This window comes from Enterobacter cloacae complex sp. GF14B (assembly GCF_004136805.1).
Classification (GTDB): Bacteria; Pseudomonadota; Gammaproteobacteria; order Enterobacterales; family Enterobacteriaceae; genus Enterobacter; species Enterobacter hormaechei_C.
In genome coordinates this window covers 1-57,269 of sequence record NZ_QFRV01000020.1, presented here as the reverse complement: position 1 = coordinate 57,269, position 57,269 = coordinate 1, and the positions used below count along the sequence as shown (strand labels likewise).

The following is a 57,269-nucleotide window of genomic DNA, read 5'->3' as shown; positions in this document are numbered from 1 at the left end:
CCCCGCGTTTATGCCTGTGGGCACGTACGGCACCGTAAAAGGAATGACGCCGGAAGAAGTTGAAGCCACTGGCGCACAGATTATCCTCGGCAACACCTTCCACCTGTGGCTGCGTCCAGGCCAGGAGATCATGAAGCTCCACGGCGATCTGCACGACTTCATGCAGTGGAAAGGCCCCATCCTCACCGACTCCGGCGGTTTCCAGGTCTTCAGCCTGGGCGATATCCGTAAGATCACTGAGCAGGGCGTACACTTCCGTAACCCGATCAACGGCGATCCAATCTTCCTCGATCCAGAAAAATCCATGGAGATTCAGTACGATCTCGGCTCCGATATCGTAATGATCTTCGACGAATGTACGCCATATCCAGCGGACTGGGACTACGCCAAGCGTTCTATGGAGATGTCCCTGCGTTGGGCGAAGCGTAGCCGCGACCGTTTTGACTCCCTGCAAAACAAAAATGCGCTGTTCGGCATTATCCAGGGCAGCGTTTACGAAGATTTACGCGATATCTCGGTTAAAGGTCTGGTAGAGATAGGCTTTGATGGCTACGCTGTCGGCGGTTTGGCTGTGGGTGAGCCGAAGGAAGATATGCACCGCATTCTGGAGCATGTCTGCCCGCAAATCCCGGCGGATAAACCACGATACCTGATGGGTGTGGGTAAACCAGAAGATCTGGTGGAAGGCGTACGTCGCGGCATTGATATGTTCGACTGCGTTATGCCAACCCGAAACGCGCGTAACGGTCATCTGTTCGTTACCGATGGCGTGGTGAAAATCCGTAACGCGAAGCATAAGAGTGACACCAGCCCGCTCGATTCCGAGTGCGATTGCTATACCTGTCGCAATTATTCTCGCGCGTACCTGCATCATCTCGATCGTTGCAACGAGATTTTGGGGGCGCGTCTCAATACCATTCATAATCTTCGTTATTATCAGCGCTTAATGGCTGGTTTACGTAAGGCTATCGAAGAGGGTAAATTAGAGAGCTTCGTGACCGATTTCTACCAACGTCAGGGGCGGGATGTTCCACCGTTGAACGTTGATTAATTTTAATAATGAGGGAATTTGAATGAGCTTTTTTATTTCTGATGCGGTAGCAGCAACGGGTGCACCAGCGCAGGGCAGCCCGATGTCTCTGATTCTGATGCTGGTTGTGTTCGGTCTGATCTTCTACTTCATGATCCTGCGTCCACAGCAGAAGCGTACTAAAGAGCACAAAAACCTGATGAACTCCATCGCGAAGGGCGATGAAGTCCTGACCAATGGTGGCCTGGTGGGTCGCGTAACCAAAGTAGCGGAAAACGGCTACATTGCTATCGCCCTCAACGACACCACTGAAGTGGTTATCAAACGTGACTTCGTAGCTGCCGTTCTGCCGAAAGGCACCATGAAGGCGCTGTAATCCCAACTTTTCCCAAAGGGAACTGCCGTGTTAAACCGTTATCCTTTGTGGAAGTACATCATGCTGGTCGTCGTGATTATCGTCGGCCTGCTGTACGCGCTTCCCAACCTGTATGGTGAGGATCCGGCCGTTCAAATCACTGGCGCGCGCGGTGTCGCCGCCAGTGAGCAAACGCTGATCCAGGTCCAGAAAACGTTACAAGAAGAAAAAATTACCGCTAAGTCTGTGGCACTGGAAGAGGGCGCAATTCTTGCTCGCTTCGACACCACCGACACGCAGCTCCGCGCACGTGAAGCGCTGATGGGCGTGCTGGGTGATAAATATGTCGTGGCGCTTAACCTTGCTCCTGCAACCCCACGCTGGCTGGCTGCGCTGAACGCAGAGCCAATGAAACTGGGTCTTGACCTGCGTGGCGGCGTTCACTTCCTGATGGAAGTGGATATGGATACCGCGCTCGGCAAGCTACAGGAACAGAATATCGACAGCCTGCGCAGCGATCTGCGCGATAAGGGCATTCCGTACACCACCGTACGTAAAGAAGATAACTACGGCATGAGCATCACGTTCCGCGACAGCGCGGCACGCGATCAGGCTGTGACCTATCTGTCTCAGCGTCACCGCGATCTGGTTATCACCTCTCAGGGCAGCAATCAGCTGCGTGCGGTAATGACCGACGCGCGTCTGAGTGAAGCACGTGAATACGCCGTTCAGCAGAACATTAACATTCTGCGTAACCGTGTAAACCAGCTGGGCGTGGCTGAGCCACTGGTACAGCGTCAGGGTGCAGACCGTATCGTGGTCGAACTGCCGGGTATCCAGGATACCGCCCGTGCGAAAGAGATTCTGGGCGCGACGGCGACCCTGGAGTTCCGTCTGGTTAACTCCAACGTTGACCAGGCTGCTGCGGCTTCAGGCCGTGTGCCGGGCGATTCCGAAGTGAAGCAGACCCGCGAAGGCCAGCCGGTTGTGCTGTACAAACGCGTGATCCTGACCGGTGACCATATCACCGACTCCACTTCAAGCCAGGATGAGTACAACCAGCCGCAGGTTAACATCTCGCTGGATAGCGCAGGTGGCAACATCATGTCTAACTTCACCAAGGACAACATCGGCAAGCCGATGGCGACCCTGTTCGTGGAGTACAAAGACAGCGGTAAGAAAGACGCCAATGGCCGTGCCGTGCTGGTGAAAGAGGAAGAGGTGATTAACATCGCCAACATCCAGTCTCGTCTGGGTAACAGCTTCCGTATTACCGGTATCAGCAACCCGAACGAAGCGCGTCAGCTCTCTCTGCTGCTGCGTGCCGGTGCGCTGATTGCGCCAATTCAGATTGTTGAAGAACGTACCATCGGTCCAACCCTGGGTATGCAGAACATCAAACAGGGTCTGGAAGCGTGTCTGGCCGGTCTGGCGGTGTCCATCATCTTCATGATCTTCTTCTATAAGAAGTTCGGCCTGATTGCGACCTCCGCGCTGATTGCCAACCTGGTGCTGATCATCGGTATCATGTCCCTGCTGCCAGGGGCGACGCTAACCATGCCAGGTATCGCGGGTATCGTTCTAACCCTTGCGGTGGCGGTCGACGCCAACGTACTGATAAACGAACGTATCAAAGAAGAGCTGAGCAACGGTCGTTCTGTACAGCAGGCGATTGAAGAAGGCTACAAAGGGGCGTTCAGCTCCATCTTCGATGCGAACGTAACAACACTGATTAAGGTTCTTATCCTGTATGCAGTGGGTACTGGCGCGATCAAAGGCTTTGCGATTACTACCGGTATCGGTGTCGCAACGTCGATGTTTACCGCTATTGTCGGCACCCGTGCCATCGTGAACCTGCTGTACGGCGGCAAGCGCGTCAAAAAGCTGTCTATCTGAGGAGTGCGTTGTGGCACAGGAATATACTGTTGAACAATTGAACCACGGCCGTAAAGTCTGGGACTTTATGCGCTGGGACTACTGGGCCTTCGGCATTTCAGGTTTTCTGCTGATCTTGTCCATCGTCATTATGGGCGTGAAAGGCTTTAACTGGGGCCTGGATTTCACCGGTGGTACGGTGATCGAAATTACCCTGGAAAAACCGGTCGATATGGACCAGATGCGTGAGTCTCTGCAAAAAGCGGGCTTTGAAGAGCCGCTGCTACAGAACTTCGGCAGCAGCCGCGACATCATGGTGCGTATGCCGCCGGTACACGATGCCAACGGCAGCCAGGAGTTGGGCAGCAAGGTCGTTCAGGTTATTAACGAAACGACCAGCCAGGACGCAACGGTTAAGCGTATTGAGTTTGTCGGCCCGAGCGTTGGTGCTGACCTGGCGCAGACCGGTGCGATGGCGCTGCTTGTGGCGCTGATCTCGATCCTGATTTACGTCGGTTTCCGCTTTGAGTGGCGACTGGCGGCAGGCGTGGTTATCGCCCTGGCGCACGACGTGGTGATCACCATGGGCATACTGTCCCTCTTCCACATTGAGATTGACCTGACGATTGTGGCATCCCTGATGTCCGTTATCGGTTACTCACTGAACGACAGTATCGTGGTATCTGACCGTATTCGTGAAAACTTCCGTAAGATCCGTCGCGGCACGCCGTACGAAATCTTTAACGTGTCGTTGACCCAGACGCTGCACCGTACGTTGATCACCTCCGGCACCACCCTGATGGTGATCCTGATGCTGTTCCTGTTCGGTGGCCCGGTGCTGGAAGGCTTCTCGCTGACCATGCTGATCGGTGTGTCTATCGGTACGGCCTCGTCTATCTACGTCGCGTCCGCGCTGGCGCTGAAGCTGGGCATGAAGCGCGAGCATCTGATCCAGCAGAAAGTCGAGAAAGAAGGGGCGGATCAGCCGTCCATTCTGCCGTAAGCGTCTTATGTAGTATCGAAATCCCGGCCTGCTGGCCGGGATTTTTTTTGTCTGCATCTCACAAACACTCCTGACAGTATGCTGTCAGGAGCCCTGTCGTAGACTCCTTCTGAACTCTAACAACAGGCAGGAGGACGTATGAAAAGTGTCATTAACTGGTTTGAAATTCCGGTCGCCGATATGGATCGCGCCACCAAATTTTATGAGTCGGTGATGCAGGTCGCGCTGCGGCGCGAGAAGATGGACGTGGCTGAGCTGGCGGTTTTCCCGCACGAGGATCCGGCCACCGGCGGCGCGCTGGCGAAATTTGACAGTGTTACACCCTCTTCGCAGGGCGCTATTATTTACCTGCATACTGACAATCTGGCGGCCACGCTCGATCGCATTGCTTCTGCGGGCGGTGAGTGCGTGTTTGGCCCGCTGGAACTGCCGCAAGGCATTGGCACTATAGCCCTGTTTACCGACAGCGAAGGTAATCGCGTCGGCCTCCATCAACCGGTATGAGAGTAAACCGATGACCCGACGCGCTGACCGTTTGTTCCAGATTGTGCAGATCCTGCGGGGCAGGCGTCTGACAACGGCAGCGCATCTGGCGGAAAGGCTTGGCGTGTCCGAGCGCACGGTGTACCGCGATATCCGCGACCTGTCGCTTTCCGGCGTGCCGGTGGAAGGCGAGGCGGGAAGCGGATATCGGCTAATGTCGGGTTTTGATTTACCCCCGTTGATGCTGACCAACAAGGAGTCCGAGGCGCTGATGGTGGCGATCCGTCTGCTCAAAACCTGGGGCGGGGAATCGCTGTCGCGCGAGCTGGAATCGGCCCAGGAAAAAGTGCTGGCGATCCTGCCAGAAGAGAGCCGCCGCAAAGCTGAACAGACGCGAATTTACGCGCCGGATATTGCCCTTCAGCCACACTCCCGTAGTGGTTTCGACGTGATCCACCAGGCAATTTCTGCCCTGCGTGTGCTGGCGCTGCACTATCGCGATGAAGCCGGGCAGTTAACCTGGCGTGAGGTTCAGCCGCTGGGGCTGTTCTTCTGGGGTGAGCACTGGCTGCTGGCCGCGTGGTGTGAACGGCGCGATGACTATCGCTGCTTCCGTCTCGACCGGTGTTTGCATATTACGCTGACGGAAAGACGCTTTAGCGAAAGCGCGGACAGGTCGCTGGCGGATTTTTTGCGCAAGGTGAAGCAGTAAAAAGCCGGGTGGCGAGGTAAAAGCAAAACGGCAACGATGTTGCCGTTTTTTGTGTTTGCGCCCTCTCCCGTGGGAGAGGGTAGGGGTGAGGGCACCAGCCCGCACAATCCCGCACTGATTAGAAGTTGTAACCCACGACCAGGTAACCGCCCCAACCGGTAGAACGAACGCTGAAGTCGCCGTTGCCGAAGTTCAGGCTGGCGTCGTCGTTCCACTGACCACCGTTGTGCCAGTAACGCGCAACAACAGAGTAGTGCCAGTGATCGTAGTTCAGCGCCAGGATGTGGCTGGATGCGATGGAGTCGTTAGTGCGCGCTTTTCTGCCGTTCAGGTCGCGGAAATCGTTATCGCCCAGGTCTGAACCCCAGTCAAAGTTGGTGAAGCCGATATAGCTCAGGTTGCCGCCCCACAGTTGGGTAATTGGCACAAAGTATTTCACTTTGAAACGGTAGCCATCCCACTCGTTCTCGTTCGCAGCGCCGTAGTTCTGCCACTGGTATTTTGCGTAGACGTTCATGGACAGGCTCATCGGCAGGCCAGTCTCAATGTCTGTACCCAGACCCATATACCAGGTGCTCTGGCGACCGGACTTGTTGCGGCCCATGTCGTAGATGTAGTTGTTTGCGAAATACCACTCTTTGAACGGACCAAACGCCAGACTGGTACCAGTCAGTTTATCAATGGAGAAGCGTGGTTCGATCTCCATGAACAGTGGGGAACCGTGGTTCCAGATACCTTTCGCGTCGGTGTTACCGCCGAAGAATACCGGTGCGTCCATGTAGCCATAGAAATCAAACCAGTCTTTTTTTGCGAATGCTTCGTACTCGAGGTAAGTATCGTTACGGATCTGCGGTCCGAAACGGGTATGGTAGCTGCCTACCACGTTAACGCTCTGGTGCCACCAGTCGGAGAGGTATTGTGGTTTGTCGTTTTCCGCTGCGTTAACAGTGAAAGAGGAGGACAGTGCCAGAACTGCACCGGCTGCGAGTAATGTTTTTTTCATAATCATGCCACTGATTGAAATTCCCTTCCGGGAGTGAAAAATGCGCGAATTGCGTTTCTAAATATTTCGTGTTTCTGCGGAGCCTATTATAGGAATCCTTGCTCACAAAAATATGTGTTGTTTCACATATCTCTCACATACGTAATCGATTGCGTTCACGTTTGCGTACTTTAGACGGGCGCGATTGTAGCGGCAATCATTTATGTTGCCAATCCATACGAAATGTAAATGTTAGCGGAGTGACATTTCACTCCGCTAAAAGGGCGGGTTATTGCGCGGCGGGTTGAATGTCGTGAATACGGATAAAGCCCAGCTGTTCTGGCGTCAGTCCGCTCAGCTGGAGCGGGATGTCAACATCGCTCGGCGCCAGCGTGCGGGCGGGGGCGGTGAAGAGCTGATTCTTCACGTTCACTTCCTGATAGCTCTCCGTGGTGCCCTGAATCTGGCCCCACTCTACGGTGCCGCTGAACGCGGGCAGCGGATCGTTGGACTCACCCTGAATGCGTAATGTTGCGCGAGTACCATCGGCATTCGCTGCAACATTCACCAGAGACATCTTTAGCGTGCCAATCTGGCTGTTCAGACGCGCGGGCGTGTTTGCACCTGGCAATAAATAAACGCCATTGCTGGATTTGGCATTCAGCGCGTTCTGCTGGGTGATCTTCACGGTTTCTTTATTAAGTTTGTCCATCGCCACGTTAAGCGTATTCACGCTTTGTTTCATCTCGCGGACTTCGCTTTGCTGTGCGCAGGCGCTAAGCGTGAACAGGCTCCCCACCAGCACTATTTTCAGGTAACGTCTTGTCATTGCGTTTAATTCCTTGAAATCACAGATTGCTGCAATGGTAGACAGGATAGTGCCGTCAGGCATAGATCCTTTGTCTCAAAAAGCTCTTCCTTTGTTGTCGGGCCAGTTCAGGGTAAAATAGAAATCAGATAACCAGATAACAGGGACATCGTATGCATTGCCCATTTTGCTCCGCTGTGGATACCAAAGTCATCGACTCACGTCTTGTAGGCGAAGGGTCTTCCGTGCGTCGTCGTCGGCAGTGTCTGGTGTGCAACGAGCGTTTTACCACCTTCGAGGTGGCAGAGCTGGTAATGCCGCGCGTGGTAAAAAGTAACGATGTGCGCGAACCGTTCAATGAAGAAAAACTGCGTAGCGGGATGCTCAAGGCGCTGGAAAAACGGCCCGTCAGCTCCGATGACGTCGAAATGGCGTTAAACCACATTAAATCTTATCTGCGGGGGTTAGGTGAGCGCGAAGTGCCGAGCAAAATGATCGGCAATCTGGTGATGGAACAGCTGAAAAAGCTCGATAAAGTCGCCTATATCCGCTTTGCCTCCGTTTACCGCAGCTTCGAAGACATCAAAGAGTTTGGCGAAGAGATCGCCCGCTTACAGGATTAAGACCATGCACGACGAGATGTACATGGCGCGAGCCATGAAGCTGGCGCAGCGCGGTCGGTTTACCACTCACCCTAACCCTAATGTCGGGTGCGTCATTGTTAAAGATGGTGAGATCGTGGGGGAAGGTTTTCACTATCGCGCAGGCGAGCCGCATGCTGAAGTGCATGCCTTGCGCATGGCGGGGGAGAAAGCGCGTGGCGCGACGGCCTATGTGACGCTGGAGCCATGCAGCCACCATGGGCGTACGCCGCCGTGCTGTGAAGCGCTGATTGCGGCGGGCGTCTCGCGCGTTGTCGCCGCCATGCAGGATCCTAACCCGCAGGTAGCGGGCCGCGGACTGTATCGTCTGCAACAGGAAGGCATCGACGTCAGCCACGGCCTGATGATGCAGGATGCGGAAGCCCTGAATAAAGGCTTCCTGAAGCGTATGCGCACCGGCTTCCCGTTTATCCAGCTTAAGCTTGGCGCGTCACTGGATGGCCGCACGGCGATGGCGAACGGCGAGAGCCAGTGGATCACCTCGCCACAGGCAAGGCGCGATGTGCAACGTCTGCGCGCGCAAAGCCATGCTATTCTCACCAGCAGTGAAACGGTACTGGCTGACGATCCGGCCATGACCGTACGCTGGGAAGAGCTGAATGCAGATACGCAGGCGCTCTATCCGCAGGAGAACCTGCGTCAGCCGCTGCGCATTATTATTGATAGCCAGAACCGCGTGACGCCGGAGCACCGCATCGTGCAGCAGCCGGGGGAAACCTGGATTGCACGCACCAAAGAAGATACGCGCGAATGGCCGCAAGGCGTGCGCAGCATTACGGTGCCGGAACATAACGGGCATCTGGATCTCGTGGTGCTGATGATGTTGCTCGGCAAACAGCAGGTCAACAGCATCTGGGTTGAAGCCGGTCCGACGCTCGCCGGCGCACTGCTTCAGGCGGGGCTGGTGGATGAGCTTCTCGTCTACGTTGCGCCTAAACTGTTAGGTAACGACGCGCGCGGCCTGTTTGTGCTGCCCGGCCTTGAAAAACTGGCCGATGCGCCGCAACTCTCATTCAGTGAGATTCGTCCGGTAGGCCCGGATGTCTGCCTCCATTTAACGACAGCGTAATTGCTCCTGAAATAGGGAAGCAGTACGCAAAGTATTATGATAAAATCCGCCCCCCTGCGGGGCCAAATGAACCCGTAAAGGAAGAGTATGAACATTATTGAAGCTGCTGTAGCTACCCCGGACGCTCGCGTCGCCATCACCATTGCGCGTTTCAACAACTTCATCAATGATAGCCTGCTGGAAGGTGCGGTTGACGCCCTGAAACGTATCGGCCAGGTTAAAGATGACAACATTACCGTCGTTTGGGTACCAGGTGCTTACGAACTGCCACTGGCAGCGGGCGCGCTGGCGAAAACCGGTAAATACGACGCGGTGATTGCGCTGGGTACTGTTATTCGTGGCGGCACTGCGCACTTCGAATACGTTGCGGGCGGTGCAAGCAATGGTCTGGCGCACGTTGCGCAGGATGCTGAAATTCCTGTCGCGTTCGGCGTGCTGACCACCGAAAGTATTGAACAAGCCATCGAACGTGCTGGCACCAAAGCCGGTAACAAAGGTGCAGAAGCTGCACTGACCGCGCTTGAAATGATCAATGTATTGAAAGCCATCAAGGCCTGATTTTTTTGTAAGGGGAATTCCGTGAAACCTGCTGCTCGTCGCCGCGCCCGTGAATGTGCCGTCCAGGCACTTTACTCCTGGCAGTTGTCCCAGAACGACATCGCTGATGTTGAATACCAGTTCCTGTCAGAACAGGACGTGAAAGACGTTGACGTTCTGTACTTCCGTGAACTGCTGTCGGGAGTGGCGACTAATAGCGCGTATCTCGATGGTCTGATGAAGCCATACCTGTCCCGTCTGCTCGAAGAGCTGGGCCAGGTCGAAAAAGCAGTGTTGCGTATCGCGCTGTTTGAGCTGTCTAAACGTGATGATGTGCCGTACAAAGTGGCCATCAACGAAGCGATCGAACTGGCGAAAACCTTCGGCGCTGAAGACAGCCACAAGTTTGTTAACGGCGTGCTGGATAAAGCCGCACCTGCGATCCGTCCCCACAAAAAGTGATCCGCAAACCGGAGTTCTGCATTGCCTGACGGGCAGTGCGGCTCCGGTTTTTTCTTTTATTTGCTGAGGCATAACGTATGGCATGCGGCGAATTCTCCCTGATTGCCCGTTATTTCGACCGTGTCAGAACCTCTCGTCTTGATGTTGAAACCGGCATTGGCGATGACTGCGCACTTCTCAATATTCCCGAAAAACAGACGCTGGCAATCAGCACCGACACCTTAGTGTGTGGGCGACATTTCCTGCCCGACATCGATCCTGCCGATCTGGCGTATAAAGCGCTGGCGGTGAACGTCAGCGATCTGGCGGCAATGGGCGCCGACCCGGCCTGGCTGACGCTGGCTCTGACCTTGCCAGAGGTGGATGAAGCCTGGCTTGAAGCCTTCAGCGATTCCCTGTTTGAGCAGCTGAATTATTACGATATGCAGCTGATTGGCGGTGATACCACTGCCGGTCCGCTGTCGATGACCCTGGCAATCCACGGCTATGTGCCTGCCGGGCGTGCGCTGAAACGTTCGGGCGCAAAACCGGGCGACTGGATCTACGTGACCGGTACGCCGGGGGATAGCGCGGCAGGGCTGGCAATCCTTCAGAACCGTTTAACGGTTGAAGATGCTGACGATGCGGCGTACCTGGTGAAGCGCCATCTGCGGCCAACGCCGCGTATTTTGCACGGCCAGGCGCTGCGCGAGCGGGCCAGTTCGGCTATCGATTTGTCTGACGGGCTGATCTCCGATCTCGGCCATATCCTGAAAGCCAGCGGCGTGGGCGCGCGGATCGATCTGGATCTGTTCCCTCTGTCAGAGCCGTTGCGTCGCCATGCCGAGCCTGAGCAGGCGCTGCGCTGGGCGTTATCCGGTGGAGAAGATTATGAGCTGTGCTTCACAGTGCCTGAGCTCAATCGCGGAACACTGGATGTGGCGTTAGCGCATCTGGGGGCGAAATTTACCTGCATCGGGCAGGTGATGCCGGAAAGTGAAGGGCTGCTGTTTGTCCGCGACGGCGCCCCGGTTACGCTTGACTGGAAAGGGTACGATCACTTCGCGTAATTTTGTGCGCTCTGTATTGCCGGGTGGCGCTGCGCTTACCCGGCCTACGGATTTTGTTCCCTGAATTGTTTATTTAAACCCTACCACCGGATGTTGCTGATACGGCGTCTCCAGCTCGGCAATCTGCTCCGGCGTCAACGATAAGTCCACCGCACTCAACAACTCATCCAGCTGTTCTTCCCGCGATGTGCCCACAATCGGCGCGGCGACACCGCGCTTGCTCAGCAGCCACGCCAGTGCCACCTGCGCGCGCGTTGCACCGATATCGTCGGCGATCCCGGCTAAGCGTTCGGCAATTAACGCATCGCTGGCTTCTGTATCGTCATACAGGTTTTTACCCACTTCGTCTGATACCAGCCGGGCGGTGGTTTCGCCCCACGGACGGGTTAACCTTCCGCGCGCCAGCGGGCTCCACGGGATCACCGCCACGCCTTCCTGGTAGCAGAGCGGCAGCATCTCGCGCTCTTCTTCCCGGTAAATCAGGTTGTAGTGATCCTGCATGGTGACAAAGCGCGCCCAGCCGTGCTGTGCCTGGAGATCGAGCGCCTGGGCAAACTGTGAGGCATGCATGGACGATGCGCCGATGTAGCGCGCTTTACCGGCTTTCACGACGTCGTTCAACGCTTCAAGCGTCTCTTCGATCGGGGTGTTGTAATCCCAGCGGTGGATTTGCAGCAGGTCGACGTAATCCATGTTCAGGCGTCTGAGGCTGTCATCAATAGAACGCAGGATCTGCGCGCGAGAAAGGCCTTCCGCCAGGTCGCCTGACGGGTAGTACACCTTAGTGGCAACCACAACGTCATCACGACGGGCAAAATCTCGCAGGGCGCGGCCAACAATCTCTTCGCTGCTGCCGTCGGAGTAGCTGTTGGCGGTATCGAAGAAGTTGATGCCGCCGTCAATGGCGCGCTTGATGATGGGGCGGCTGCTCTCTTCCGGCAGCGTCCAGGCATGATTTCCCCGGTCAGGCTCGCCAAACGTCATGCATCCCAGGCAAAGCCGGGACACCTTAAGGTCCGTTTTTCCTAATGTCGTGTATTGCATGGTTCCGCTCCTGCTGTTTAAACAATACGTTTAAGCATAGCAGGAGCAGAAAAGGGGAGGGATCAGGCCAGCCAGGTGCGGATTTTGGCTTCGATACCGGCGGCGTCCAGACCAATGTCGGCGCGCGCCTCATCCTGGGTGCCTTGCGGGATGAAGTGGTCCGGCAGGCCGAGATTAAGCACCGGAACGGCTTTACGGTTCGCCATCAGCACTTCGTTCACGCCGCTACCCGCGCCACCCATGATGGCGTTCTCTTCCAGCGTGACCAGCACGTCATGGCTTTCCGCCATGCTCAGAATCAGAGATTCATCGAGCGGCTTCACGAAGCGCATATCGACCAGCGTCGCATTCAGGTTTTCAGCGACTTTTGCCGCTTCCGGCATCAGCGTACCAAAGTTCAGGATCGCCACTTTTTCACCGCGACGTTTCACCAGACCTTTACCGATGTCCAGTTTTTCCAGCGGCTGTAATTCAACGCCAAGGGCATTACCGCGTGGATAGCGTACCGCGCAGGGACCGTCCTGATAGTGGTAACCGGTATACAGCATCTGACGACACTCATTTTCGTCGCTTGGCGTCATGATCACCATGTCCGGGATGCAGCGCAGGAAGGAGAGATCAAACGCGCCCTGGTGCGTCTGGCCGTCAGCCCCCACAATGCCCGCGCGATCGATAGCAAACAGCACCGGCAGCTTCTGAATGGCAACGTCATGGATAACCTGATCGTAGGCGCGTTGCAGGAAGGTAGAGTAGATCGCTACCACCGGCTTGTAGCCGCCAATCGCCAGGCCCGCAGCAAAGGTTACCGCGTGTTGCTCGGCAATGGCGACGTCGAAATACTGGTCCGGGTATTTTTTGGAAAATTCCACCATGCCGGAGCCTTCACGCATGGCAGGCGTCACCGCCATCAGCATGTTGTCTTTTGCCGCCGTTTCGCACAGCCAGTCGCCGAAGATTTTTGAGTAGCTCGGCATCCCGCCGCTGCTTTTCGGCAGGCAGCCGCTGGTATGGTCGAACTTAGGCACCGCGTGGAAGGTGATCGGATCTTTCTCCGCCGGTTCGTAACCACGCCCTTTTTTGGTCATGATATGCAGGAACTGAGGGCCTTTCAGGTCGCGCATGTTTTTAAGCGTCGTCACCAGACCCAGCACATCGTGGCCGTCCACCGGGCCGATATAGTTAAAGCCCAGCTCTTCGAACAGCGTACCCGGTACGACCATGCCTTTGATGTGTTCTTCGGTACGCTTAAGCAGCTCTTTGATCGGCGGTACGCCGGAGAAGACTTTTTTACCGCCTTCACGCAGTGAGGAGTAAAGCTTGCCGGACAGCAGCTGCGCCAGATGGTTATTCAGCGCGCCGACGTTCTCGGAGATCGACATTTCGTTATCGTTGAGGATCACCAGCATGTCCGGTTTGATATCGCCCGCGTGGTTCATGGCCTCAAAGGCCATCCCGGCGGTGATCGCCCCGTCGCCAATCACGCAGACAGTGCGACGTTGTTTATTCTCTTTTTCGGCGGCAACGGCAATACCAATGCCCGCAGAAATGGAGGTGGAAGAGTGGCCGACGCTTAACACGTCATATTCACTCTCGCCGCGCCACGGGAACGGGTGCAGGCCCCCTTTCTGGCGAATGGTGCCAATTTTATCGCGACGTCCGGTCAGAATTTTGTGCGGATAGGCCTGGTGGCCGACATCCCAGATCAGCTGATCGAACGGCGTGTTATAGACGTAATGCAACGCCACGGTCAGCTCAACCGTGCCAAGTCCGGAGGCGAAGTGGCCGCTGGAGCGGCTAACGCTGTCGAGCAGGTAGCGACGCAGCTCGTCACACAGCTTCGGCAGACTCTCTTTCGGCAACAGACGTAACTCCTGAGTGGAGTCAACTAACGCCAGTGTCGGGTATTTGGCAATATCAAAACTCATCAAAGGCTCATCGAGATTTATAGTTTATTTATCACGCTGGATTATGTAGTCCGCTAGCGCTTCCAGTGCCGAGGTATCCAGCGATTGCGCGGCCAGCTCATTCAGCGACTGGCGGGCATCGTCTATTAGATCCCGGGCTTTACGTTGGGCATGCTCAAGGCCCAACAGGGCGGGATAGGTACTTTTGCCAAGCTGCTGATCCGCACCCTGACGTTTTCCCAATGTTGCAGTATCGCCCACCACATCCAGAATGTCATCCTGAACCTGGAATGCCAGACCGATACTTTCTGCGTATCTGTCCAGAATCGGCAGGGCTTTACGCCCGCGTTCACCCGCGCTCAGCGCGCCCAGGCGAACGGCTGCACGAATCAGTGCGCCCGTTTTGTGACGGTGGATGCGCTCCAGCTGTTCCAGAGTAACCTGACGACCTTCAGCCTCTAAATCCAGCGCCTGGCCGCCGCACATCCCGGCGACGCCGCTGGCCATTGCCAGTTCGGACACCATTGCCAGACGATCGCGATCGCTCACTTCAACCATCGGCGCATCGCTCAAAATGGAGAAGGCCAGAGTTTGCAGCGCATCACCCGCCAGAATGGCATTCGCTTCGCCAAATTTGATATGGCAGGTTGGCTGACCGCGACGCAGATCGTCATCGTCCATGGCTGGCAAATCATCGTGGATCAGCGAATAGGCGTGGATACACTCCACGGCGGCTGCCGGGGCGTCCAGCGTGTTATCGCTGATACCGAACATGTTGCCCGTGGCATATACCAGGAACGGACGCAGGCGTTTACCCCCCAAGAGTGCGCCATAGTGCATGGCTTCAACCAGTGGAGTGTTCTGAAAAGGCTGCGGCTCAATGAATCGGCGCAGCGCATCGTTGGCGCGGATGACGCGCGCCTGAAGCGCGTTGGAGAAATCCATTTACTCGGCGTCCGGTGTGAATGGCGTGGTTTTAGCGTCTTCGCTGTCGGAAAGCAGGATCTGCACACGCTGCTCGGCCTGCTGAAGCTTTACCTGCCCCTGGCGCGCAAGCTGCACACCGCGTTCAAATTCGTTGAGGGCATCTTCCAGCGGTAAATCGCCGCTCTCGAGGCGGGTAACAATCTGCTCAAGCTCACTCAGCGCAGTTTCAAAACTGGCCGGTGCGTCGTTCTTCTTCGGCATAGTGAATTAACTCTTATATTCTTCGCCCCAACATGGTAACGGACTCGGGGCAATTATCAAATAACGCGAGTGGCGCGATGGTGGTATACTTGCGCACCTGGATGCAGCCACGGGTGTGGGCTGCTGTATCATTTTCCACTACAAGCCTTTATAAGCTTGCCTAAGAAACATTGCCGCCATGAAGTTTATCATTAAATTGTTCCCCGAAATCACCATCAAAAGCCAATCTGTGCGTTTGCGCTTTATTAAAATTCTCACCGGGAACATTCGTAACGTATTAAAACACTACGACGAAACGCTCGCTGTGGTGCGTCACTGGGACCACGTTGAAGTCCGCGCGAAAGACGAAAGCAAACGTCTTGATATTCGCGACGCGCTGACCCGTATTCCTGGTATTCATCATATTCTGGAAGTGGAAGACGTTCCGTTCAGCGATATGCACGATATCTTCGAAAAGGCGCTGGTACAGTACCGCGACCAGATCGAAGGCAAAACCTTCTGCGTGCGCGTGAAGCGTCGTGGTAAACACGAGTTCAGCTCGATTGAAGTCGAGCGCTACGTTGGCGGCGGTCTGAACCAGCACGTTGAGACGGCGCGCGTGCGCCTGACTAACCCGGACGTTACCGTTAATCTTGAGATCGAGAACGATCGTCTGCTGCTGGTTAAGGGTCGTTATGAAGGTATTGGTGGTTTCCCGATCGGCACGCAAGAAGATGTGCTGTCGCTGATCTCGGGCGGCTTCGACTCCGGCGTCTCCAGCTACATGCTGATGCGTCGCGGCTGCCGCGTGCACTACTGCTTCTTCAACCTGGGCGGGGCGGCGCATGAAATCGGCGTACGTCAGGTGGCGCATTACCTGTGGAACCGCTTCGGCAGCTCTCACCGCGTGCGTTTTGTGGCGATCAACTTTGAGCCGGTGGTCGGCGAAATCCTCGAAAAAGTGGACGACGGCCAGATGGGCGTGGTCCTGAAACGTATGATGGTGCGCGCGGCGTCCAAAGTGGCTGAGCGCTACGGCGTGCAGGCGCTGGTCACCGGTGAAGCGCTGGGGCAGGTCTCCAGCCAGACGCTGACCAACCTGCGTCTTATCGACAACGTGTCTGATACGCTGATCCTGCGCCCGCTGATCTCTCACGATAAAGAGCACATCATCGATCTGGCGCGTAAAATCGGTACTGAAGATTTTGCCCGTACCATGCCGGAATATTGCGGTGTGATCTCAAAAAGTCCAACCATTAAAGCGGTGAAGGCGAAGATCGAAGCGGAAGAAGAGAACTTCGATTTCAGCATCCTGGAAAAAGTGGTGGCGGAAGCGTCCAACATCGATATCCGTGAGATCGCCCAGCAGACCGAGCAGGAAGTGGTTGAGGTGGAGACGGTCAGCGGCTTTGGTGCTAACGATACGATTCTGGATATCCGTTCTGTTGATGAGCAGGATGACAAGCCGTTGCAGGTGGAAGGCGTGGAGGTGGTTTCGCTGCCGTTCTACAAGCTGAGCACCCAGTTTGGCGATCTCGACCAGAGCAAAACGTATCTGCTGTGGTGTGAGCGTGGGGTCATGAGCCGTTTGCAGGCGCTGTATCTGCGCGAGCAGGGCTTCGCGAATGTGAAGGTGTATCGCCCGTAGTTTATTGTCGGGGAGTGCGGCCTGATGCCCTCACCCCGACCCTCTCCCACAGGGAGAGGGCGCAAACATTAAAAACGGCAACCTCGGGTTGCCGTTTTGCTTTTACCTTGCGCCACCCGACTTTTTTATTCGTAGTAGTTATAAATCCCCGCCGCCATCACCAGCGACGAAGCCACTTCGTACGCTTTTTCGCGCCCAACCAGCAGGTCAATAATCTTCAGGCCAAAATCAATGGCGGTGCCCGGCCCCTGGCTGGTGAGCAGGTTAACGCGCGGATCCCAGACCACGCGTTTATCCACCCACTGGTCTTCCGGAATTGTATCCTTCAGACCAGGGAAGCCGGTCATATTGCCGATGGGGAAAATGTCGTGCGGAACCAGCACCGTACCTGCGGCTGCACAGATTGCCGCGACGATACGCCCGGAAAGATGAAACTGACGAACGGTTTCAACCAGCAGCGGGCTGTCGCGGAAACACTCAGCCCCCTTCAGACCACCCGGCAGAACGATAATGTCGTAATCACCGTCCGCCACCTGTACAAGCGGTGCATCCGCCAGAATCTTCACCCCACGCGAGCAGGTAATCGCCAGGCTTCCGTCGCTGGCGACGCTGGCGGTAGTAACCTTAATACCACCACGTACCAGCAAATCAATGGTGGTGACCGCTTCTGTCTCTTCGCTACCAGGGGCGAGGCATACCAGTGCCGATGCGCTCATACTCACTCTCCTTTCGTTTTACTAACTCAAACAGACGGCTATTTTCCGCAACGGTAATGCCGTGTGCCCGGGCGCGTTTTAACAGATAACCGGTAATGTAATCAATTTCGGTATGCCGCATAGCCCGGATATCCTGCAACATTGAGGAGATATTTTCTGCCGTACTCTCAATGACCTGGTCGACATAATAACGTAAATCGGACTCTGAGGTGTGGTAGCCTTCGCGTTCAATGACGGCGGCAACTTCCCGGCAAATCAGCGCTACCCGATCAGGATGCTGGCGCAGTTCACCGTTAGGGCAATCCAGCAGGGCGGTCAGCGGATTAATCGCGCAGTTCACCGCCAGTTTGCGCCACAGTTCCGCGCGAATGTTATTGTGCCAGGCGACGTCAGGCAGCGTGCTTTGCAGGGTATCCGCAAGATAGCTGTAATCGCCGGGCTGTTCACGCGCGGGACCGATATGAGTGATACCACTGGCAACATGGATAATGACGTTACCGTCGCGACGCGCCGCGTGGGTGGTTGTCCCCATCAGCAGCGGTTGCCGGACAGATTTTAGCTCTTCAATGGTACCCATACCGTTGTGAATCAGCAGGATTGGCGTGCTTTCAGGTAACTGGGCGGCCAGGCTTTTCACCGCATCGGAGACCTGCCAGGCCTTCAGCGTGACCAGCAGCAAATCGCTGGTGGCAAGAAATTCCGGATCGTTTGCCGTCAAAGACTCATTAAAAATTGAACCGTCTGTACCCATCACGTTCACACTGCAATAGGGCTGGGGAATTCGCAGCCAGCCCTGAACGTCGTGTCCCTGTTTGCATAGCGCTGTAAGCCAGAGTTGGCCAAGGGCTCCGCATCCAAGCACTGTTACTTTCATCGTTCCTCCTCACCTGCAACGGCGCCAGGTGCTATGACGCTAAGTATAGCGCCATCAGCTAAGCTTCTCGTTATGCCTCGTTGCGGGTATTATGCAACGCAACAAAAATGAAGGGAGAAGAAAAGATGCCATCTTTCGATATTGTTTCTGAAGTTGATTTGCAGGAAGCGCGTAACGGCGTAGAAAATGCTGTCCGTGAGGTTGAGTCACGTTTCGATTTTCGTGGCGTTGAGGCGACCATTGAACTGAACGACGCGAACAAGACGATCAAAGTCCTGAGCGAGTCTGATTTCCAGGTCAACCAGTTGCTGGATATCCTGCGCGCCAAGCTGCTCAAGCGCGGCATTGAAGGGACCTCACTCGATGTGCCGGAAGATTTTGTTCACAGCGGCAAAACCTGGTTTGTGGAAGCGAAGCTGAAGCAGGGTATTGAAAGCGCCGTGCAGAAGAAAATCGTGAAGCTTATCAAAGACAGTAAGCTCAAAGTGCAGGCGCAGATCCAGGGGGAAGAGATCCGCGTAACCGGAAAATCCCGTGATGACCTGCAATCCGTGATGGCGCTGGTGCGTGGCGGCGATCTCGGTCAGCCATTCCAGTTTAAAAACTTCCGCGATTAAGACAATCATGCCCGGCTAAACCGGGCATTTTTTCAGGCCTTCAGCGCCTGCTCTACCTCAAAGCGGTTAGTCACTTTGCTGTCAATTTTGACATACGCACTGCGCTCTTCCGGGACAATCAGCACTTCGCTCACGCCCTCTGTCGCTTCCAGACGCTGTTGTAACGCGTCACCGATTGCCACGTCATCGGGAATTTCTACCCGCAGGCTACTCACGTAACGCGGCTCTTTCATGGTGCTGGCCACAAACAGCCAGAGCATCGCCAGCAGCGCACCGGCGAGGAAAACGGTCTGGGAGTCAAACAGACCATCCACCCAGCCGCCGAGTGACCCGCCGATCGCCACGCCGAGAAACTGGCTGGTGGAGTAAATGCCCATCGCGGTGCCTTTGTATCCTGCCGGAGACTCTTTGCTGATAAGCGACGGCAGCAGGGCTTCCATCAGATTAAAGGCCAGGAAGAACAGTTGTACGCCAGCGATCAGCTCCCAGAAATGCGGGCCGGCGCCCCACAGCACAATCTCGGCAATCAGCAGTAACGCCACGCAGCCCACGAAGACGCGTTTCATTTTGCGCTTCACTTCGGCGTAAATAATGAAGGGCACAACGGAGACAAACGAGATCAGCATTGTGACCAGATAAATTTTCCAGTGCTCTGCCGCCGGAAAACCTGCTGCGGCCAGTTGACCGGGCAGGGCGACAAAGGTGGACATCAGCAGAATGTGCAGGCACATAATGCCGAAGTTCAGCTTAAGCAGGCGCGGCTCGGCGATGACTTTGCTGAAGCAGCCTTTGACCATCCCGGATTCACGGTTGAGGACGTGGTTTTTACTGTCAGGTACAACCCACAGCGTGAGTGCGATCCCGATGGTCGCCAGCACCGCAATCATCCAGAACAGGGCGTGCAGGCCGAGTGAATGGGTGATAACGGGCCCCAGCACCATGGCAATGGCAAACGTGACGCCAAAGCTGACGCCGATAAACGCCATGGCTTTGGTGCGGTTTTGCTCGCGGGTTAAGTCTGACAGCAGCGCCATCACGGCGGCGGCAATCGCCCCGGAACCTTGCAGGGCGCGCCCAAGAATAATTCCCCAGATGGAGTGGGAGAGGGCGGCGATGATGCTGCCGAGCACAAACACCAGCAGCCCGCCGACAATCAGCGGTTTGCGACCCACTCGGTCGGAGAGCAAGCCAAAGGGGATCTGGAATATTGCCTGCGCCAGGCCGTAGATACCGATCGCCAGACCGATCAGCGCTTCGCTGGCACCCTGTAACGCCATGCCATATGTGGTCAGAACGGGCAGGACCATAAACATGCCAAGCATCCGCAGCGAGAAAACAGTCCCTAAACCCCAGGTCGCACGCAGTTCGCCTGGCGTCATTTTATAATCGTTCATTACCACCTCTACCAAAAAGCAGGCCATAGTTTAGGCGGGGTGATAAGTGCGGTAAATAGGTGTTTGTTTAAGAGATATTACGAGGGTGTGATAAAAGCACCCCCGGATAAAAAAATTACGCCTCGACGCGCAATCCGTAGCTTTTGAATTTCTCAAGAACAATGGCAATTTCATCGTCACTGAGTACCGGAACGGGATCCACTATCGCCAGCGTGGTCAGGTAGAGTTTTGCCAGCACCTCTACCTCCTGCGCCAGCCACAGTGCCTTTTCAAGATTTTCTTCGCAGGTTATCAGGCCGTGGTGCTGTAAGAGCGTCGCTTTGCGATCGCGTAACGCGATCGCGACATGCTCTGACAGCGCGCGCGTCCCGAAGGTCGCGTAAGGGGCGCAGGGAATGGAGTTTCCCCCGGCGGCGGCAATCATATAGTGAATAGCAGGAATGGGGCGGTTGAGTATCGAGACGGCGGTACAGTTAACCGCATGGTTATGGACGACGGCGTTAGCATCCGGGCGGGTCTGATACACAACCTGATGAAAACGCCATTCGCTGGAGGGCAGTTTATCTTCTTCGTGTCGCCCCTGTGCATCTACATAGACGATACTCTCTTCGGTCAGATGCTCGTAGGGAATTCCGGTCGGCGTAATCAGCATGCCGTCGCGATAGCGAACGCTGATATTGCCGGCGGTGCCCTGATTTAACCCCATGCGGGTCATCTCAAGGCAGGTGTCGATAATGTCTCTGGCTAATCGGGCTCGTTCCATTTTTTATTCTCCGGGTACAGTTTTATTTTTACTGGCGGGAACGTTTGACCAGCTTCATATCGACTTTCGCCGTCTCGTTGACCGCTTCGCCGTCGATGGCTCGCTGCATCAGTTCAAACGCTTTTTCCGCCCAGGTATCTTCGTCCTGCTGCATGGACCAGACGCTGTTAGGCAGGAACCCCAGCATGGGGTGCTCATCGAAGGTGCCGATATTGATGTGTTGGGGCACGGTGCCGGTACGCGTCCGCAGGGCTTCGATTGCCCCTTCCAGAACGGGTAACGATGAGGCGATAAACGCCTGCGGAACACCCTGGCTGTCGATAAGCGAATCCATCAGGGCATATCCGCCCTCCGGCGTATTGTCCGGCCCTTCGATGACCCACTCGCGATGGTGAATACCGGCTGTTTTCAGGGCCTGTAAGTAGCCGTTCAGACGGTCCGTAATACTGGGCAGTGCGGTATCGCCCACAAGGAACCAGAGCGGCATTTTTCTCTCTGCCAGCATGTTGCGGGCCAGTTCATCCCCCCCGGCCTCGTTATGACTCTCAACCAGCGCGTTGTCAGTAAAGCCAAAATCCCGGTCGAGGAGCACCAGTGGTTTTTGGATCTGCCGCAAATGATGCTGCTGGTTTTCCAGCGTCGAGGGAACGATAAACAAGCCGTCCACGTTGCGCGCCATCAGCGCTTTGACCAGCTTGTTTTCGTAATCCACATCGTTGTAAGTACAGCTGATCATCAGTTGGTAGCCCGAACGGCGGCAGCGCAGTTCGAGTTTCTCGGCGAGCGTTGCAAAGAACACGTTCGAGATGTTGGGCACGATGAGCCCCAGCGTCTCGGTTTTGTTTAGCTTAAGACTGCGCGCCGAATGGTTGAGGGTATAGCCGAAGCGCTCGACGTGCTCATTAATTCGGGACTGTGTTTTCACGCTGATCCGATACTGTTCGGCTTTCCCGCTCAGTACCAGCCGCACGGTGGTGACGGATAAATTCAGATCCTTCGCTATCTGTTCAACTGTTTTGGCCATCGCTACGCCTCAATCCTTAACGTACGTAAAAACTGCTGATAAAGCATACGCATCCTGCCATTACATTTCCTGCTGCATCAGGAGATTAAGCGCCTGCTGCTGGGTCCACAGCATCAGGTACGCCTCATATTTTTGCCGGTGGAAGGCCGCGGTTTCCGGCCGACGGGTGATGATGTCGCCGGCTTTGACCATTTCCCGGGTAGCGTCGGTGAGCGTTGTCCATGCACCGCTCGCCACTGCGCCGCAAATGGCCGCGCCGAGAGTGACGGCATCTTCTTCGGCTAAAAGATGAATATCGCAGCCCGTGGCATCGGCATACTCCCGCAGCCAGAGCCGGTTATGGGTGGCTCCTCCACAAATGACAATGCGCGACAAGGTGTGCCCGTGTTGTTTCAGGGTATCCATAATATGTCGTGTGCCATAGGCTATGGCCTGTAGCGTGGCCAGATAGAGCCTCGCCAGCGCACGTTCACCGGTTTCTAATGTCAGACCGACCACGCTGCCCCGCGCATCCGGACGCGAACGCGGCGAGCGGTTGCCGTGATGATCGGCCAGAATGTGCAGGTTGCGGGTGGGATATTTTTCTTCCTGTTCAAGCGCGGCTACCCAGTCGTTGAGCAGCGCCACCGGATGGCGTTGCGCCGCTTCTGCTTTTGCAAACAGATCTGCGCTGGCTCCGTGCTCGCGCAATGTCCAGTCGACCAGCGCCCCGGCAGCACTTTGCCCGCCTTCCGTCAGCCAGTAGCCCGGCAGCATGGCGCTCCAGTAAGGCCCCCAGACGCCGGGCGTATGGATCTCCGTCTGACTGGCAAGCATATGGCAGTTCGAGGTTCCGCTGATGAGCGCCAGCGTGCCCTCCGGGTGTGAGCCCGTCAGCGCCACGCCACCCGCGTGGGCATCGATCATGCCGCTTGCCACAACCACCTCTTCGGGCAACCCCAGAGCTTGCGCTGCCTGTGGGCTGAGTTTTCCGACGCATTCAGCGACGTCCAGAATAGTATCGGGAATTTTTGTCAGTAAGGTCTCCAGCCCCACCTCCCTGAGCAGCGATTCGCTGAACTGCGCCTCATGCGCAAGGTAGTTCCATTTGCAGGTGAGGGTGCACAGGCTGGCGGCGTCCTGGCCCGTTGCTTTCCAGACCAGAAAATCGGCAAGGTCGAAAAAGCGCCAGGCCTGATTCCATGTTTCAGGATGATGTCGCTGCAACCACAGCAGTTTTGGCAGTTCCATTTCAATACTCACCTCGCCGCCCACGTAGCACAAGGCCGGATCGCGTGTGGCATTGATGCGAACGGTTTCTTCGTGAGCACGATGATCCATCCACATAATGATGTCCTGCGATGCCGGACTGTCGGGGGACACGCTCAGGCCGTTACCCTCAGCATCCAGCGCGACCAGCGAGCAGGTGGCGTCGAAGCCAATCGAACGAATGGCGTCGGGTGAGATCCCTGAGGAGTCGACGGCTTCCCGCACCACCGCGCAAACCTGCTGCCAGATCTCCGCGGAGGACTGTTCCACGCGCGCGTTGCTGGCGTGAAACTGCGAAATCGGACGGGTCGCGAAGCTCAAACGCTCGCCTTGCGCAGAGTAAAGCCCAGCACGAACGCTGGCTGAACCCACATCGACCCCGAGGAAATAGCCGTCACTCATCATGAACTTCCTTATTTTTTACCAAACGGATGTAACAGTTTATCAATTTCAGGGGTGTTGATATTCTGCGCATTGACATATTTCACTGGAATATCAATTTCTTTAGCCACCGTCTGTCCGGAAATCACCGCGTTCAGCGCCTTTATGCCCTGATAACCAATCTGGTACGCGTCCTGCACCACAAAGCCCTGAATCACGCCGTTTTTGAGGAAGTTAATGATGGCTTCGGTGCTGTCAAAACCGATGACTTTCACTTTGCCCTTCAAATTCTGGCTGTCGATCGCGTTCGCAACGCCCAGGGTTGAGCCTTCGTTGGTGGCATAAATACCGGCGATATCCGGGTTGGCCTGAACCATATCAATGGTTTTATCCATCGCCTTTTGCGGGTCGCCATCGCTATATTGCACCGGCAGTACCTGAATATTCGGGTACTTCTCTTTCATTCGCTCGCTGAATCCTTCAGAGCGCTCAATGGCGGACGTCGTTCCGGCTACGTGGGCGATAATACCCACTTTCCCCTTCTGACCTACCTGCTCCGCCAGCGCATCCGCAGCCTGTGCGCCCGCCTTACGGTTATTGGTGGCGACAAAGCTGGCTGGGATATCGGAGTTCACGCCCGAGTCGAAGGTCACCACTTTGATCCCCCGGCTGTTGGCGGTTTCGACCAGCGGGGCAAGGGCGTTTGCATCAAGCGCGGCCAGCAACAGGCCGTTTGGCTTTTGTGCCATGGTGTTTTCGACTAACTGGATCTGCTCGGCGATTTGCGTTTCATCGGCAGGGCCAACGTAGCTGGTTTTGTCACCCAACTCTTTTGCGGCAGCTTCCGTCCCCATTTTGACCGTCTGCCAGAATTCGTGCTGGTAACCTTTACTGACTACCGGCAGGTTCAAATCTTTTGCCAGCGCGCTGCTGGACAGGATGGCAACGAGCGACAGGGCGCTCAGGATATGGCTGGTTTTCATTATTTTGCTCCGTTGTAGGGTTGGCAGGGCTTGTTGTATCGAGAACCTAACGCATTCTTTTACGTAACGTGTCCAGGTAGACGGCGGCAACGACGACCACGCCCATCGCCACCATCTGCCAGAACTGGGACACGCCCATGAGATTGAGGCCGTTTTTCAGCACGCTCATAATGAACGCGCCTATGATGGTGCCGCCAATCGTGCCCACGCCGCCCATCAGACTGGTACCGCCGATCACTACCGCCGCAATGGCTTCCAGTTCATAACCTACGCCTACGGTTGGCTGGCCTGAATTGAGACGAGAGGCGAGGATCACCCCGGCCACGCCGGTTAACAGGCCGCATAAGGCGTAAACGAAAATTTTCACTCGCTGGACTTTGATCCCGGAAAGATGTGCCGCCGTTTCATTGCTGCCGACAGCGTAGATATAGCGGCCCATCACCGTTTTCTTCAGGATCCACATGGCGATCAGTGCCACGATGACCAGGTAGAACACCGGATAAGGCAGGACGTCGAACAGGCGACCCTGCGCTAGCAGCTTGAACTGCGGGTAGTCAGAAAAATAAATTGCGCGGCCATCGGTCATCACCATATTGATGCCGCGTACCGACATCATCAGGCCGAGGGTGGCAATAAACGGTGGTATGGTCATTTTGGTGACCAGAAACGCGTTCACATAGCCGCAAAGCCCGCCGGCGAGCACGCCTGCCAGAATACAGACCGGCAGCGGCATACCAAACCCGGCGGCGATGCCCACCGCAACCCCTGAGAACGCCGCCACCGATCCGAGCGACAGGTCGATCCCGGCGGTAATAATCACAAAGGTTACGCCAATGGCCATGATGCCAATCACCGCCGTTTGCAGGGCGATAGTCATGATATTTTCAGTATTAAAGAAGAACGGTGAGCTGAAGCTGAAAAACAGAACCAGCAATACCAGGCTAAAAAGAGGCGCCAGACGCATCAGGAGCGCTTTATTTATTTTCATCGTATGACTTCCGCTTTGCGGCGATGGAACGGTAACGGACATGATTAATCCTCCAGCGTGGCGTATTGCATGATTTTTTCCTGGGTGGCGTGCTCAGCCTCTATTTCGCCGGCAATGTGGCCGCTGCGCATCACAAGTATGCGGTCGCACATTCCTAATACTTCCGGCAGTTCGGATGAAATCATGATGATCGATTTACCTTTAGCGACAAGGCGGTTCATTAGTTCATAAATTTCCAGCTTGGCGCCAACATCAATTCCCCGGGTTGGCTCATCAAAAATTAAAATATCGGTATCTTTACAGACCCAGCGGGCAATAATGATCTTCTGTTGATTACCGCCGCTTAAATTCAGTGCCGCCTGTTCCAGATGCGGCGTTTTTATTCGCAGCGCATCCACCAGTTTCTGGCTGGACTCCCGGCAGCGTTTTTCATCGACATTACCCGCGACGCCAGCGTAGTCCGGGTAATTGCCGAGCATAATGTTCATCTCAACGGAAAGGCCGAGGGCGAGTCCCTCTTTCTTGCGGTCTTCTGTTAAATAGCTGATGCCTTTCTCAATGGCGTCAGCCACGTCTTTAATCCGTGTGGGGGTGCCGTTCAGCGTCAGGGTACCGGCGTCGATCGCATCGGCGCCAAACAGGGCCCGGCCCAGTTCCGTTCGGCCTGCGCCCATTAAGCCAGCGAGGCCGAGGATCTCACCGCGCCAGAGGGTAAAGTTGATGTCGTGCAGTACACCATTTCGCGTCAGGCCGTTCACCTCCAGCACTTTTTCTCTGCGCTGAGGCGGCGGCCGTTTTGGGTAGATGTTATCGAGATTGCGGCCAACCATCATGGCGATAAGCTCGCCGATCTGAACCGTTTCATAATCCACGGTGGCGATGTATTGTCCGTCGCGCATGACGGTCGCGCGATCGGCGATCAGCGCCAATTCTTCCAGACGGTGCGAGATGTAGACTATCCCCGTGCCCTGAGCCTTGAGCATCCGCGTGACGTCAAACAAACTCTCGATTTCACTTTCGGTCAGCGCGGCGGTGGGTTCATCCATGATTAGCACTTTGGCATTGACCGAAATCGCTTTGGCAATTTCCACCATCTGCTGCTGGGCTACGGTTAATTCACTGACGCGCGCGTCCGGGGCGATTTTTAAATTCAGCGTGTGCAGTATTTTCTCAACCGCCTGTCGCTGGGCGCGTTTATCTAACTGCCAGCGGCTATTTTTGCAGAATTCGCGGCCAATAAAGATATTCTCTTCCACGGTTAAATCGGGGAAGAGATTAAATTCCTGATGGATAATCGTAATACCTGCGTGCTGAGCACTTAGCGGATCGCTGAATGATACGGATTGCCCTTCAAAGCGAATTTCACCGGAATCGGGTTGGTAAACACCGGATAATATTTTCATCAGCGTCGATTTACCGGCACCGTTTTCACCTAACAGGGCATGTACTTCGCCGCGGCGTAAATCGAAATCAACCTGATTCAGCGCCAGCACGCCGGGAAAGCGTTTGGTGATGCACGTCATCTGAATAAGAGTCTCTGACATTGCAAAATTCCTGTGTTGGAAAGGCAATGAATCACAAGCCACAGTGATTTGGTTAATAAGCTAACTCGACTTAGCTTTCGTCCTTAAAAGCTATTTTAGGGTCATAATTTAGCCAAATCATTTGTATTCAAATTGTGACGCCGTGCAAAGGTATTTTGTTATTTAATTGAATTTAAACGATATATTTAGTTTTTGCTGAATCGTAATACCTGACGCTGATCGAATTTTGACCTCTCATCGTGAAACTGCTCACAGATCCTGCACATTTATCTTGTCTCATTTTTAGGGAGAACTCTAAGCTAATTCGAGTTAGCAAATTTCACCACTTTCCGTTCACGGTGCTGCCCGGGCGCTTTTTCACGGCTATGCCCCTGAGACGGATAGGTTAACCAACGTGAGGAAGGGCTATGAAAACGATAAAAGCGTTACCCCGGATTGGCATTCGACCTGTTATTGATGGCCGCCGAATGGGCGTACGCGAATCTCTGGAAGAGCAGACCATGAACATGGCGAAAGCCACGGCGGCGCTACTCACTGAAAAATTACGCCACCCCTGCGGTACGCCCGTAGAGTGCGTAATTGCCGACAGCTGCATTGCCGGAATGGCGGAATCCGCCGCTTGCGAAGAGAAGTTCAGCACGTGTCACGTTGGTCTGACGATCACCGTCACCCCATGCTGGTGCTACGGGAGTGAAACCATTGATATGGATCCGCTGCGCCCGAAAGCGATCTGGGGCTTTAATGGCACCGAGCGTCCGGGGGCGGTATACCTCGCAGCGGCGCTGGCAGCGCATAACCAGAAAGGGATCCCGGCGTTTTCCATTTACGGCCACGATGTACAGGATGCGGGCGACGAGACCATCCCGGCAGACGTTGAGGAAAAATTGTTGCGTTTCGCCCGGGCGGGCCTGGCGGTCGCCAGCATGAAGGGGAAAAGTTATCTGTCGGTGGGCGGTGTCTCAATGGGGATCGCGGGCTCGATTGTCGATCACAACTTCTTTGAATCCTGGCTGGGGATGAAGGTGCAGGCGGTGGATATGACCGAACTGCGTCGCCGCATCGATCATAAGATTTACGACGAGCAAGAACTTGAGCTGGCCCTGAGCTGGGCGAAGGCACATTTCCGTTTCGGCGAGGATAAAAACGCAGAGCAGTATCGTCGCAATGAACAGGAAAATGCCGCGATCCTGCGGGAGAGCCTGCTAATGGCGATGTGCATCCGCGACATGATGCAGGGCAACCCTAAACTCGCTGCAATGGGCCGCGTGGAGGAATCGCTGGGCTATAACGCCATTGCGTCCGGTTTCCAGGGGCAGCGCCACTGGACGGATCAGTATCCAAATGGTGATACCGCAGAGGCGCTGCTGAACAGCTCTTTCGACTGGAACGGTATTCGCCAGCCGTTGGTGGTGGCGACGGAAAATGACAGCCTTAACGGGGTAGCGATGCTTTTTGGGCATCTGATGACCGGCACCGCGCAGATTTTTGCTGATGTACGCACCTACTGGTCGCCGGAGTCGGTTGAGCGTGTTACCGGCCAGAAGCTCACTGGCCGGGCTGAGCACGGCATTATCCATCTGATCAACTCCGGCTCGGCGGCGCTGGACGGTACAGCGGAGCAGAAAGACGCCGAGGGGAAACCGACCCTGAAGCCACACTGGGACATTACTGAGCAGGAAGCCAGCGCGTGCCTGGCCGCAACCCACTGGTGTCCGGCGGTGCATGAATACTTCCGCGGGGGCGGTTTCTCATCAAACTTCCTCACCCGGGGTGGCGTGCCATTTACCATGACCCGCGTAAACCTCATCAAGGGTGTGGGTCCGGTATTACAGATAGCGGAAGGCTGGAGTGTTGAGCTGCCGGAACACGTACATGACATTCTTAATAAGCGCACCGATTCAACCTGGCCTACCACCTGGTTTGCCCCACGCCTGACCGGTAAAGGCCCGTTCAGCGACGTCTATTCAGTGATGGCGAACTGGGGCGCTAACCACGGGGTATTAACCGTCGGGCATGTCGGCGCTGATTTCATCACCCTGGCGTCCATGCTGCGCATCCCTGTATGCATGCATAACGTACCGGAGGCGCTAATTTATCGGCCGACGGCCTGGGGCGCTCACGGTATGGATCCGGAAGGGCAGGATTACCGCGCCTGTGAAAATTACGGACCGTTATACAAACATTAAGCTGGCCTGCCAGCCTGCTCCGGCGGGCTGGCAGCCAGTGGGGACCGCGATGAAAAAATGTTTTCTGGTTCTCGATTGTGGCGCGACGAACGTGCGCGCCATTGCGCTGGATCCCGAAGGGAATATTGTGGCGCGCGCCGCGGTGGCGAACGAAAGCGAAAGCGCCGCTGGAAATCCGGCCTGGCACCAGTGGTCGCTCGACGCCATCATGCACCGTTTTGCCGTCTGTTGTCAGAAAATCAGCGCAGCGCTGAGCGAGCATCAACTGTGCGGAATGAGTGTGACGACCTTTGGCGTGGATGGCGCACTGGTAGATGAGCAGGGAGAACTGCTTTATCCGATCATCAGCTGGAAGTGCCCGCGAACCGTGCCGGTGATGGAAGCGGTTGCCCGTTCATGCTCCCCGGCAGAACTACAGCAGATCACCGGCGTTGGGCAGTTTAGTTTCAACACGTTGTATAAGCTAGGCTGGCTTCAGGACAACCATCCCGATCTGTTACAGCGTGCTCACGCCTGGCTTTTTATCTCCTCGCTAATCAACCATCGCCTGACCGGAAAGATGACGACCGATCTCACGATGGCCGGTACCAGTCAGATGTTCGATCTGCATCAGCAGCGCTTCAGCGAAACGATCTTAAGCAAGATCGGCGTGCCTCATTCCCTTTTCCCGCCGCTGGTTTCCCCCGGAGAAAGGATTGGTGAATTGCGGCCCGACGCTGCATCCAGGCTCGGATTGCCTTGCGGTGTGCCGGTGATCTCCGCCGGGCACGACACGCAGTTTGCCCTTTTTGGCGCCGGGGCGGGAATTAATGAGCCAGTTCTCTCTTCGGGTACCTGGGAGATTTTAATGGCGCGCACCACGCAGGTTGATACCGCTTTGCTGGGGCAATACCCGGGCGCGACCTGCGAACTGGATAGCCGGACGGGGCTCTATAATCCGGGAATGCAATATCTGGCGTCTGGCGTACTGGAGTGGATCCGCGCGCTGTTCTGGTCGCCTGGTACCGACTGGGACACTATTCTGGCTCAGGCGGCGGCAATTCCGAACGGCGCGGATGGCGTCACGATGAATACCCAACTGCTCGACTCTCCACTCGCCGGCTGGCAGGGCGTTACGCTCACCACCACGCCAGCCCATTTTTACCGCGCAGCCCTGGAAGGACTCACGGTGCATCTGCAAGAAAAATGCCTGGCGCTGGAGACGATCGCGCAATTTAAGGCGCGTGAACTCCTGCTGGTGGGGGGAGGTAGCCGCAATATGCTGTGGAATCAGCTCAAGTCCAATGCGCTTGGGATCCCGGTGAAGGTTCTTGAAGAGGCTGATACGACCGTGCTAGGGGCATCTTTGTACGGATGGTGGGGCGTCGGAGAAACGGCCAGCGCTGAGGCTGCTCGCGATCGGGTCCACTATCGTTACCGTTATTTCTATCCTGAGGAGCAACCTTGTGCTTAAAACGATATCCCCTCTGATTTCCCCCGAGCTGCTGAAAACGCTGGCAGAGATGGGTCATGGTGACGAGATTATTTTTGCAGATGCTCACTTTCCCGCACACAGCCTGGGGCCAAAGACGATCCGCGCAGATGGCCTGCTCATCAGCGATTTGCTGGCCGCGGTGATACCGCTGTTTGAACTCGACAGCTATGCGCCACCGCTGGTGATGATGGCCCCTGTCGACGGGGATACGCTCGATATCCAGGTCGAAGCGCGCTATCGCAACGCACTCTTTGGTGAGGCGGAAGGGGAGGGGATTACGCGTATTGACCGTTATGCGTTTTATGCGCGGGCACAGAAAGCGTACGCCATTGTGGTGACGGGCGAGACCGCGAAATACGGCAATATACTGTTAAAGAAAGGGGTTACGCCGTACCCATAAAAAAACGCCGGGTTAAACCCGGCGTTTTTACTTCAGTCTTCTTACCAGACGTAAGTCAGCAGGTTTTGTGAATCAGGCACCATGAAGTCTACGGACATCATCACGGACAGGGAGGTGATGGCGACAATCGAGAACACAAACAGCTTGCGTGCCCAGACCTTGTCATCTTCCACTTTGTAACCGCGCAGGGCCATGCCGAGCCACCAGACGCTCACCGCAGCTGCTACCACCAGATATTTATATCCGGCGTAACCGCCCAGAGAGAGCATCAGCGTTGCCACGGCAAAAGCGATGATGTAGAGCGTGATGTGGTTCTTGGCAACCGAAATGCCTTTCACGACCGGCAGAACCGGAATGTTCGCCGCCTGATAATCCTTAAAGCGGAAAATCGCGATGGCGTAGGAGTGCGGCATCTGCCACAGGCTAAAGATAGCCAGCAGGATCAGCGCACCGCTGTCGAACTCGTTCGTGACGGCGCAATAGCCAATCACCGGCGGCGCAGCGCCGGAGAGAGAACCAATCAGCGTGCCGTAGACGGAGTGACGTTTCATATACAGGCTGTAGACGCCCACATACACCACGAACCCCATCACCCCCAGCCAGCAGGCCAGCGGGTTAGCACCAAACCACAGCAGCATAAAGCCAGCAATACCCAGCAAGGTGGCGTACACCAGCGAGACGGAAGGAGCAATCAGGCCTTTAACCAGCACCCGATTTTTGGTCCTTTCCATCTTCTTGTCGATATCCATGTCGATGTAGTTGTTAAATACACAACCGGACGCAACCACCAGTGACACACCGACCAGCGTGTAAATAAAGAGGGTGTAATCAATGCTGCCTTTAGAGGCCAGCAGGAACCCTCCGATTACGGAGATCAGGTTGCCAAAGATGATGCCTGGTTTCGTGACTTGCAGGTATTGCTTAAACATACTCGCCGCTCTTAGTGAACCATCATGTTGTAGTTAAGGTTCCACATAATCCAGATGGAACCGACTACCAGGATAGCGATGATAATCACGGTAAAGATAAAGGCCGTCATGTTCCAGCCTTCATCGGACTTGGTGTTCATGTGCAGGAAGCAAACCAGATGCACCAGAATCTGAATCACCGCGGTCACCAGGATTGCGCCCAGGATAACCGGCTTAGATGCAGAACCGTTCATCACCATCCAGAACGGGATCACCGTCAGAATGATCGACAGGATGAAACCTGTCATGTAGGTTTTTACGCTGCCGTGGGAAGCGCCATGATCGTTAGAATGACTCATTACATCGCCCCCATCAGATAGACAACAGAGAACACACAGATCCATACCACGTCCAGGAAGTGCCAGAACAGGCTCAGGCACATAATACGGGTACGGTTAGTACTGGTCAGGCCGCGACGGGAGATCTGGAACATCAGTACCGCCATCCAGATCAGACCCGAGGTCACGTGCAGACCGTGGGTGCCGACCAGCGCGAAGAACGCTGACAGGAAGCCGCTACGATCCGGGCCGAAACCTTCCATGATCAGGTGATGGAATTCATAGATTTCCATCCCGATAAAGCCAGCACCAAACAGCCAGGTCAACGCCAGCCAGGAGACAACCTGGCTCTTGTTGTTTTTGTACATGGCGATAGCCGCCATGCCGTAGGTGATGGAGCTGAATAACAGCAGTGCGGTTTCAACCAGTACGAACGGCAGTTCAAAGATGTCCTTACCGGTCGGGCCGCCCGCTGTGCCGTTCACCAGAACGGCATAGGTTGCGAACAGACAGCAGAACAGGATGCAGTCGCTCATCAGGTAGATCCAGAAACCGAAGACTTTCGTCGGTCCTGTATCATGGTGCGCATGTTCATGCGCGTGGGCAGTCGAGTGCGCCAGAGTATCAGTTGCCATTTTTCAGCCCCGCTTTAGAAATCTCGTCAAAATGCTGGTTTTCCAGCTTTTCAACTTCACGGACTGGTACGTAGTAGTCCACGTCCTCGTCAAAGCTCTTCACAATCCAGCTGATTACGATGCCAGCGAAGCCAACAATCGCCATCCACCAGATGTGCCAGATCATTGCGAAACCAAATACCGTTGCGAAGGCGGCAATGACGATGCCCGCACCGCTGTTTTTCGGCATATGGATCTCTTCGTAATGTTCAGGTTGCTTGTACGCTTCACCTTTTTCTTTCATTTCCCAGAATGCGTCACGCTCATGAATGTGCGGCACTACGGCAAAGTTATAGAACGGAGGTGGAGAAGAGGTAGACCACTCCAGCGTACGGCCACCCCACGGGTCACCGGTCAGGTCGCGGTTCAGGTTACGGTCACGGATAGACACGTAGTACTGAATCAGCTGGCACAGAATACCGCAGGCAATCAGCGCTGCGCCGCCCGCTGCAATCATCAGCATTGGGTGGAACTGCGGATCGATCTGCTGGCTCAGACGACGGGTCATACCCATGAAGCCCAGCACGTACAGCGGCATAAATGCTACGAAGAAGCCAATGATCCAGAACCAGAACGCGCGTTTACCCCATTTCTCGTTCAGCGTGAAGCCGAACGCTTTTGGCCACCAGTAGGTTACGCCAGCGAAGCAGCCGAAGACCACGCCACCGATGATAACGTTATGGAAGTGCGCAATCAGGAACAGACTGTTGTGCAGAACGAAGTCAGCACCAGGTACCGCCAGCAGTACCCCGGTCATCCCACCTACGGAGAAGGTCACGATGAAGCCGATGGTCCACAGCATGGCTGAGTGGAACACGATACGGCCCTGGTACATGGTGAACAGCCAGTTGAAGATCTTAACCCCGGTCGGGATCGCGATAATCATGGTGGTAATACCGAAGAAGGCGTTTACGTTGGCGCCCGCACCCATAGTGAAGAAGTGGTGCAGCCAGACGATGAACGACAGAACGGTAATACATACGGTTGCCCACACCAGAGAGGTGTAACCAAACAGACGTTTACGCGAGAAGGTTGCCGCGATTTCGGAGAACACACCGAACACCGGCAGAACCAGGATGTACACTTCCGGGTGACCCCAGGCCCAAATCAGGTTGATATACATCATCATGTTGCCACCCATATCATTCGTGAAGAAATGGGTACCCAGATAGCGATCCAGGGTCAGCAGCGCGATGGTGACAGTCAGAATTGGGAACGACGCGATAATCAGGACGTTGGCGCACAGAGATGCCCAGGTAAATACTGGCATCTTGAACATCGTCATACCTGGTGCACGCATCTTCAGGATGGTCACGAAGAAGTTAATACCGGTCAGAGTGGTACCGACACCGGAGAGCTGAAGCGCCCAAATCCAGTAGTCAACGCCCACGCCCGGACTGTACTCAATTCCCGACAGCGGCGGGTAAGCCAGCCAGCCGGTCTGAGCAAATTCGCCCACACCCAGTGACAGGTTAACCAGGATAACGCCGACAACCGTAAACCAGAAGCTCAGGTTGTTCAGGAACGGGAACGCAACGTCGCGCGCGCCGATTTGCAGCGGAACGACCACGTTCATCAGACCGATTACCAGCGGCATCGCCACGAAGAAGATCATGATAACGCCGTGGGCGGTAAAGATCTGATCATAGTGGTGCGGTGGCAGGAAGCCGGCTTCGCCCGCAGACGCAAGCGCCTGCTGGCTACGCATCATGATTGCATCCGCAAAGCCACGAATTAACATGACGATACCGACGATGCAGTACATGATACCGAGTTTTTTGTGGTCAACCGAAGTCAGCCACTCATTCCACAGGTAGCTCCACTTACCGAAGTAAGTGATCAGGCCAACTAAGGCCGCGCCACCAATGATAATTGCAGCCACCGTAACCATAATAATCGGTTCATGGTAGGGCACTGCATCCAGTGTCAATTTTCCGAACATTTTCTTCCTCGGCCCCTTAGTGAGCGGTTTCCGCGTGGCTCATGTCCATGCCTTCCATACCCTGGTGCGTGTTGTGCTCGCCTTCAGGCTGGGTCATGTCCATGCTCATGCCGTGATCCATAAATTTGCCAATAACATCTTTGAACAGATTCGGTTTCACGTTAGAGAAGTACTCCACCTTGTTGTATTCGCTAGGTGCAGCCACTTTTTCGAACGCCGCCATGTCAGACATGGTGTTGGTAGACTGCTTCGCTTTTGCAACCCACTGGTCGAAAGTCGCGCGGTCTGGCGTAGCGATAGCTTTGAACTTCATACCCGAGAAGCCCGGGCCACTATAGCTGGCGGAGATACCGTCGTAGGTGCCTGCTTCATTCGCGATCAGGTGCAGGTTAGTCTGCATACCGGCCATCGCGTAAATCTGGCTACCCAGACGTGGGATGAAGAAGGAGTTCATTACGGAGTTGGAGGTCACTTTGAACTGAACCGGAGTGTTCGCCGGGAAGGCGATTTCATTCACGGTAGCAATGCCCTGTTCTGGATAGATGAAGAACCATTTCCAGTCCATGGAGACCACTTCAATGGTAATAGGTTTTTCATCGTGAACCAGCGGTTTGCTCGGCTCAAGTGCGTGAGTGGTTTTCCAGGTCAGTACAGCAAGGAACAGGATGATCAGAATAGGTACCGTCCAGACCACAGCTTCCACTTTATTGGAGTGTGACCAGTTAGGGCTATACTTCGCATCTTTATTGCTCGCACGATACTTCCAGGCGAAACCAACAGCCATCAAGATGGCAGGAATAACCACAATCAACATCAGGCCAAAAGCCGTCAGTATCAATGAACGTTGTTCCAGTCCAATCTGTCCTTTGGGGTCTAGTAGTGCAGAATCGCAGCCACTGAGTAATACAGTGCCTGCGAATAATGACAACCATCCCAAACTTTTATTGTATTTCCTGAGTCTCATTTAACGACCTCAATTCCACGGGAGTCTGGTGGCGTTTAAAGTGTGGGGGCATTTTACGGGAAGGTTACATTACTGTAAACATCATTAGCCCTGTGTCAGGAAGGTGTTACCGGGTTCTGCCGCACATGTCACAAGTGTTGCAAATTATGTCGCGTTTTCCGGGGGAAGCCGCACGGAGTGGGCGTTATAACGAAAGGGTGCCCCAGCATACCGCAAAAGGGACAATTGGTATAACCATTGCGGAAAATACACAAATAATTAACAATTAATTATCAATAAAAAGACAACTAAAAAACGAAAATTCAATCTTTCGCATGCTGAATCGTTTAACGGAAAATAGCGTAGCGAAATAAGCTCCAATAATTTCCGAATGCTATCCCGCACAAAACAACAAATATTTTTTTTTGCCGATGGCGGTTATTTCGCCGTTATAATTTCGTGTCGTTATTACAACGGGAAATAACCTTTCGCTTTTTACTTCATGTCATCTGCGTTTTCCGCAATGACATAAAATCCAGCATCCCACCGGTCAGGATACCCACGATGGCGAGAAACACGCCTGCATCAAGCAGCTGGGTTTCAAAAGGAAGCGACAAGGTGGTCGTCGCATTGATAATGAGTACCGCGAGCCACACTACCAGCGCAAGACAACCTGCCATCAGCAGACGCAGGGCAAACCGGTAGGCAGCCTGATATTCCGTGCGCGGCATGAAGTGTTCCGTCCGCTGGGTATATTCCAGCGTCTGGCGACAGACCAGCAACAATAAAATCCCCGGCACAGCCGCCACCACCGAGAAGAGATAAAATGTCGGCCAGCCGTGGGCTTCAACAAACCAGCCCGCGACGGGACCTACGTACACGCGCCCGACGGCTGAGAGGGCAGAGAGCAGGGCAAACTGGGTGGCGGAAAATGACTTATTGCACAGCGTCATCAGCAGGGCGACAAATGCCGCAGTGCCCATACCTCCGCACAGATTTTCAAAGAATACCGCCGTCGCCATGCTGATCATATGCTTGTCGGTGATCGACAGCAGCCAGTAACCGGCATTCGAAGCGCCCTGAAGGATGCCGAAGATCAGCAGAGCACGGAACAGCGACAGACGCTGCATCAATACGCCGCCGTACAGCGCGCCGACGATCGTGGCAAACAGCCCCAGGGTTTTGTTCACCACGCCGACCTCGCCCGCATCAAACCCGACGCCGCGGATCAGGAAGGTGGTGGTCAGACTCATGGCGAAAGCGTCGCCGAGCTTATAAAGGACAATCAGCAGCAGGATCAGCCAGGCATTATTGCGACCAAAGAAGTCGCGGAGCGGTGCGGCAACGGCCTGCTCCAGCGAGCGGGGAACCGGAATCACATCGCTCGGTTCAGGCGCGAATAGCGTGGCAAAAATGCAGGGGATCAGCAGAGCGGCCATCAGCCAGTACATTCCCTGCCAGCCGAGATAGCGGTCGGCAAGCCAGAGGGCCAGCCCGCCGGAAACCAGCATACCCAGGCGGTAGCCAAGCACGCTGATTGCCGCACCGGCACCACGCTCTTCCGCTGGCAGGACGTCCGTCTTCCAGGCGTCAAAAACAATGTCCTGCGAAGCGGAGCAGAAGGCGATGACCACCGCAAGCGCGGCCATCCAGCGCAGCTGTGTTGACGGCTCAAGGAAACCCATTGCGGCAATGGCCAGCAACAGCAGCACCTGCGTCATCGCTAACCAGCCGCGACGGCGCCCGAGGAACGGTGGGGTATAGCGATCCATCACCGGCGACCACAGGAACTTAAAAACGTAAGCCTGGCCGACGAGCGAGAAGAAACCAATGGTTTTAAGATCGATGTTCTCAACCGTCATCCACGCCTGTAACGTGCCGGAGGTGAGCGCAAGGGGCAAACCGGAGGCGAAACCAAGGATCAGCAGAATAGCTGATTTCGGTTGCTGGAAAATGCGTAAGTAGTGACTGGACATGTTCTTATGAACTGACCCGGTGAAGCACCGGGTCAGTCAGCAGGATTAACGGGCGTTCTGCTTGATGAAGTCGTGAATGCTGGTGTCCTGTGCCATGTCGGCAATGGTGTCAGTCAGCACGCTGTTAACCGCGTCAGCGATATTTTTGTTGGAGGCCTGGAATGCGCCTTCAACGGAATAGCTCGCACGGTAGTTTTTGTTCATTTTGTTGCCGTTCTTCGCGGTAGCGATGATGGCGATATCGGCTTTAGTCGCAATGTTGTAGCGAACGTTACCCTGGGAGACGTCAGCGTACAGGTTGTTCACGATGATTTGCAGATCAACCGCGCCGCTTGGGCCAATCATGTAGCCGCGGGAGGTCATCTGTTTCTCCAGCACTTCCTGCAACAGGAAGCGCAGGTCGCGGGAGGCGGTCAGCGTGACCTGTTGGTTGTCGCGAGTCACTTTCGCCAGCGCCTGGTCCTGACGCTGATCGGCGCCATTAATGCTGACCGTAACGCCCATCAGGCTTGGATCCTGCTGAGGCAGGGTAATTTTTGGTGAAACGTCAATGGTCGTCGGCGGAGTCGCGCAGCCGGCGAGCATAAAGAGTGCTACCAACGGAAAGAAGAGTTTTTTTAACATTTTCGGGTTCTCAACGAATCGTAAGCAAAGAGAGAAAAATTGCCGCCATCATAACATCGCTAACGGCCAGGGGAAGTGGTCAACGCATGTAAATTCATCGCCTTGTCCGAAAACTGACCACCTTTCCGCTTTTCTCTGCCTGTAAGTGACAAAACGTATGAACCTCATAGTGAACTTCATTCGTTTGGGTGAGAAAATCAGACGAAAGCTAAATATTTGTTGTCAAGGTGTAATGGAACCGGTAAAAGCGGCTAATATTTAAAGGGATGGGTGACATCTTAGCGTTGTCGGAGGAGTGATTTCATGATGATACGTGAACAGATAGAAGAAAAATTAAGGGCAGCGTTCAACCCTGTGTTTCTCGAAGTTGTCGACGAAAGCTATCGTCATAACGTGCCGGCAGGTTCTGAAAGCCACTTTAAAGTGGTTCTGGTCAGCGATCGCTTCACGGGAGAACGTTTCCTGAACCGACACCGCTTGATCTACAGCACCTTGACGGAAGAACTCTCCACAACCGTACATGCGCTGGCGCTGCATACCTACACCATTAAGGAATGGGAAGGGCTACAGGATACGGTATTCGCATCACCGCCTTGTCGGGGTGCAGGCACCATCGCCTGATAAATCGGATTTGCAACCGCCGGAGTTTTTCCAGTATGTTGCTTACAGATTTCGTCAAGACGGCCTTCGGGCCGTTTTGTTTTGTCTGAGTTTTGAGCGGATGGCGCGTTTTTAAGGCTAAAAATAGCCTTAAAGTGTGAAAAAAGCCGCAGCAACATGCTCCAACCGTTCTCGACTCACCTAAGTGATGCCGCTATAATGCCGCGTCTTATTGAATGTCTTCGGGATGATTCTGGCGACAGGGAATGTGAATCTGCACATAAGAGAGCATCCCGGTATAACAGACAGATTCAGAGTTGACCGAGCACTGTGATTTTTTTGAGGTAACAAGATGCAAGTTTCAGTTGAAACCACTCAAGGCCTTGGCCGCCGTGTAACGATTACTATCGCTGCTGACAGCATCGAAACTGCTGTGAAAAGCGAGCTGGTCAACGTAGCAAAAAAAGTACGTATTGACGGCTTCCGCAAGGGCAAAGTACCAATGAATGTTGTTGCTCAGCGTTATGGCGCTTCCGTGCGTCAGGATGTGCTGGGTGAACTGATGAGCCGCAACTTTATCGACGCGATCATCAAAGAAAAAATCAATCCAGCCGGTGCGCCGAACTACGTTCCAGGCGAATACAAGCAGGGCGAAGACTTCACCTACTCCGTAGAGTTCGAAGTGTACCCGGAAGTTGAGCTGAAAGGTCTGGAATCTATCGAAGTTGAAAAACCGATCGTTTCCGTGACCGACGAAGACGTTGACGGCATGCTGGATACCCTGCGTAAGCAGCAGGCGAACTGGAAAGAGAAAGAAGGCGCTGTTGACGCAGAAGACCGCGTAACCATCGACTTCACCGGTTCTGTAGACGGCGAAGAGTTCGAAGGCGGTAAAGCGTCTGATTTCGTACTGGCGATGGGCCAGGGTCGTATGATCCCAGGCTTCGAAGACGGTATCAAAGGCCACAAAGCGGGCGAAGAGTTCACCATCGACGTGACCTTCCCTGAAGAATACCACGCTGAAAACCTGAAAGGTAAAGCAGCGAAGTTCGTTATCAACCTGAAGAAAGTGGAAGAGCGCGAACTGCCAGAACTGACTGAAGAATTCATCAAGCGTTTCGGCGTGGAAGACGGTTCTGTTGCGGGCCTGCGTACCGAAGTGCGTAAAAACATGGAGCGCGAGCTGAACGGCGCTGTACGTAACCGCGTGAAGTCTCAGGCGATTGAAGGTCTGGTGAAAGCGAACGACATCGACGTTCCTGCTGCCCTGATCGACAGCGAAATCGACGTTCTGCGCCGTCAGGCTGCACAGCGCTTCGGTGGCAACCAGCAGCAAGCGATGGAACTGCCACGCGAGCTGTTCGAAGAGCAAGCGAAACGTCGCGTTGTTGTTGGCCTGCTGCTGGGCGAAGTGATTCGTACCCACGAGCTGAAAGCTGACGAAGAGCGTGTGAAAGGCCTGATCGAAGAGATGGCTTCTGCATACGAAGATCCATCAGAAGTGATCGAGTTCTACGGTAAGAACAAAGAGCTGATGGACAACATGCGCAACGTCGCGCTGGAAGAGCAGGCTGTAGAAGCGGTACTGGCGAAAGCGAAAGTCACCGAAAAAGAGACCTCTTTCACCGAACTGATGAACCAGCAGGCGTAATTTCGCCCCAACGGTTTAAAGTTTGAACAAAAAACCCGTTGCCCTCCGGCGACGGGTTTTTTTTATCACAGCTTTAGTCCTGGAAGGGTGCTAAAACGCCCTTTCAGTGTTAGCGTTACAACAAAACGTTGTTATGCTTGAAATAGGGCATGGCGACCCCCATTAGTATGTAATCACGATGATTGAGACTGGCTGATAATCCGTCCATAAGGTTACAATCAGTACAGCAGGTGTTTTCAATTTTGAACCAGGAGACGGAAATGTCATACAGTGGCGAACGAGATAACTTTGCACCCCATATGGCGCTGGTGCCAATGGTTATTGAACAGACCTCACGCGGTGAGCGTTCTTTCGATATCTATTCCCGTCTGCTCAAGGAACGCGTTATCTTTCTGACCGGCCAGGTGGAAGACCATATGGCTAACCTGATCGTGGCGCAGATGCTGTTCCTGGAAGCGGAAAACCCGGAAAAAGACATTTACCTGTATATCAACTCGCCGGGCGGTGTGATTACGGCGGGCATGTCTATTTATGACACCATGCAATTCATCAAGCCGGATGTCAGCACCATCTGTATGGGGCAGGCGGCGTCCATGGGGGCTTTCCTGTTAACCGCAGGGGCGAAAGGTAAGCGTTTCTGCCTGCCTAACTCCCGCGTGATGATTCACCAGCCGCTGGGTGGTTACCAGGGCCAGGCGACGGATATTGAAATCCACGCCCGAGAAATTCTGAAAGTAAAAGCGCGCATGAATGAACTTATGGCGCAGCATACGGGTCAACCTCTCGAGCAGATCGAGCGCGATACCGAGCGCGATCGCTTCCTCTCTGCGCCAGAGGCAGTTGAGTACGGCTTAGTCGACTCCATTTTGACCCATCGTAATTGATGCCCGCGACGCGAGTGTGCCGCTATACTAAGGTAGGGCGGCACGTTGCCTGTAAGCAGCTTGCGTCTGAGAATGGCATTTGCGTCGTCATGTGCGGCACATAGAACTTAAAAAGAGGTTTGGACTCATGACAGATAAACGCAAAGATGGTTCGGGCAAACTGCTGTACTGCTCTTTTTGCGGCAAAAGCCAGCATGAAGTGCGTAAACTGATTGCCGGGCCGTCCGTGTATATCTGCGACGAATGCGTCGATTTATGTAACGACATCATTCGCGAAGAGATTAAAGAAGTCGCGCCGCACCGTGAGCGCAGCGCGTTACCAACGCCACACGAGATTCGCCACCACCTGGACGACTATGTTATTGGTCAGGAGCAGGCGAAAAAAGTGCTGGCGGTGGCGGTATACAACCACTACAAACGTCTGCGTAACGGCGATACCAGCAATGGCGTAGAACTGGGCAAAAGTAACATTTTGCTGATCGGGCCTACCGGTTCCGGTAAAACCCTGCTGGCAGAAACGCTGGCGCGCCTGCTGGATGTTCCGTTCACTATGGCGGATGCCACCACCCTGACCGAAGCCGGTTATGTGGGTGAAGACGTTGAAAATATTATCCAGAAGCTGCTCCAGAAGTGCGATTACGACGTACAGAAAGCCCAGCGCGGGATCGTCTATATCGATGAGATCGACAAAATCTCTCGTAAATCAGACAACCCGTCCATCACCCGTGACGTCTCGGGCGAGGGCGTGCAGCAGGCGCTCCTGAAGCTGATTGAAGGTACGGTTGCGGCTGTTCCACCGCAGGGTGGGCGTAAACATCCGCAGCAGGAATTCTTGCAGGTTGATACCTCTAAGATCCTGTTTATCTGTGGTGGTGCGTTTGCAGGCCTGGATAAAGTGATCTCTCACCGTGTGGAAACCGGCTCCGGCATTGGTTTTGGCGCAACGGTGAAAGCCACGTCTGAAAAACCAAACGAAGGCCAGCTGCTGGCGCAGGTTGAGCCGGAAGATCTGATCAAATTCGGTTTGATTCCGGAATTTATCGGCCGTCTGCCGGTTGTGGCGACCCTGAACGAACTGAGCGAAGACGCGTTGATTCAGATCCTGAAAGAGCCGAAAAACGCGCTGACCAAGCAGTATCAGGCGCTGTTTAATCTGGAAGGCGTTGAGCTGGAATTCCGTGACGAAGCGTTGGACGCGATTGCCAAGAAAGCGATGGCGCGTAAAACCGGTGCCCGTGGCCTGCGTTCTATCGTGGAAGCAGCATTGCTCGACACGATGTACGATCTTCCTTCTATGGAAGACGTCGAAAAAGTCGTGATCGACGAGTCCGTCATTGGTGGCCAGACCAAGCCGTTACTGATTTACGGTAAACCGGAAGCGCAGCAGGCATCTGGCGAATAATTCACCATTTCATACAATCAGTTAATCAAAAAGGGGGGATTTTATCTCCCCTTTACTTTTTCCGTATTCGTGGCGTTGAATGTATGGGAAACATCCCCATATACTGGATTACATGTTAATGGTTGTGTGAAGCACAGTTACATGACCAGTTTACCTGGCGGACACTAAACTAAGAGAGAGCTCTATGAATCCTGAGCGTTCTGAACGCATTGAAATCCCCGTATTGCCGTTGCGCGATGTGGTGGTTTATCCGCACATGGTCATACCCTTATTTGTAGGGCGGGAAAAATCTATCCGTTGCCTCGAAGCCGCCATGGATCATGATAAAAAAATCATGTTGGTCGCGCAGAAAGAAGCATCAACGGATGAGCCGGGTGTAAACGATCTTTTCACCGTCGGGACCGTGGCCTCTATTTTGCAGATGCTGAAGCTGCCAGACGGCACCGTGAAGGTGCTGGTGGAAGGCTTACAGCGTGCGCGTATTACCACTCTGTCAGACGATGGCGAGCACTTCTCTGCGAAGGCAGAGTACCTTGATTCACCGGAACTTGATGAGCGCGAGCAGGAAGTGCTGGTACGCACCGCGATCAGCCAGTTCGAAGGCTACATCAAGCTGAATAAGAAAATCCCACCTGAAGTGCTGACGTCGCTGAACAGCATCGACGATCCTGCACGTCTGGCGGATACCATCGCTGCGCATATGCCGCTGAAGCTGGCTGACAAACAGTCCGTGCTGGAAATGTCCGACGTTAACGAACGTCTGGAATACCTGATGGCGATGATGGAGTCTGAGATCGATCTGCTCCAGGTTGAGAAGCGCATTCGCAACCGCGTCAAAAAGCAGATGGAAAAATCGCAGCGTGAGTACTATCTGAACGAGCAAATGAAAGCCATTCAGAAAGAGCTCGGCGAGATGGACGATGCGCCGGATGAAAACGAAGCGCTGAAGCGTAAGATCGACGCGGCGAAGATGCCGAAAGAGGCGAAAGAGAAAGCTGAAGCTGAGTTGCAGAAGCTGAAAATGATGTCTCCGATGTCGGCGGAAGCGACCGTTGTACGCGGCTATATTGAGTGGATGGTGCAGGTTCCGTGGAATGCCCGCAGCAAGGTCAAAAAAGACCTGCGTCAGGCCCAGGAGATCCTGGATACCGACCACTACGGCCTGGAACGTGTGAAAGACCGCATTCTTGAGTACCTCGCGGTACAGAGCCGAGTGAACAAAATCAAAGGCCCAATCCTGTGCCTGGTAGGGCCTCCAGGGGTGGGTAAAACCTCTCTGGGCCAGTCCATCGCCAAAGCGACAGGGCGTAAGTACATCCGTATGGCGCTGGGCGGCGTGCGTGATGAAGCGGAAATCCGCGGTCACCGCCGTACCTACATCGGTTCCATGCCGGGCAAGCTTATCCAGAAAATGGCGAAAGTGGGCGTCAAAAACCCGCTGTTCCTGCTCGATGAGATCGACAAAATGTCTTCAGACATGCGTGGCGATCCGGCGTCGGCGCTGCTGGAAGTGCTTGATCCAGAGCAGAACGTGGCGTTTAGCGATCACTACCTGGAAGTGGATTACGACCTGAGCGATGTGATGTTCGTGGCGACGTCGAACTCCATGAACATTCCGGCACCGCTGCTGGACCGTATGGAAGTGATCCGTCTGTCCGGTTATACCGAAGACGAGAAGCTGAACATTGCCAAACAGCACCTGCTGCCGAAGCAGATTGAGCGTAACGCGCTTAAAGCCAACGAGCTGACCGTTGAGGACAGCGCCATTGTCGGCATTATTCGTTACTACACCCGTGAAGCGGGTGTGCGTAGCCTCGAACGTGAGATCTCTAAGCTGTGCCGTAAGGCGGTGAAACAGCTGCTGCTGGATAAGAGCCTGAAGCACATTGTGATTAACGGCGACAATCTGCATGCGTACCTGGGCGTTCAACGCTTCGACTACGGTCGCGCAGACAACGAAAACCGTGTTGGTCAGGTGACCGGTCTGGCATGGACGGAAGTGGGCGGCGATCTGCTGACCATCGAAACCGCCTGTGTTCCGGGCAAAGGCAAGCTGACCTACACCGGTTCGCTGGGTGAAGTGATGCAGGAGTCCATCCAGGCGGCGCTGACCGTGGTGCGCGCGCGTGCGGAAAAACTGGGTATCAACCCTGATTTCTACGAAAAACGCGATATTCACGTTCACGTTCCGGAAGGGGCGACGCCGAAAGATGGCCCAAGCGCGGGTATTGCCATGTGTACTGCGCTGGTTTCCTGCCTGACAGGTAATCCGGTTCGTGCTGATGTGGCCATGACCGGTGAAATTACGCTGCGTGGTCAGGTACTGCCTATCGGCGGATTAAAAGAAAAACTGCTGGCGGCACACCGCGGTGGGATCAAAACCGTATTGATCCCTTACGAGAATAAACGCGATCTGGAAGAGATTCCGGACAACGTTATTGCCGATTTGCAGATCCATCCGGTGAAACGCATTGAGGAAGTTCTGACTCTCGCACTGCAAAATGAACCGTCCGGAATGCAGGTTGTAACTGCAAAATAGTGACCTCGCGCAAAGAGCGCCAATAAAAACAAGGCTGGTAAGTCATTTCGTACTTGCCAGCCTTTTTTTGTATAGCTAATTTAGATTGCTGATTGGGTTAGCCATCAACAACGGGTGTTGTAAGGTCATAGCAGGACTGATATAACTGCTGCGCGGTCGCGCTGTGAAGGATTCAGGTGCGATATAAATTATAAAGAGAGGAAGAGAACAGTGAATAAATCTCAACTGATTGACAAAATTGCTGCGGGTGCTGATATTTCTAAAGCGGCAGCTGGACGTGCTTTAGATGCTTTAATTGCTTCTGTTACTGAATCTCTGCAAGCTGGGGACGACGTTGCACTGGTAGGCTTCGGTACTTTTGCGGTTAAAGAGCGTGCAGCCCGTACTGGCCGCAACCCTCAGACCGGCAAAGAGATCACCATTGCTGCCGCTAAAGTGCCGGGTTTCCGTGCAGGTAAAGCGCTGAAAGACGCAGTAAACTGATTGCTTTCCCGCTCCAGGGAAGCTGAAAAGTACAAGGGCGCATCGTTTGATGTGCCTTTTTTGTTTGTCCAGACCTGATTTGTGCGAGTTTATGCGAGTTGTGGGCTGACAATTGCCCTGTTTTCTTGTCACAATACGCTTTTACGCGCGACGGTCAGGATTTTCCGTCAGCGTCAGGTAACCAGTCACCTACAGCGGAGTGTTGTTACACCATGATGGACAGCTTACGCACGGCTGCTAACAGTCTCGTGCTCAAGATTATTTTCGGTATCATTATCGTGTCGTTCATATTGACCGGTGTGAGTAGTTACCTCATCGGCGGTGGCGCGAACTACGCCGCAAAAGTGAATGGCCAGGAAATTAGCCGTGGGCAGTTCGAGAACGCTTTTGCTGGTGAACGTAACCGCATGCAGCAACAGCTGGGCGACCAATACTCTGAACTTGCAGCCAACGAAGGCTATATGAAAAACCTGCGTCAGCAGACGCTAAACCGCCTTATTGACGAGGCGCTGCTGGATCAGTACGCGAAAAGCCTGGGTCTGGGCATCAGCGATGAGCAGGTTAAAAAAGCCATCTTCTCGACGCAGGCTTTCCAGTCTAATGGGAAGTTCGACAACGCGCGTTACAACAGCATTGTTAACCAGATGGGTATGACGGCTGACCAGTACGCTCAGGCACTGCGTAACCAGTTGACCACGCAACAGCTGATCAACGCGGTGGTGGGCACCGATTTCATGCTGAAAGGTGAAACTGAAGAGCTGGCGGCACTGGTGGCGCAGCAACGCGTGGTGCGTGAAGCGACGATTGATGTCAACGCACTGGCAGCGAAACAGCAGGTTAGCGACGCTGAAGTTAATGCTTACTACGAGCAAAACAAGAACAACTTCATCTCTCCGGAACAGTTCCGCGTAAGCTATATCAAGCTGGATGCAGCGGCGATGCAGGAAAATGCGACTGACGCCGAGATCCAGTCTTATTACGACCAGCATCAGGATCAGTTCACTCAGCCGCAGCGTAACCGTTACAGCGTGATCCAGACCAAAACGGAAGCAGAAGCGAAAGCCGTGCTGGACGAGCTGAACAAAGGCGCTGATTTCGCCACCTTAGCGAAAGCAAAATCTACCGACATTATTTCTGCCAAAAACGGCGGTGATATGGGCTGGCTGGAAGAGTCAACTACCCCGGATGAGCTGAAAAATGCAGGCCTGAAAGAGAAAGGCCAACTGTCTGGTGTAATCAAATCCTCCGTCGGCTTCCTGGTGGCGCGTCTGGACGATGTTGTGGCGGCGAAAACCAAGCCGCTGGCTGACGTTCGTGATGATATCGCTGCGAAAGTGAAGCAGGAGAAAGCGCTGGATGCCTTCTATGCGCTGCAACAGAAAGTGAGCGATGCCGCAAGCAACGACAACGAATCACTGGCGGGCGCTGAGCAGGCTGCTGGCGTGAAAGCGGTTGAGACGGGCTGGTTCAGCCACGAAAACCTGCCGGAAGAACTGAACTTCAAACCGGTTTCAGATGCCATTTTCAATGGTGGTCTGGTCGGTGAGAATGGTACGCCGGGCAGTAACTCAGATATCATTACCGTTGACGGTGATCGTGCGTTCGTACTGCGCGTCAGCGAGCACAAAGCCGAGGCAGTGAAGCCCCTGGCGGAAGTGAAAGATCAGGTGGTGGCGCTGGTGAAACACAACAAAGCGGCACAGCAGGCAAAACTGGATGCAGAGAAAATTCTGGCCGACCTGAAAGCCGGTAAGAACGATGCGCTGAAAGCGGCTGGCCTGAGCTTTGGCGAAGCAAAAACGCTGAGCCGTACCGGTCAGGATCCTGTCAGCCAGGCGGCGTTTGGTCTGAGCCTGCCGGCGAAAGACAAACCTGTCTTTGGCACCACGACCGATATGCAGGGTAACGTGGTGGTTCTGGCACTGGATGAAGTGAAAGCCGGCACGCTGCCAGACGCGCAGAAGAAGGCCATGGTTCAGGGAATTACCCAGAACAATGCCCAGATTGCTTTCGAAGCGTTGATGAGCAACCTGCGTAAAGAAGCCAAAATCAAGCTGGGTGATGTGGTCACTCAGGAGCAATAATTACGTGTCTGCTCGCAGATTTTCGTAACGTTCTGCAAAAACTAAAGGCCGCTTTCGCGGCCTTTTCCATTTCTGCAATCTGCTGTTTGTCCCTGTTTTCCCGTGCGGCTATCGTGGCATGGCTGTCAACAAACAAGGAGAAAACAGCATGAAATGTGGAATCAAAGCACTGTTAATTACACTGGCTATTGCCACTTCCGGGATGAGTGCGGGCGCGCTGGCGGCGTCACCCTCATCTAAAGCCCAGGCTGCACAAACTCAGGCCGATGCAACGTCACAAGGTCAGGTTAAAGCCAACGCGACGGCCAGCACGAAAGCCATTGAGGACGAGGGTACGCGGGTCAGTATTAATACTGCCTCTGCGGACGATCTTGCCCGCGTAATGAATGGCGTGGGCCTCAAAAAAGCGCAGGCCATCGTCAGCTATCGTGAAGAGTATGGTCCTTTCAAAACCCTTGACGATCTCAAGCAGGTGCCGGGTATGGGCAGCGCGCTGGTTGAGCGCAATCTCGCACACCTGACGCTGTAATCGCGTAATCACTTGCACTGCGGCAAAAATTTGCCAGGATAAAGAGGTCATACCAGTTATGACCTCTGAACCTATAACAACGAAAGGCTATTGCGCTATGCAGACACAAATCAAAGTCCGTGGTTATCACCTCGATGTTTACCAGCACGTCAATAACGCCCGCTACCTCGAATTTCTTGAAGAGGCGCGCTGGGACGGCCTGGAGAACAGCGAAAGCTTCCAGTGGCTAACCGCACACAACATCGCGTTTGTGGTCGTCAATATCAACATTAACTACCGCCGCCCGGCTGTGCTGGGGGATGTGCTCACCGTGACCAGTGAGGTCCAACAACTGAATGGCAAAAGTGGTGTATTGAGCCAGGTCGTTACGCTGGAGCCAGAAGGGCAGATTGTGGCCGATGCGCTGATCACCTTTGTCTGTATCGATCTCAAAACCCAGAAAGCGTTGCCGCTGGAAGGGGAGTTGCGCGAAAAGCTGGAGCTGATGATCGCGTAAATTTTTGTCTTTTATAAAAGACAAGAAGGGTTTTCAGGGATAAAATCATGAACAGGGACTACGTTGTTAAACGTTACCGAACCCGCGACGGAAAAATACCGTTTGAGGATTGGGTAGCAAAGTTGAGACGAAAGGATCCGGAGCTGGCGTTTCGGATCCTTCTGCGAATCGACCGCGCTGAGAAGGGGAATTTTGGCGATTACCGTTATCTCAGAGAGGGTGTCTGGGAGTTGAAGGTTGATTGTGGTCCCGGTTATCGAGTCTATTTTGCGGTCCAGCATCGGGAAATCTTATTGTTGCTGATCGGCGGTGACAAAAAGAGCCAGAAAGCGGATGTGATGCTGGCAATAGATTACTGGAAAGATCATCAAAAGGATAAACTCCATGAGCAAAAGTGAGCGAAAATTCTCAAGTACCGTCAGCCATGATGAAGCTGTAGTCAAAATGCTGCGCGAAAATCCTTCTTACGCGCAACTCTATCTGCAAATTGCACTGGATGAAATTTACGAGGACCAGGGGATCCCAGCCTATTTGATTGCCCTCAGACGCGTTATCGAAGCGCGCGGCGGTATTGGAGAGATTTCAGCCAAAGCGGGGCTTTCACGTCAGCAGCTATACCGTACCCTGTCCGAAAATGGTAACCCAACGCTGACTACACTGATGAAAATTACCCGTGCTGCCGGTGTAAAACTGTTCGACAGCACGGTCAGGTAGCCCTTATTTCAGCCCGGTCTTTTTCTGCATTGCGGCCATAACGCCCGCTTTATCCGCAAAATAATGATTCAGACCGTTCGCGCGCAGGTTACAGGCGGCACACTGCCCACAGCCGTCCCCTTTAATGCCGTTGTAGCAGGTCAGGGTCTCGTTGCGAACGACATCCAGCTTGCCCCAGTAGTCGGCCAGCGCCCAGGTTTCAGCCTTATCCAGCCACATCAGCGGCGTTTCGAAGCGGGTCTCTTTTGCCATTCCCAGATCGACGGCGTGATTGAGTGCTTTCACGAATTCATCCCGGCAGTCCGGGTAGCCAGAGAAGTCGGTTTCGCACACGCCCGTGATCACCGCTTCGGCCTTCACCTGATAAGCGTATATTGCCGTCAGGGTCAGGAAGAGAATGTTGCGGCCCGGTACGAAGGTGTTCGGAATGCCGCTGGCATCAGGTTCGTAATCAGGCACCGGAATGCTGTCGCGGGTGAGGCTGCTGACGGCCAGTTCATTTAACAGCGTCACGTCCAGCACTTTATGAGCGCGGGCGCCCAGTTTGAGAGCCAGTTCACGAGCGACATCGATTTCAGCGCGATGACGCTGACCATAATCAAAAGTGACGCAGTGCACTTCATCATACTGGTGAAGCGCCTGAATCAGGCAGGTGGTGGAATCTTGTCCTCCGCTGAACACGACGACGGCACGTTTCATAGATCATCTCGACAGTTACAGTAAAAGCGTCATGTTAACGCCTGGCTAAAGCGGCGACCAGCTTCTTCACGCGTTTGGTGGAGGAAGCCAGGCTTCGGTGAAGTCAAACCAGCCGCGAGTGTTAAGGCATATGCCGTTGACGCCCGGAGGCGCGCTGATTTGATACTGGTAGTTAAAGAGCGGCGTCAGGACGGCTGTCTCCATTAACCGGCTGAATATAGCCTGAAGTCCTGCGTGTCGGTCACGCTCGTCGGCCTGCGACTGCACCGCATCCAGCGTGGCCTGCAAATGGGCGAATGCCGGTGCGCTCAGCAGATGCGGCCAGAGCGCATCGCAGCGGAGCCACTGCTCAAGCGTGTACGCCGGCGCTTCGCCAATCAGTCTGTCTCCCATCATGATGTCTGCATCGGCAAGCTGCTGGCACCCGTCCCACGTTTTGGCGTCGTGAAAGATGACGGTCAGTTCACAACCCTGCCGCGCAAGGTATGCTTTTAACTGGCTGGCCATGGTGTGAAGCTCAACCGGCAGGTGGTAGACCAGCGTCAATGCCTCTGGCAGCGCAACGTCGGTTAAATCAGGCCACTGGGGGATCGCCCAGCCGGGAAGCAGTTCCTCGGTAGGAGTGATGAGTCCTTCGTTCAGGGGAAGCGTGTGCAGCAGCGTTGAGAGATGAATGATATTAATCAGCCGCTTTGCCTGAAGTTCGCTCAGACGTGGACTCTGTTTTAGCGTGAGGTAGCAGAAGCCCAGACTGGTGCTGTTACTCACCAGCCGCAGGCTGGCCAGTTCGTCGGCCTCGCCAATAGCGATTTGCACCGGGTGGCGACAGCTGGTGCCCAGACTGTAGTCAAAAAGCTGGGGCGTGATCCAGTACTCGATAGCCTTAAGCAACGGATGGCCAAGATGATACTGCTCGTGGCTTTCCAGACGCACCAGTTCAGGCTCAAAAACGCTTAGCCGGAAGGGACCGCTGCCTACCACAGGGTAATCGGGATGCGCCAGACGGCTACAGTAGGTTGCCAGCCTGTGCGCCAGCCAGTAGTCAGGTTGATGGAGAATAAACGTCAGGCACTGCGGGTGCGTGGTTTCGATACGTAAGACGCTGCGGAACAGCGTGCCCATGCCGGGCTGCAATAACAGCGCCGTCAGGCTTTGCCGGAGCTGTGCCGTCTCTATTTTATCGCCGTTATGCCAGTGCAGGGTGGAGCGAATGTAGAAATGCCAGCGCAGGCCGTCAGCAGAGACTTCCCAGTGATGCGCCAGATCGCCCGTGGGTTCACTGCTGTTACCATTAAAACGCGTCAAACCAGAGAATACCTGTCCCGCCAGATGCTGCTCCGCCCGGCCAGGGAGAAACCCCGGCTGAAGCGGCTCCAGCGAGCGATAGTAGGGAATACGCAGCGTCGGCGTGTCGTTCTGCCACTGTCCGCCCATAAACGGATGCAGCAGCGATCGCAAATCTTCAGGCGCGAGCTGGGCCAGCTCCAGCGCGTTGTGCTGCTGTCCACTTTTCAGGGCCTCTTCCATCATCGTATTACGCAACGAATCCGGGGTGACGTGAAAGCGTAATTCCCCACGCTTACCTCGTCCGGAGCGGGCGTGCCAGCTTAGCCAGCCCGCCTCCTGCGCCTGGCGCAGCAGGGTGCGAACATGTCGCTCGCTGCAAAAGCAGCGGCTGGCAAGTTCACTGATGGTCACCTGCTGCGGTGCACCGACAGACGGGTGCCACAGACGCTGATACTGGTTAAGACGGTTAAGCTGGCGCATGAAAAACCCGGAACAATAATTATCATCTATTCACTATTACTTCCGTATATCCCACGTAATACTGATGCACAAGTTAACCGCATCACATTTCGGGAGTAATCATGGCTCGGCTCGCTGCATTTGATATGGACGGCACGCTGTTAATGCCGGATCACCGTTTAGGGGAGAAAACCCTGAACACTCTTAAGCGCCTGCGCGAGCGTGAAGTTACCCTGACGTTTGCTACTGGTCGTCATGTGCTGGAGATGCGCCATCTGCTGGGGACATTTGCCCTCGATGCGTTCTTGATCACCGGCAACGGAACGCGCATTCACTCCGTCGACGGCGATGTGCTGCACCGTCAGGATCTGAATCCGGAGGTGGCGGACATTGTCCTGCACAGCACCTGGGATACGCAGGCCAGCGTGCATGTTTTTAATGATGAAGGCTGGTTTACCGGGCGTGAGATCCCGGCCTTGCTGCACGCACACGTTTACAGCGGCTTTAAATATCAGCTTATCGATTTGCGCCGCATTCCGGCACACAAGGTGACCAAGATCTGCTTCTGTGGCGATCACGACGATCTCTGCCGTCTGCGTATTCAGCTTAACGAGGCGCTGGGCGAACGGGCGCACCTGACCTTCTCGGCGGTGGACTGTCTTGAAGTGCTGCCGGTGGGCTGTAACAAAGGATCCGCGCTGGCGGTGCTGAGCGATCATCTTGGGCTGACGATGCAGGACTGTATGGCCTTTGGTGACGCCATGAACGACCACGAGATGCTGAGCAACGTAGGTCGTGGGCTGATTATGGGGAACGCGATGCCGCAGCTTATCGCCGCGCTCCCGCATTTACCGGTTATCGGACACTGTCGTAACGAAGCGGTGTCCCATTTTTTGACGCATTGGCTGGACAAAAATAACCTCCCGTATTCCCCCGAATAGTGAGACCCTTCCAGCAAGCCAGGCTAAGCCTGGCTTTTTTTATTTCACCAGCTGCGAAATCTGCGCTTTCCACGGCTCAACATCGCCAATATTGGCCTGCACCCATTCTGCGTTGTAATAGGTGTCCAGGTATCGCTCCCCGCTGTCGCACAGCAGCGTGACGACAGAGCCGGTACGGCCTTCTTCACGCATCCTCGCGGCCAGCTGTAGCGCGCCCCACATATTGGTGCCGGTAGAAGCCCCGACTTTACGGCCAAGCTGTGTCTCCAGCCAGTGCGCCGTCGCGACGCTGGCGGCATCCGGCACGCGGAGCATCTCATCCACAACGTCCGGAATGAACGAGGGTTCGACGCGCGGGCGACCAATCCCTTCGATCTTGCTCCCCACGGGGCTGCGCAGGCTCGCATCGCGGGATTGCCAGTAATCGAGGAACACCGAGTTTTGCGGGTCAACCACCATCAGCTGCGTATCATAACCCTGACAGCGGATATAACGTCCGATGGTGGCGGAGGTTCCGCCCGTGCCCGCGCTCATCACAATGTAAGAGGGGACAGGATGCGGCTCATGGGTCATCTGGCGGAAAATGCTGTCCGCAATGTTATTATTGCCGCGCCAGTCGGTGGCGCGTTCGGCGAAGGTGAACTGGTCCATATAGTGACCATTCAGCTCGCGGGCCAGCATTTCGGAGGCCGCATAGATTTCGCAGGCACTGTCCACAAAGTGGCAGCGTCCGCCGTAAAATTCGATCTGTTCAACTTTACGTTTCGCCGTGCATGAGGGCATCACGGCGATAAACGGCAGACCCAACAGGCGGGCAAAGTAGGCTTCGGAGACGGCAGTTGATCCGGACGACGATTCAATAATCGTGGTGCCTTCTTTAATCCAGCCGTTACATAAACCGTATAAAAAGAGTGAACGCGCCAGGCGATGCTTCAGGCTACCGGTAGGATGGGTACTTTCATCTTTCAGATAGAGCTGAATACCGGGAAATCCCGGCAGAGGCAGGCGTATTAAGTGGGTGTCTGCCGAGCGCTGATAGTCGGCATTTATTTCGCTGATGGCATGTTTAACCCAGGTGCTATTCATCGTAGTTATCCGTTTGTCATTTTGTGCCCAGCATAGCGAAAAGCACAGAAAAAATTGTTGCTATCTGACCTTTAAAATAGAATGTAAGGAGAATAATTTTCTCTTCTAGGTGGCTATGTTAGATAAAATTGACCGTAAGCTGCTTTCTTTGCTGCAAAGCGACTGTACCCTCTCTTTGCAGGCGCTGGCAGATGCCGTTAATCTGACCACCACACCGTGCTGGAAGCGCCTCAAGAAGCTGGAAGATGATGGCATTCTGCTGGGACGTGTGGCGCTGCTGGATCCCGAAAAACTGGGGCTTGGACTGACCGCCTTCGTCCTGATAAAAACGCAGCATCACAGCAGCGAATGGTACTGCCGCTTCGTCACGCAGGTTTCCGACATGCCCGAGGTGCTCGGCTTCTGGCGCATGGCGGGGGAATACGACTATCTGATGCGCGTTCAGGTGGCAGACATGAAGCGCTACGATGATTTTTACAAGCGGCTGGTCAATAGCGTACCGGGCTTGTCCGATGTCACCTCCAGCTTCGCCATGGAACAGATTAAATACACCACAGCGTTACCCATTGAATAACTTCTTAAAATACCTTCAGGAAAAGACCGCGTGCGATTATTTGCCCAATTAAGCTGGTACTTTCGTCGGGAGTGGCAACGCTACCTCGGCGCAGTGGCCCTGCTTATTATCATTGCCATTCTGCAACTGATCCCCCCCAAAGTGGTGGGCTACGTCGTGGATGGCGTTAGCGAACAACATTACACCGCCGCACGGGTGATGATGTGGGTCGGTACGCTGGTGCTGACGGCCGTGGTGGTTTACCTGCTGCGTTATGTCTGGCGCGTGCTACTGTTCGGTGCGTCCTATCAGCTTGCCGTTGAGCTGCGCGAGGACTTTTACCGTCAGCTGAGCCGCCAGCACCCTGAGTTTTATCTGCGTCACCGTACCGGGGATCTCATCGCCCGCGCCACTAACGATGTAGACCGCGTGGTGTTTGCCGCCGGTGAAGGGGTGTTAACGCTGGTGGATTCCCTGGTGATGGGCTGTGCGGTATTAATTGTGATGTCTACGCAAATTAGCTGGGAGCTCACGCTGCTGGCGCTGCTGCCAATGCCGCTGATGGCGCTGGCAATTAACCGCTACGGCGAGCAGCTCCATGAACGCTTTAAGCTGGCGCAGGCGGCGTTCTCGTCGCTGAACGATCGCACCCAGGAGAGCATGACCAGCATCCGCATGATCAAAGCGTTTGGTCTGGAAGACCGTCAGTCCGCACTGTTTGCCGCCGACGCCGCCGATACCGGCGCGAAAAACATGCGCGTGGCGCGTATTGATGCCCGTTTCGATCCGACAATTTATATTGCGATTGGTATGGCGAACCTGCTGGCGGTGGGCGGCGGCAGCTGGATGGTGGTGCGAGGCACCATGACCCTCGGGCAGTTAACCAGCTTTGCGATGTACCTTGGGCTGATGATCTGGCCAATGCTGGCGCTGGCCTGGATGTTTAATATCGTTGAACGTGGGAGCGCCGCTTACAGCCGTATCCGCGCCATGCTGGCGGAAGTGCCGGTCGTGAACGATGGCAGCGAGCCGGTACCGGAAGGTCCGGGTATTCTCAAGGCTGATATCCGCGCCTTTATCTACCCGCAAACGGAACATCCGGTGCTTGAGAACGTCAGTTTCACGCTGCGTCCTGGTCAGATGCTGGGCATCTGCGGCCCGACGGGCTCCGGTAAAAGCACCATTCTGTCACTGATTCAGCGCCATTTTGACGTGAGCGAAGGCGATATCCGTTTCCACGACATCCCTCTGCCACGTCTGCTGCTGGATGACTGGCGCAGCCGCCTGGCGGTCGTCAGCCAGACGCCGTTTTTGTTTTCAGACACCATTGCCAACAATATTGCGCTCGGGTGTCCGACGGCGACACAGGACCAGATCGAGCACGTGGCGCGTCTGGCCAGCGTCCACGAGGATATTCTGCGCCTGCCGCAGGGCTACGACACGGAAGTGGGTGAGCGGGGCGTTATGCTCTCCGGCGGACAAAAACAGCGTATCTCTATTGCCCGCGCGCTACTGCTGGACGCTGAGATCCTGATTCTGGATGATGCGCTGTCCGCGGTTGACGGGCGTACTGAACATCAAATTCTGCATAACCTTCGCCAGTGGGGAGAGGGGCGCACGGTCATCATCAGCGCGCACCGTCTGTCGGCGCTTACCGAAGCCAGTGAAATTCTGGTGCTTCAGCACGGACATATTGCCCAGCGTGGTCAGCATGAGCAGCTCGCCGGGCAGACCGGCTGGTATCGGGATATGTACCGCTATCAACAGCTTGAAGCCGCGCTGGATGAGGAGGTGGCCGATGCGTAAGTTTGGACAGATGTGGCCGACGTTAAAACGGCTGCTGGCCTATGGCTCACCGTGGCGCAAACCGCTTTCCATCGCCGTGCTGTTGCTGTGGATCGCCGCGATTGCGGAGGTGACCGGTCCGCTGCTTATCAGCTATTTCATCGATAACATGGTAGCGAAAAGCTATTTGCCTCTCGGCCTGGTCGCCGGGCTGGGCGTGGCGTACGTCGGGCTACAGCTGACGGCGGCAGGGCTGCATTACGCGCAGTCACTGCTCTTTAACCGGGCCG

General features: G+C 54.7%; 55 protein-coding genes and 1 pseudogene (1 of these 56 running past the window's edge). 31 read left to right on the top strand and 25 right to left on the bottom strand.

The window, feature by feature from the left end; all coding sequences use genetic code 11:
* The 6 genes from tgt to DD606_RS09420 form a co-directional block, all read left to right on the top strand.
* A protein-coding gene (gene tgt / locus DD606_RS09445) for a tRNA guanosine(34) transglycosylase Tgt (protein ID WP_003859110.1) crosses the window boundary here: on the top strand, positions 1–1,051 show its 3' portion. Its footprint begins 77 nt before the window's first position; only the last 1,051 of its 1,128 coding nucleotides appear in the window; its start codon lies off the left edge, out of view; the stop codon is at positions 1,049–1,051.
* A gap of 22 nt (positions 1,052–1,073) precedes the next feature.
* Positions 1,074–1,406 (top strand): preprotein translocase subunit YajC, encoded by a 333-nt coding sequence (gene yajC, locus DD606_RS09440; protein WP_003859109.1) that lies wholly within the window; start codon positions 1,074–1,076, stop codon positions 1,404–1,406.
* A 27-nt stretch (positions 1,407–1,433) separates the two neighbouring features.
* On the top strand, positions 1,434–3,281 hold the full coding sequence (secD, locus tag DD606_RS09435) for a protein translocase subunit SecD (protein ID WP_003859106.1): 1,848 nt from the start codon (positions 1,434–1,436) through the stop codon (positions 3,279–3,281).
* A gap of 10 nt (positions 3,282–3,291) precedes the next feature.
* On the top strand, positions 3,292–4,263 hold the full coding sequence (gene secF, locus DD606_RS09430) for a protein translocase subunit SecF (RefSeq protein ID WP_003859105.1): 972 nt from the start codon (positions 3,292–3,294) through the stop codon (positions 4,261–4,263).
* 138 nt (positions 4,264–4,401) lie between these two features.
* Positions 4,402–4,767 (top strand): VOC family protein, encoded by a 366-nt coding sequence (locus DD606_RS09425; protein ID WP_022650456.1) that lies wholly within the window; start codon positions 4,402–4,404, stop codon positions 4,765–4,767.
* Positions 4,768–4,777: 10 nt separating this feature from the next.
* Positions 4,778–5,458, top strand: a complete 681-nt coding sequence (locus DD606_RS09420) for a YafY family protein (protein ID WP_006809913.1) — start codon at positions 4,778–4,780, stop codon at positions 5,456–5,458.
* A 118-nt stretch (positions 5,459–5,576) separates the two neighbouring features.
* On the opposite strand, the gene DD606_RS09415 is transcribed toward DD606_RS09420, so the two are convergent.
* Entirely contained in the window at positions 5,577–6,461 is an 885-nt protein-coding gene (locus DD606_RS09415) for a nucleoside-specific channel-forming protein Tsx (RefSeq protein ID WP_032610182.1), read from the bottom strand.
* A gap of 268 nt (positions 6,462–6,729) precedes the next feature.
* A complete protein-coding gene (locus DD606_RS09410) occupies positions 6,730–7,269 on the bottom strand; it encodes a DUF3251 domain-containing protein (RefSeq protein ID WP_129258552.1) in 540 nt (179 codons plus the stop codon).
* Between the two features lie 152 nt (positions 7,270–7,421).
* Here DD606_RS09410 and nrdR point away from each other — a divergent pair, with 152 nt between their 5' ends.
* From nrdR to thiL, 5 genes are all read left to right on the top strand, one after another.
* Positions 7,422–7,871 (top strand): transcriptional regulator NrdR, encoded by a 450-nt coding sequence (nrdR, locus tag DD606_RS09405; RefSeq protein WP_003859099.1) that lies wholly within the window; start codon positions 7,422–7,424, stop codon positions 7,869–7,871.
* 4 nt (positions 7,872–7,875) lie between these two features.
* A complete protein-coding gene (ribD, locus tag DD606_RS09400; protein ID WP_022650459.1) occupies positions 7,876–8,979 on the top strand; it encodes a bifunctional diaminohydroxyphosphoribosylaminopyrimidine deaminase/5-amino-6-(5-phosphoribosylamino)uracil reductase RibD in 1,104 nt (367 codons plus the stop codon).
* Positions 8,980–9,066: 87 nt separating this feature from the next.
* On the top strand, positions 9,067–9,537 hold the full coding sequence (ribE, locus tag DD606_RS09395) for a 6,7-dimethyl-8-ribityllumazine synthase (protein ID WP_003859098.1): 471 nt from the start codon (positions 9,067–9,069) through the stop codon (positions 9,535–9,537).
* A 21-nt stretch (positions 9,538–9,558) separates the two neighbouring features.
* On the top strand, positions 9,559–9,978 hold the full coding sequence (nusB, locus tag DD606_RS09390) for a transcription antitermination factor NusB (protein WP_006809908.1): 420 nt from the start codon (positions 9,559–9,561) through the stop codon (positions 9,976–9,978).
* Positions 9,979–10,055: 77 nt separating this feature from the next.
* Positions 10,056–11,027, top strand: a complete 972-nt coding sequence (gene thiL, locus DD606_RS09385) for a thiamine-phosphate kinase (protein ID WP_022650460.1) — start codon at positions 10,056–10,058, stop codon at positions 11,025–11,027.
* 69 nt (positions 11,028–11,096) lie between these two features.
* Here thiL and DD606_RS09380 read toward each other — a convergent pair whose 3' ends face one another.
* The 4 genes from DD606_RS09380 to xseB all read right to left on the bottom strand — a co-directional run bounded on the left by DD606_RS09380 (position 11,097) and on the right by xseB (position 15,163).
* Entirely contained in the window at positions 11,097–12,071 is a 975-nt protein-coding gene (locus DD606_RS09380; protein WP_017383171.1) for an aldo/keto reductase, read from the bottom strand.
* 62 nt (positions 12,072–12,133) lie between these two features.
* Entirely contained in the window at positions 12,134–13,996 is a 1,863-nt protein-coding gene (gene dxs / locus DD606_RS09375; protein WP_015571294.1) for a 1-deoxy-D-xylulose-5-phosphate synthase, read from the bottom strand.
* A 24-nt stretch (positions 13,997–14,020) separates the two neighbouring features.
* Positions 14,021–14,920, bottom strand: a complete 900-nt coding sequence (gene ispA, locus DD606_RS09370; RefSeq protein WP_032608639.1) for a (2E,6E)-farnesyl diphosphate synthase — start codon at positions 14,918–14,920, stop codon at positions 14,021–14,023.
* Positions 14,921–15,163 (bottom strand): exodeoxyribonuclease VII small subunit, encoded by a 243-nt coding sequence (xseB, locus tag DD606_RS09365; protein WP_003859094.1) that lies wholly within the window; start codon positions 15,161–15,163, stop codon positions 14,921–14,923.
* 178 nt (positions 15,164–15,341) lie between these two features.
* On the opposite strand from xseB, the gene thiI reads away from it, so the two are divergent.
* Positions 15,342–16,790 (top strand): tRNA uracil 4-sulfurtransferase ThiI, encoded by a 1,449-nt coding sequence (thiI, locus tag DD606_RS09360; protein ID WP_022650463.1) that lies wholly within the window; start codon positions 15,342–15,344, stop codon positions 16,788–16,790.
* A gap of 125 nt (positions 16,791–16,915) precedes the next feature.
* On the opposite strand, the gene yajL is transcribed toward thiI, so the two are convergent.
* Positions 16,916–17,506 carry a protein deglycase YajL gene (gene yajL / locus DD606_RS09355; RefSeq protein WP_003859085.1) on the bottom strand — a complete coding sequence of 197 codons (591 nt, stop codon included), beginning with the start codon at positions 17,504–17,506 and terminating at the stop codon, positions 16,916–16,918.
* A complete protein-coding gene (gene panE, locus DD606_RS09350) occupies positions 17,469–18,380 on the bottom strand; it encodes a 2-dehydropantoate 2-reductase (RefSeq protein WP_022650464.1) in 912 nt (303 codons plus the stop codon). Before panE ends, yajL begins: the two co-directional genes overlap by 38 nt.
* A 125-nt stretch (positions 18,381–18,505) precedes the next feature.
* Here panE and DD606_RS09345 point away from each other — a divergent pair, with 125 nt between their 5' ends.
* Positions 18,506–18,997 (top strand): YajQ family cyclic di-GMP-binding protein, encoded by a 492-nt coding sequence (locus DD606_RS09345; RefSeq protein WP_017383179.1) that lies wholly within the window; start codon positions 18,506–18,508, stop codon positions 18,995–18,997.
* Positions 18,998–19,029: 32 nt separating this feature from the next.
* Here DD606_RS09345 and DD606_RS09340 read toward each other — a convergent pair whose 3' ends face one another.
* The 7 genes from DD606_RS09340 to DD606_RS09310 all read right to left on the bottom strand — a co-directional run bounded on the left by DD606_RS09340 (position 19,030) and on the right by DD606_RS09310 (position 27,322).
* Positions 19,030–20,391 carry an MFS transporter gene (locus DD606_RS09340; protein ID WP_045896197.1) on the bottom strand — a complete coding sequence of 454 codons (1,362 nt, stop codon included), beginning with the start codon at positions 20,389–20,391 and terminating at the stop codon, positions 19,030–19,032.
* Between the two features lie 115 nt (positions 20,392–20,506).
* The gene (fucA, locus tag DD606_RS09335) at positions 20,507–21,154 is read right to left on the bottom strand and encodes an L-fuculose-phosphate aldolase (RefSeq protein WP_022650466.1); all 648 of its coding nucleotides are present in this window, start codon (positions 21,152–21,154) and stop codon (positions 20,507–20,509) included.
* Positions 21,155–21,182: 28 nt separating this feature from the next.
* Positions 21,183–22,178 (bottom strand): LacI family DNA-binding transcriptional regulator, encoded by a 996-nt coding sequence (locus DD606_RS09330; RefSeq protein ID WP_022650467.1) that lies wholly within the window; start codon positions 22,176–22,178, stop codon positions 21,183–21,185.
* A gap of 60 nt (positions 22,179–22,238) precedes the next feature.
* Positions 22,239–23,828 carry an FGGY-family carbohydrate kinase gene (locus DD606_RS09325; protein WP_032645866.1) on the bottom strand — a complete coding sequence of 530 codons (1,590 nt, stop codon included), beginning with the start codon at positions 23,826–23,828 and terminating at the stop codon, positions 22,239–22,241.
* Between the two features lie 11 nt (positions 23,829–23,839).
* On the bottom strand, positions 23,840–24,790 hold the full coding sequence (locus DD606_RS09320; protein ID WP_000858088.1) for an ABC transporter substrate-binding protein: 951 nt from the start codon (positions 24,788–24,790) through the stop codon (positions 23,840–23,842).
* Positions 24,791–24,836: 46 nt separating this feature from the next.
* Positions 24,837–25,820 (bottom strand): ABC transporter permease, encoded by a 984-nt coding sequence (locus tag DD606_RS09315; RefSeq protein ID WP_045896198.1) that lies wholly within the window; start codon positions 25,818–25,820, stop codon positions 24,837–24,839.
* A gap of 2 nt (positions 25,821–25,822) precedes the next feature.
* A complete protein-coding gene (locus DD606_RS09310; RefSeq protein ID WP_032657379.1) occupies positions 25,823–27,322 on the bottom strand; it encodes a sugar ABC transporter ATP-binding protein in 1,500 nt (499 codons plus the stop codon).
* A 407-nt stretch (positions 27,323–27,729) separates the two neighbouring features.
* Here DD606_RS09310 and fucI point away from each other — a divergent pair, with 407 nt between their 5' ends.
* The 3 genes from fucI to fucU are packed head-to-tail and all read left to right on the top strand — an operon-like array spanning position 27,730 to position 31,382.
* Positions 27,730–29,508: an L-fucose isomerase gene (fucI, locus tag DD606_RS09305; protein ID WP_032657382.1), complete on the top strand. Its 1,779-nt coding sequence runs from the start codon at positions 27,730–27,732 to the stop codon at positions 29,506–29,508.
* 49 nt (positions 29,509–29,557) lie between these two features.
* Entirely contained in the window at positions 29,558–30,961 is a 1,404-nt protein-coding gene (gene fucK, locus DD606_RS09300; RefSeq protein WP_045896427.1) for an L-fuculokinase, read from the top strand.
* The gene (gene fucU, locus DD606_RS09295; protein WP_022650472.1) at positions 30,954–31,382 is read left to right on the top strand and encodes an L-fucose mutarotase; all 429 of its coding nucleotides are present in this window, start codon (positions 30,954–30,956) and stop codon (positions 31,380–31,382) included. The genes fucK and fucU overlap by 8 nt, the downstream gene beginning before the upstream one ends.
* Before the next feature lie 41 nt (positions 31,383–31,423).
* Here the strand turns inward: fucU and cyoE are convergent, their stop codons facing one another.
* The 7 genes from cyoE to DD606_RS09260 all read right to left on the bottom strand — a co-directional run bounded on the left by cyoE (position 31,424) and on the right by DD606_RS09260 (position 38,787).
* Entirely contained in the window at positions 31,424–32,311 is an 888-nt protein-coding gene (gene cyoE, locus DD606_RS09290; RefSeq protein ID WP_003859062.1) for a heme o synthase, read from the bottom strand.
* 11 nt (positions 32,312–32,322) lie between these two features.
* Complete coding sequence (locus tag DD606_RS09285; protein WP_006809888.1) at positions 32,323–32,649, bottom strand: cytochrome o ubiquinol oxidase subunit IV; 327 nt, start codon at positions 32,647–32,649, stop codon at positions 32,323–32,325.
* Positions 32,649–33,263 (bottom strand): cytochrome o ubiquinol oxidase subunit III, encoded by a 615-nt coding sequence (locus DD606_RS09280; protein ID WP_003859057.1) that lies wholly within the window; start codon positions 33,261–33,263, stop codon positions 32,649–32,651. Before DD606_RS09280 ends, DD606_RS09285 begins: the two co-directional genes overlap by 1 nt.
* The gene (gene cyoB / locus DD606_RS09275) at positions 33,253–35,244 is read right to left on the bottom strand and encodes a cytochrome o ubiquinol oxidase subunit I (RefSeq protein WP_022650473.1); all 1,992 of its coding nucleotides are present in this window, start codon (positions 35,242–35,244) and stop codon (positions 33,253–33,255) included. The genes DD606_RS09280 and cyoB overlap by 11 nt, the downstream gene beginning before the upstream one ends.
* A gap of 16 nt (positions 35,245–35,260) precedes the next feature.
* On the bottom strand, positions 35,261–36,208 hold the full coding sequence (gene cyoA, locus DD606_RS09270) for a cytochrome o ubiquinol oxidase subunit II (RefSeq protein WP_003859054.1): 948 nt from the start codon (positions 36,206–36,208) through the stop codon (positions 35,261–35,263).
* A 479-nt stretch (positions 36,209–36,687) separates the two neighbouring features.
* Positions 36,688–38,163, bottom strand: coding sequence for a muropeptide MFS transporter AmpG (gene ampG / locus DD606_RS09265; RefSeq protein WP_023324230.1), 1,476 nt, complete (start codon positions 38,161–38,163; stop codon positions 36,688–36,690).
* Between the two features lie 45 nt (positions 38,164–38,208).
* Complete coding sequence (locus DD606_RS09260; protein ID WP_003859052.1) at positions 38,209–38,787, bottom strand: lipoprotein; 579 nt, start codon at positions 38,785–38,787, stop codon at positions 38,209–38,211.
* Between the two features lie 303 nt (positions 38,788–39,090).
* On the opposite strand from DD606_RS09260, the gene bolA reads away from it, so the two are divergent.
* From bolA to DD606_RS09200, 11 genes are all read left to right on the top strand, one after another.
* A complete protein-coding gene (bolA, locus tag DD606_RS09255; RefSeq protein ID WP_003859051.1) occupies positions 39,091–39,408 on the top strand; it encodes a transcriptional regulator BolA in 318 nt (105 codons plus the stop codon).
* A 331-nt stretch (positions 39,409–39,739) separates the two neighbouring features.
* Positions 39,740–41,038, top strand: coding sequence for a trigger factor (gene tig, locus DD606_RS09250; protein ID WP_015571277.1), 1,299 nt, complete (start codon positions 39,740–39,742; stop codon positions 41,036–41,038).
* 260 nt (positions 41,039–41,298) lie between these two features.
* Positions 41,299–41,922, top strand: a complete 624-nt coding sequence (gene clpP / locus DD606_RS09245) for an ATP-dependent Clp endopeptidase proteolytic subunit ClpP (RefSeq protein ID WP_006809880.1) — start codon at positions 41,299–41,301, stop codon at positions 41,920–41,922.
* Positions 41,923–42,049: 127 nt separating this feature from the next.
* The gene (gene clpX, locus DD606_RS09240) at positions 42,050–43,324 is read left to right on the top strand and encodes an ATP-dependent protease ATP-binding subunit ClpX (protein WP_006809879.1); all 1,275 of its coding nucleotides are present in this window, start codon (positions 42,050–42,052) and stop codon (positions 43,322–43,324) included.
* A 184-nt stretch (positions 43,325–43,508) separates the two neighbouring features.
* On the top strand, positions 43,509–45,863 hold the full coding sequence (gene lon / locus DD606_RS09235; RefSeq protein WP_006809878.1) for an endopeptidase La: 2,355 nt from the start codon (positions 43,509–43,511) through the stop codon (positions 45,861–45,863).
* A 210-nt stretch (positions 45,864–46,073) separates the two neighbouring features.
* Complete coding sequence (gene hupB, locus DD606_RS09230; RefSeq protein WP_002444653.1) at positions 46,074–46,346, top strand: nucleoid-associated protein HU-beta; 273 nt, start codon at positions 46,074–46,076, stop codon at positions 46,344–46,346.
* A gap of 212 nt (positions 46,347–46,558) precedes the next feature.
* Complete coding sequence (gene ppiD, locus DD606_RS09225; protein WP_045142051.1) at positions 46,559–48,430, top strand: peptidylprolyl isomerase; 1,872 nt, start codon at positions 46,559–46,561, stop codon at positions 48,428–48,430.
* Positions 48,431–48,578: 148 nt separating this feature from the next.
* Complete coding sequence (locus tag DD606_RS09215; protein WP_003859045.1) at positions 48,579–48,959, top strand: helix-hairpin-helix domain-containing protein; 381 nt, start codon at positions 48,579–48,581, stop codon at positions 48,957–48,959.
* A gap of 97 nt (positions 48,960–49,056) precedes the next feature.
* Positions 49,057–49,455, top strand: coding sequence for a YbgC/FadM family acyl-CoA thioesterase (locus DD606_RS09210; RefSeq protein ID WP_023315524.1), 399 nt, complete (start codon positions 49,057–49,059; stop codon positions 49,453–49,455).
* 47 nt (positions 49,456–49,502) lie between these two features.
* Complete coding sequence (locus DD606_RS09205) at positions 49,503–49,853, top strand: type II toxin-antitoxin system RelE/ParE family toxin (RefSeq protein WP_022650479.1); 351 nt, start codon at positions 49,503–49,505, stop codon at positions 49,851–49,853.
* A complete protein-coding gene (locus DD606_RS09200; protein WP_022650480.1) occupies positions 49,840–50,169 on the top strand; it encodes a DNA-binding protein in 330 nt (109 codons plus the stop codon). The genes DD606_RS09205 and DD606_RS09200 overlap by 14 nt, the downstream gene beginning before the upstream one ends.
* 3 nt (positions 50,170–50,172) lie before the next feature.
* On the opposite strand, the gene queC is transcribed toward DD606_RS09200, so the two are convergent.
* Together queC and DD606_RS09190 are read right to left on the bottom strand one after the other, a co-directional pair.
* Positions 50,173–50,868, bottom strand: a complete 696-nt coding sequence (gene queC, locus DD606_RS09195; RefSeq protein WP_015571271.1) for a 7-cyano-7-deazaguanine synthase QueC — start codon at positions 50,866–50,868, stop codon at positions 50,173–50,175.
* Positions 50,869–50,934: 66 nt separating this feature from the next.
* A complete protein-coding gene (locus DD606_RS09190) occupies positions 50,935–52,635 on the bottom strand; it encodes an SgrR family transcriptional regulator (RefSeq protein WP_109948427.1) in 1,701 nt (566 codons plus the stop codon).
* 101 nt (positions 52,636–52,736) lie between these two features.
* Between DD606_RS09190 and cof the strand changes: the two genes are divergently transcribed.
* On the top strand, positions 52,737–53,555 hold the full coding sequence (gene cof / locus DD606_RS09185) for an HMP-PP phosphatase (protein ID WP_003859037.1): 819 nt from the start codon (positions 52,737–52,739) through the stop codon (positions 53,553–53,555).
* Between the two features lie 39 nt (positions 53,556–53,594).
* Here cof and DD606_RS09180 read toward each other — a convergent pair whose 3' ends face one another.
* Positions 53,595–54,641, bottom strand: a complete 1,047-nt coding sequence (locus tag DD606_RS09180; protein WP_003859036.1) for a PLP-dependent cysteine synthase family protein — start codon at positions 54,639–54,641, stop codon at positions 53,595–53,597.
* Positions 54,642–54,756: 115 nt separating this feature from the next.
* Between DD606_RS09180 and DD606_RS09170 the strand changes: the two genes are divergently transcribed.
* The 3 genes and pseudogenes from DD606_RS09170 to DD606_RS09160 all read left to right on the top strand — a co-directional run.
* On the top strand, positions 54,757–55,215 hold the full coding sequence (locus DD606_RS09170; protein ID WP_015571267.1) for an Lrp/AsnC family transcriptional regulator: 459 nt from the start codon (positions 54,757–54,759) through the stop codon (positions 55,213–55,215).
* Positions 55,216–55,245: 30 nt separating this feature from the next.
* On the top strand, positions 55,246–57,000 hold the full coding sequence (locus DD606_RS09165) for a SmdA family multidrug ABC transporter permease/ATP-binding protein (RefSeq protein WP_063158558.1): 1,755 nt from the start codon (positions 55,246–55,248) through the stop codon (positions 56,998–57,000).
* A pseudogene (locus DD606_RS09160) lies at positions 56,993–57,269 on the top strand (multidrug ABC transporter permease/ATP-binding protein); the annotation flags it as partial. The gene DD606_RS09165 and the pseudogene DD606_RS09160, both read left to right, overlap by 8 nt.

Bases quoted from the DNA above. Each gene is read 5' to 3' on its own strand.
- yajC (WP_003859109.1), top strand. From the start codon at position 1,074: ATGAGCTTTTTTATTTCTGATGCGGTAGCAGCAACGGGTGCACCAGCG.
- DD606_RS09425 (WP_022650456.1), top strand. From the start codon at position 4,402: ATGAAAAGTGTCATTAACTGGTTTGAAATTCCGGTCGCCGATATGGAT.
- DD606_RS09420 (WP_006809913.1), top strand. From the start codon at position 4,778: ATGACCCGACGCGCTGACCGTTTGTTCCAGATTGTGCAGATCCTGCGG.
- DD606_RS09415 (WP_032610182.1), bottom strand. From the start codon at position 6,461: ATGAAAAAAACATTACTCGCAGCCGGTGCAGTTCTGGCACTGTCCTCC.
- DD606_RS09410 (WP_129258552.1), bottom strand. From the start codon at position 7,269: ATGACAAGACGTTACCTGAAAATAGTGCTGGTGGGGAGCCTGTTCACG.
- nrdR (WP_003859099.1), top strand. From the start codon at position 7,422: ATGCATTGCCCATTTTGCTCCGCTGTGGATACCAAAGTCATCGACTCA.
- ribD (WP_022650459.1), top strand. From the start codon at position 7,876: ATGCACGACGAGATGTACATGGCGCGAGCCATGAAGCTGGCGCAGCGC.
- ribE (WP_003859098.1), top strand. From the start codon at position 9,067: ATGAACATTATTGAAGCTGCTGTAGCTACCCCGGACGCTCGCGTCGCC.
- thiL (WP_022650460.1), top strand. From the start codon at position 10,056: ATGGCATGCGGCGAATTCTCCCTGATTGCCCGTTATTTCGACCGTGTC.
- DD606_RS09380 (WP_017383171.1), bottom strand. From the start codon at position 12,071: ATGCAATACACGACATTAGGAAAAACGGACCTTAAGGTGTCCCGGCTT.
- dxs (WP_015571294.1), bottom strand. From the start codon at position 13,996: ATGAGTTTTGATATTGCCAAATACCCGACACTGGCGTTAGTTGACTCC.
- ispA (WP_032608639.1), bottom strand. From the start codon at position 14,920: ATGGATTTCTCCAACGCGCTTCAGGCGCGCGTCATCCGCGCCAACGAT.
- xseB (WP_003859094.1), bottom strand. From the start codon at position 15,163: ATGCCGAAGAAGAACGACGCACCGGCCAGTTTTGAAACTGCGCTGAGT.
- thiI (WP_022650463.1), top strand. From the start codon at position 15,342: ATGAAGTTTATCATTAAATTGTTCCCCGAAATCACCATCAAAAGCCAA.
- yajL (WP_003859085.1), bottom strand. From the start codon at position 17,506: ATGAGCGCATCGGCACTGGTATGCCTCGCCCCTGGTAGCGAAGAGACA.
- panE (WP_022650464.1), bottom strand. From the start codon at position 18,380: ATGAAAGTAACAGTGCTTGGATGCGGAGCCCTTGGCCAACTCTGGCTT.
- DD606_RS09345 (WP_017383179.1), top strand. From the start codon at position 18,506: ATGCCATCTTTCGATATTGTTTCTGAAGTTGATTTGCAGGAAGCGCGT.
- DD606_RS09340 (WP_045896197.1), bottom strand. From the start codon at position 20,391: ATGAACGATTATAAAATGACGCCAGGCGAACTGCGTGCGACCTGGGGT.
- fucA (WP_022650466.1), bottom strand. From the start codon at position 21,154: ATGGAACGAGCCCGATTAGCCAGAGACATTATCGACACCTGCCTTGAG.
- DD606_RS09330 (WP_022650467.1), bottom strand. From the start codon at position 22,178: ATGGCCAAAACAGTTGAACAGATAGCGAAGGATCTGAATTTATCCGTC.
- DD606_RS09325 (WP_032645866.1), bottom strand. From the start codon at position 23,828: ATGAGTGACGGCTATTTCCTCGGGGTCGATGTGGGTTCAGCCAGCGTT.
- DD606_RS09320 (WP_000858088.1), bottom strand. From the start codon at position 24,790: ATGAAAACCAGCCATATCCTGAGCGCCCTGTCGCTCGTTGCCATCCTG.
- DD606_RS09315 (WP_045896198.1), bottom strand. From the start codon at position 25,820: ATGTCCGTTACCGTTCCATCGCCGCAAAGCGGAAGTCATACGATGAAA.
- DD606_RS09310 (WP_032657379.1), bottom strand. From the start codon at position 27,322: ATGTCAGAGACTCTTATTCAGATGACGTGCATCACCAAACGCTTTCCC.
- fucI (WP_032657382.1), top strand. From the start codon at position 27,730: ATGAAAACGATAAAAGCGTTACCCCGGATTGGCATTCGACCTGTTATT.
- fucK (WP_045896427.1), top strand. From the start codon at position 29,558: ATGAAAAAATGTTTTCTGGTTCTCGATTGTGGCGCGACGAACGTGCGC.
- cyoE (WP_003859062.1), bottom strand. From the start codon at position 32,311: ATGTTTAAGCAATACCTGCAAGTCACGAAACCAGGCATCATCTTTGGC.
- DD606_RS09285 (WP_006809888.1), bottom strand. From the start codon at position 32,649: ATGAGTCATTCTAACGATCATGGCGCTTCCCACGGCAGCGTAAAAACC.
- DD606_RS09280 (WP_003859057.1), bottom strand. From the start codon at position 33,263: ATGGCAACTGATACTCTGGCGCACTCGACTGCCCACGCGCATGAACAT.
- cyoB (WP_022650473.1), bottom strand. From the start codon at position 35,244: ATGTTCGGAAAATTGACACTGGATGCAGTGCCCTACCATGAACCGATT.
- cyoA (WP_003859054.1), bottom strand. From the start codon at position 36,208: ATGAGACTCAGGAAATACAATAAAAGTTTGGGATGGTTGTCATTATTC.
- ampG (WP_023324230.1), bottom strand. From the start codon at position 38,163: ATGTCCAGTCACTACTTACGCATTTTCCAGCAACCGAAATCAGCTATT.
- DD606_RS09260 (WP_003859052.1), bottom strand. From the start codon at position 38,787: ATGTTAAAAAAACTCTTCTTTCCGTTGGTAGCACTCTTTATGCTCGCC.
- bolA (WP_003859051.1), top strand. From the start codon at position 39,091: ATGATGATACGTGAACAGATAGAAGAAAAATTAAGGGCAGCGTTCAAC.
- tig (WP_015571277.1), top strand. From the start codon at position 39,740: ATGCAAGTTTCAGTTGAAACCACTCAAGGCCTTGGCCGCCGTGTAACG.
- clpP (WP_006809880.1), top strand. From the start codon at position 41,299: ATGTCATACAGTGGCGAACGAGATAACTTTGCACCCCATATGGCGCTG.
- clpX (WP_006809879.1), top strand. From the start codon at position 42,050: ATGACAGATAAACGCAAAGATGGTTCGGGCAAACTGCTGTACTGCTCT.
- lon (WP_006809878.1), top strand. From the start codon at position 43,509: ATGAATCCTGAGCGTTCTGAACGCATTGAAATCCCCGTATTGCCGTTG.
- ppiD (WP_045142051.1), top strand. From the start codon at position 46,559: ATGATGGACAGCTTACGCACGGCTGCTAACAGTCTCGTGCTCAAGATT.
- DD606_RS09215 (WP_003859045.1), top strand. From the start codon at position 48,579: ATGAAATGTGGAATCAAAGCACTGTTAATTACACTGGCTATTGCCACT.
- DD606_RS09210 (WP_023315524.1), top strand. From the start codon at position 49,057: ATGCAGACACAAATCAAAGTCCGTGGTTATCACCTCGATGTTTACCAG.
- DD606_RS09205 (WP_022650479.1), top strand. From the start codon at position 49,503: ATGAACAGGGACTACGTTGTTAAACGTTACCGAACCCGCGACGGAAAA.
- DD606_RS09200 (WP_022650480.1), top strand. From the start codon at position 49,840: ATGAGCAAAAGTGAGCGAAAATTCTCAAGTACCGTCAGCCATGATGAA.
- queC (WP_015571271.1), bottom strand. From the start codon at position 50,868: ATGAAACGTGCCGTCGTCGTGTTCAGCGGAGGACAAGATTCCACCACC.
- DD606_RS09190 (WP_109948427.1), bottom strand. From the start codon at position 52,635: ATGCGCCAGCTTAACCGTCTTAACCAGTATCAGCGTCTGTGGCACCCG.
- cof (WP_003859037.1), top strand. From the start codon at position 52,737: ATGGCTCGGCTCGCTGCATTTGATATGGACGGCACGCTGTTAATGCCG.
- DD606_RS09180 (WP_003859036.1), bottom strand. From the start codon at position 54,641: ATGAATAGCACCTGGGTTAAACATGCCATCAGCGAAATAAATGCCGAC.
- DD606_RS09170 (WP_015571267.1), top strand. From the start codon at position 54,757: ATGTTAGATAAAATTGACCGTAAGCTGCTTTCTTTGCTGCAAAGCGAC.